The following is a 56,969-nucleotide window of genomic DNA, read 5'->3' on the forward strand; positions in this document are numbered from 1 at the left end:
AATCTAAGATAGAAACAACAACTGTTAATGATTTAACATCTGATAAGATATCTGCAGAAGAAACTGCAAAATCTAAATCTAAAGTAAAAGAAACAGCTCAGACAGCAGAAGGAACTAAAACAACTGATGAATCTAAAATAGCAGCTCAAGCAGCAGCAAAGGCAGCAGCCGCAGCCAAAGCAGCCGCAGAAGCAGAAAAAGCTGCAAAAGAAGCAATTGCAAAAGCAGAGGCAGCTAAAGCTGTAGCCGAAGCAGCCGCAGAAGAAGAATACAAAGCAATTGCAGCTGAAGTAAAAGCAACAACAGCAAAAGCTCCAACATTTACTAATCAACGAAAAAGCGAAGAAATTTTTAGAAGAGAAATGGGAGAGCCTGAATTTTTCTTAGCAAAAAAAGATAGATTTCCAAGACCGATTCTTTCATCTGAAGAACAAGATGAACTCACAAGAAAAGTTGAGATTCCAACAGATAACACACCAAAATACATTCCACAACATGTACTAAGTCCAGAGTTTGGTGGAATGTCTAATTATGAATCAGGAGTAGGAAATTTCTTGGAAGAAACCAAACAAAAACTTAAGAAATTAAAAAATGATCCAAACTCATCTCAAAAAGATATAATTGCAACACAACAAGAACTTGCATATTTAGAATCAATTTATGAGAATTATTATATTGGTATGAATGTTTTCCGTACTGCAAAAGGTGGAAGGAACAAACTAAGAGAATAAATGGTGATGAATTGAGCGAAATTAATTTTGATATTATTAATGCAAGAGTAACTTTCAAAAATGTACCGCTTCACTCCTTAGCACGATTTAGATTCAATGATCTTAAAATTGCATGTGAAACTTTTAAGAAAATTCCAGGTGTTGCAGAATGTATAATAATTCAAACTGCTAGTAGAGTTGAAATATTTACAGTAAGTAATTTGGAAACAGGAGATACTCCTGACGGAAGGAGAGTTGAAGGAAAAGCATTAGTTTTAAATCAAATTAAAGAAACATGGGAATCTCTATCTGAACTTGAGCAAATTGATATTGATCATTTTGATCAAACACTTGAAGTTTACAAAGGCACTGATGTCTATCTCAATCTGTTGAGGCTGGCTTGTGGTTTGGAATCAGTAGTCATTGGTAAAGAAGAAATATTGAATGAAATTAAAGCTGCGCTTTCACATGCAAAGGAAATTAACGTCTCAGGAGATATTTTGAATAAATTATTTGAAAATATTATTCGTATTGCGTCAAGAATTAGAGAAACTACTGGCATTAGTAAAAATGTCATATCTTTAGGTGATGTTTCTGTGAAGATTGTAGATGAAAAAGCAGGCTTGGATGCTAAGAAACGTATTCTTCTAATTGGTACAGGCGAATCTGCTGCTAGAGTCGCTAAAACTCTAAATAAAAAAGGATTTGCATTTGATGTTACAAGTAAAACAATTGAACGTTCAACTGGATTTTCTAAAATTTTGGGTGGTAAACCAATTGCATTTGAAGAAGTTTTAGCAGGATTTGATAAATATGATATAGTTTTTGTTGCAACTACTGCTGATTATTTCTTAATTACTTTTGATAGACTAAAATTAGTAATGGAAGAAAAAAAGAAAGGAACACTGATTTTAGATTTATCCGATCCAAGAACAGTTGATGAAGGAATAACTGCATTACCTGGAATTAAATTACTATTTAGAGATCAAATTGCTGAAATATATGAAGAAAATGTGAAATCTCGAATTGGAATGATTCCTGCCGTAGAAAAAATTATTGAAAAAGAAATACCAATTCTAGAAGCAACAATGAAACACATTACTGCATAATCTTAATTCATTTAATGGACAATTAATAATTGCTAATCTGTACTGTTATTTTTTTCTAAGGATAAATTGCATTAGGGCTTCTTTTGAATAATCTATTCCATGTATGTCTTCAGTATGTTTTCCGAATTCTTCTATTACTTGTTCTATTTCACCTTCTGATACAAATTCACACTCAAAACCATAATCACTGCATTTTAGTTTAGCCATGTCCTGAGTCTATTAACTCGATATAAATATCAAAAGAAAATTTTTGTTCATAAAACTACGGATCTATTAATTTTGCTATAATTGCCACAAATCGATGATATTATTTTTATATGGATATTTGATCTCTTGCCATTCTCATATAACATCTAAGTTGGACAGAAATACATTTATCCAAAGTAACAAAAATTATTCTGTATGGTAGTAGAACATAAAGCTAAGATTACTTACATGCAATTACTTAAAGAAGATCTAGTTGTTATTCGTCTAGTTCCGAATGATGGAATGCCAAAATATACTACAGGCCAATTTCTAACTATCGGGCTTCCAATACCATCAGAACAAAAGGTTGTTCGAAGAGCATACTCTATTGCATCCCATCCTGAAAATCGAGATTATTTTGAATTTGTAATTAGATGGGTAAGAAAACCACTTCCAGGTCGTGTTACTACTGAACTATTTTATGCCAATGTTGGTGATGAAGTATATTTGGGTGAACCTACAGGTAATGCTTTACTAATTGATGATAAATTACCAAATGGTCAACCTGATAATAGAAGAATTGTTTGTGTAGGTGGTGGAACTGGTCTAGCACCATTTATTGCTTTTGCTAAACATCTACATGATACTGGAGATAAACGTGAGATAATTGTTTTACATGGTGCAAGTTATGTTGATGAGCTAAGCTACAAAGAATTACTAACAAATTATGAAAATGAAAGTATTGAAAGAGGAAAAGATCAATGGAATTTTAGGTATAGAGCAGCAATTAGCAGACCTAAAGAATTTTTCAATAGATCATGGGCAGGTCATGTTGGAAGAGTAGAATCCTTTTTCAAACCAAATAAAAATGGTGTTTCACCATTAGAAGAAATGGTTGGAGAAGAAATTACAACTACGAATACCAAAGTCTACATTTGTGGTTATCAAGGTACAATTGATGGGGTTATTGAATACTTGGGACCAAAAGGATTTGTAACAAAGGAAGAAAAACGTAAAGATGGAAGTTATGAAATAAAGTATGAATCATACGGATAAAAAATTATAATTTTTAATGTTAATTTATTTAATTTTCATGATATAGATTTTACATTTTTAATTTATTATATATTTAGAAAATCTTATTTTTTAATTTGTAAAATAACATCATCGATAATTTTTTGATTTGCTGCTGCAATAAATGATATTCTTGTTTTGTAACTAAGATCTGCATCAAGTGGATTCAAATTAGCATCCAAAAGTAAACCTCCTGCTTCCTTTATTATTATGTATCCCGCTGCAATGTCTTGAATCCTTATCTTATTTCTTAAGTCAATAAAAACATCCATTAATCCTCTTGCAAAAAACGCCATTTCTAATGCATTTGCTCCAAAATGTCTAATGTGATTATGCTTCTCAAATATCGGTTGTAATTGTTCCATCAAATCAGACGATGCTCCAGAAGTGTTTACTCCAATAATTTTGTAAATTGGGTCTTTATCATGAACCTTGATTTTTAATCCATTCATAAATGCGCCCTTATCTTTAGACGCCCAATACATATCTCCATTTGATAGATTTGTTATTACTCCATCTGTAATGGAACTTAACCTATCTTCGGTTGCAAATGCTAACGAACTACAAAAAAATGGAACTCCCCTTACAGCATTAGCAGAGCCATCAATTGCATCCATAATGATAAACCCTTTAGGATTATCGGATAGTTCTACTCTACCACATTCTTCTCCTAATACAATACAGTCAAATTTAATTTCTTTCAGATAATCTAATACTGTTTTTTCAGCAATAATGTCAATATTACGTGAAATATCTCCTCCTGCACCAATCCCAAAATCTCCTGCGGCGTTATCTGTCCCTGCTAAATCTTTAACGTTTTCATAAATCATTTTTGAAACATTGCGAAGAATTTCAATTACTTCCATTATCCTCTTTTTCTTTTCTCGTAATTTAAGTGAAAGAAATTTTTAGTTTTGAAAGCATAAATAACAATAAAGTAGCTTAACGTGTGTGAGTGGAAAGGATCAATCTGTTGTAAGTAAAGAATCTTTGATGAGTACAAAGCCTGGAAAACAAATTATGAAACAAGGATTATTCAAATCAAAAGGTTACAAGCTATTTACTCAATATAAAGAAGAAACAGAAAATGAATTTCCAAATTTTGCAGATAGGTTTGCCAGAGATCTATTACATGAAATTAAATCAGATCTTTCTCCAAACATAACACAACAAGCATTTGGAAATGAAGTTGGTTCTACAGAAATCATTCTTCAATCATCAGAAATTAATGCTATAAAAACAAAATTAGAAAATCCTGATATAATTAAAGATCGAGTTCTTCGTATCTTAAATTCCAATTTTGTAAAAATGACTTTTCCAGTATTTAATGCCTTATTTGATGGAGCTTCTAATTATACTGGAACAAATGATCCTCAATTACGACAAGATATCGTGGAAGGTCATATCTTGGCTATTGATCTAAGTGAACCAATGGATAGAATTGTAGACAAAGATGAAGATTTAGAATATTTAGATGATTACAAACTGATGAACCCATATATTTTAAAATTAGCTCGAAATAAAATTTCTAAAGGCGGTGATCAAGTTCTAAAAGAATTTGAGGCAGGTTTCAAAGATGCCAGGATTGGCCAATATCTTGATGAGAAATTAAAATCAAAACCAACCATGATTACAGAAGAGGAGATGACTTTATCATATAAAAAATATCGTGCAGTTATGGGTACAGCTGGAAGAAATATGGCACTAGCTGAAAGACCTCTTGGTGAAATTTTCTATCTTGGAATGGCAAGAGCTGCTGAAGGTGTTGGATGTGGAAATGAAATTGAAGACTCGATCAAAAATGGATTTGTAAAAATTCCTTCTTGGCCATTATATTATACATTATTATCTAATGATGTTAAAACTGGATTCGAATTAACCTTGGAAAAAAGCAATTTGTATCTCCAAGATGCCCGATTAGCCCTCAAATTACTACCTGAAGAATTTTCTCATACTGAATTTTTAGAATTTTTGTTTTTGACTGTTGAACATTATAATCAATACTGGTATAACCAATTACAAAAAGCAAACAAATGGTCAGAATTTGAATCTAAACTCCCTAAGTGATTAAATTGATGTGGTCTGAAAAATATAGACCTCAGAATATTTCTGATATGATTGGTAATGAAGAATCAAGATCTTCTATAATTGAGTGGTTCACTAAATGGAAAAAAGGTACAAAACCTCTTTTGCTAGTTGGCCCTCCCGGAATTGGCAAGACAACTATTGCATATCTTACAGCAAAACAATTTCAGTATGATATGGTTGGATTGAATGCAAGTGATGTAAGAAGTAAATCTAGAATTAACGAAATACTTTCGCCTGTACTTGGCAATGTCAGCATATTGGGCTTACCTATGATCTTCATTGATGAAGTTGATGGTATTCATGGACGAGGTGATTATGGTGGAGCAGAAGCATTAATTGAAATTTTAAAGGAACCCACTGTACCAATAGTATTGGCTGCAAATTCTGATACTTCTGATAAAATGAAAAGTATTAAAAAAGTTGTTAAAACTATATCTTTTAAACCCATTCCCCCACGTCTTTTGAAAATTTACCTTGAAAATATTTTAAAAAAAGAAAATGTAACTCTTAGTCCTGGTTCTATAATAAAAGTAATTGATAGATCCAGAGGTGATGTTCGTTCTATGATTAATTTAACACAATCTCTAGTAACTGGGTTTAATCCTCAAACTGAAAAATCGTTTGAAAGTATTAATGTCGAAGATGGAATTAACGCATTTTTTAAAGCAAATTCATTTGATGAAGCTAGGGGCGTTTTGTATTCTATGCAAATTGATCCAAGATTAAAAATAGATGCATTTTACTCAAGTATTGTTACAAGTAATTTAGATAACCAAACGCTTGCAAAACTATTAGAAATTATTTCTGAAGCCGATATGCTTTATGGAAAAATTATGAAAACTCAAAATTGGAGATTATTACGTTATTTAAATGAAATTTTGATTCGATTATATCTAAATGATGAACGAATTAGATATTCACAATACAATCTTTCATGGCCCCTTCTAAATCGGATTAGATGGGATGGAAAAAAAATTAAGTCTTTATCTTCTGTCATGGCAAAAACATTACATCTTTCTTCTAGTGCTTTTGTTACAATGTGTTTGCCATACGTATTATTTTGTATAAAAAATAAAAAACTAAGTTTAGACTTAGAAGAAACTTTTGGTGATGTAATAGAAAAGGAGATTGAATTAATCAAATGAGTTGGAGAAAAATACCTATGAAGTTTCCTGGTACATGTGTTGTCTGTAACGAAAAAATCGAAGTAAACGAAATTGGATTGTGGGCAAAAGGACTAGGTGTAAAACATGAAAAATGTGCTCAAATTAATGAACTAAAATGTATTGTTTGTAGCGGTTCCGCTGGTTGCTTACAATGCGAATTTCAAGATATTTGCGATATTCAAAAGGTATCACAGCTATGTATTTGCAAAAAATGCAGTGAAGAGAAAAATTCTTTCGATTCTTATCAAAAATCTGTAAAAAAGAAATTTTTACTCTTAAATCTGAATTTATAAATTATATTTAGTTTAAAATCCACCGATCTGATATTCTCTTACAAATACTAAATGTTAGATATAAAACTGAAAAAATAAAACTAAATTAATATAGTAAGATTTCTTTTCATCTATATCAGATGCACTTTGAAAAAATAGATGAATATTCTAAGATAAATAAAATATCGTTACAAGGTGGAGGACAGGATAAAATCAAAGATCAACATGATAAAGGAAAATTAACCGCCAGAGATAGAATTGATCTCTTATTAGATGTAGGTACTTTTACTGAGATTGATCCACTTGTAACTCATCATTATTATGAATATGACATGCAAAACAAAAAATTCTTCACTGACGGAGTTATTGGCGGTTATGGAACAGTAAATGGTAGACAAATCTTTGTCTTTGCTTATGATTTCACTGTACTTGGTGGTACATTAAGTCAAATGGGAGCTAAAAAAATTACCAAATTAATGGATCATGCAACCACTACTGGTTGTCCGATAATTGGCATAATGGATTCAGGAGGAGCAAGAATTCAAGAAGGTATTATGAGTCTTGATGGATTTGCTGATATTTTTTATCATAATCAATTAGCTTCTGGAGTTATTCCACAAATTACTGCAAGTATTGGTCCTTCTGCAGGCGGATCTGTTTATTCTCCAGCAATGACTGATTTTGTTATTATGGTTGACAAAGTAGGAACAATGTTTGTTACTGGACCTGATGTGGTAAAGACTGTCCTTGGTGAAGAAATCTCATTTGATGATTTAGGTGGTGCAATGACACATGGAGTAAAAAGTGGGGTAGCTCATTTTGTTGCAAAGAATGAATACGAATGCATGGATTATATAAAAAAATTGATCTCCTATCTACCACAAAATAATACTGAAGAACCACCAAAAATAAAAACTGACGATGATCCAAATAGGCTTGATCACAATTTAATCAATATCATTCCCGATAATCCATTACAACCATATGATATGAAAGAAATCATTAACTCTGTTGTTGACAATCATGAATTTTTTGAAATTCACGAATTATTTGCACCAAATGTTGTTGTTGGTTATGGTAGACTAAACGGTAAAGTTGTTGGTATTGTTGCTAATCAACCAATGCATCTTGCAGGTGCACTTGATATTGATTCATCAAACAAAGCAGCTAGATTCATTCGATTTTGTGATGCGTTCAATATTCCAATAATCACATTTGTTGATACCCCTGGTTATATGCCAGGTTCTAATCAAGAGCATAATGGTATCATCAGACATGGTAGTAAACTTCTTTATGCTTACTGTGAGGCTACAGTTCCAAGAATCACTCTCGTAATTGGAAAAGCATATGGTGGTGCCTACATAGCTATGGGAAGTAAAAATCTAAGAACCGATGTAAATTATGCATGGCCAACTGCACGATGCGCAGTCTTGGGAGGTGAAGCGGCTGTTAAAATTATGTATAGAAAAGAACTATCAAGTGCTAAAGATCCTGAATCACTCAAAAAACAACTAATCCAAGAATTCTCAGAAAAATTTGAAAATCCATATGTTGCTGCATCACATGGTACCATTGATAATGTAATTGATCCAGCTGAAACTCGCCCAATGTTGATTAAAGCATTAGAAATGCTTGCAAACAAAAGAGCAAAACATCTTCCGAGAAAACATGGAAATATCAATTTGTGATTAATATGATTGAAAAAGTTCTAATCGCTAATAGAGGAGAAATCGCTTTACGTGTAATCAAGACATGTAAAGCATTAGGAATCAAAACTGTTGCTGTATATTCTGATGAGGATTACAATTCTTTACATGTTAAGCAAGCTACAGAAGCGTATCATATTGGTGAAGCTGCACCATCAAAATCTTATCTAAATCAGGAAAAAATCATTGAGACAATTTTATCTTCTGGAGCGGATGCAATACATCCTGGCTATGGTTTTCTTTCGGAAAATTCTGATTTTGCAAGTAAATGTGAAAAAAATAAAATTAATTTTATTGGACCGTCTGCTGCATCAATGGATCTTTGTGGTGATAAGATGCAATGTAAAGCAGCAATGCTAAAGGCAAAAGTTCCAACTGTTCCAGGAAGTCCAGGTCTTGTTAAAGATGTTGAAGAAGCATTAAAAATTGCTAATGATATTTCATATCCCGTATTACTAAAATCTGTTTTTGGTGGTGGCGGTCGTGGAATTAGATTAGTAAATAATGATAAAGAATTACGAGAAGGTTTTGAAACAGTTACTAGCGAGTCTATCTCTGCAGTAGGAAAATCTGCAATCATTGTTGAAAAATTTCTTCAAAAAACTAGACATATTGAATATCAAATGGCAAGAGACAAACATGGGAATGCAGTCCATATATTTGAAAGAGAGTGCTCAATTCAAAGACGTAATCAAAAACTTATTGAGCAAACACCTTCCCCTGTAGTCGATCAAAAAACAAGAGATAGAATTGGTGAGCTAGTAGTTAAAGCATCTGAAGCAGTTGATTACACTAACTTAGGTACGGCTGAATTTTTACGAGCTGATAATGGAGAGTTTTATTTTATAGAAATTAATGCCAGATTGCAAGTTGAGCATCCTATTTCTGAATTAGTTTCTGGATTAGATTTTGTTAAACTTCAAATAGATATTGCTAATGGTGAACCGCTTCCATTCAAACAAAAAGATCTTAAAATGAATGGATATGCTATTGAATGTAGAATAAATGCTGAAGATACATTTTTAGATTTTGCTCCTTCTACAGGACCGGTTCCAGATGTCACAATTCCATCTGGTCCAAGTGTTAGATGCGATACCTATCTATACCCTGGCTGCACGGTATCTCCATTTTATGATTCTTTGATGGCTAAACTTTGTACATGGGGTCAAACATTTGAGGAGTCACGAACACGTATGCTTAACGCATTAAATGACTTTTACATTCAAGGTGTTGAAACGTCAATTCCACTTTACAAAACAATTCTAAATACTGAGGAATATAAAAGTGGAAATCTCTCCACGGATTTTTTAAATCGGTATAAAATCATTGATAGATTAAAAGAAGATTTAAAAAATGAAAAAATTGAAAAAAGTGATGTTGCATTGGCAGCTGCCATAGTTTATTCTGAATATTATAAAAGTAGAGTGGAAAATTCTACTAGCAACAATTCTAATTGGAAAAATAAATTGAGTTGATACTAAATGGATTATAAAATAAAAGATATCGAAAAAACATTTGACGGTGAAATTATCGGGAATCTTGGTAATAATGAATATGAGATTAAAATTAATGATAATAAACATCAAATAAAAATTCTAAAAATGGATTCCAAAGGAATTGAATTTGTATTAGATCAAAAATACCACAGAGCAAAATATCTGGAGAATTCAACAAATGAAATGAATCTCATTATTGACAATGTGCCAATTACAATTAACATGCACACTGATCTTGATAAAATTGTATTCAAACATTCAGGAGGAAGTGGAGCTTCTGATTCTCAATTGACCTTGAAGAGTCAAATTCCTGGAAAGGTTGTTTCTATTGCTGTTAAAGAAGGTGATTCAGTAAAACAGGGAGATGTAATTTGTACATTAGAATCTATGAAAATGCAAGTTGCTATAAAATCTCACAAAAATGGTTCAATCAAATCCATTAAAGTCAAAATTGGTGGAACTGTAGCTAAAAGCGATATTGTCGCAGAAATAGAATAAAAAATTTCTGATTTAATTTAAAAATTTTTTAATTTCATCATAATTAGGTTCTTTTAATGGATCTTCTGATACCCATTTGTATCCAATTTTTCCATCTTCCATTATTATGAATACTGAACGTTTTGCAGCATTGTAATCTTTGATGTGTAGCAGATGTGGCATCAAAACATCATAATCACGAATTGTTTTACTATTGTAATCAGCCAATAATGGAAAATTAAAGTTATTTTTTTGGACAAATGCTTTATTCGCAAATGGCCCATCATTACTTATTGCAACTATCTGAGCTCCGAGATTTGAAATTTCACTCCATGAATCTCTAAAGTTACACAATTCATTTTCACAAACAGGAGAACTTGCTGCAACGATAAACGTAAGAACGATCTTTTTCCCTTTAAATTCATCAAGAGTCCTCATTTTAAGATCTATGTCTGGAAGTTCGAATTTAGGAGCAATATCTCCAACATTCAATGCCATGATCGCATTAATTGGTTATCCTATTTAGTACTTTACTCAAAAATTCATTTCTAAAATTTAAATTAAAAAAGTGCATACCTTTTTATACAAAAACTTGGGTTCAAAGCTAAATTGGTCGGGGAATTAGCTGGCAATTATAGTACTATAGTATTGATGTTCGGATTTGCTGTAGTTGCTATGGCGCCTGCACTTGTAATTTCTAGAATGATTTCTCCAAGAAAAAGAAGTAACCCTGTTAAATTTTTGCCAATGGAATGTGGACAAGTTCCATCAGGTGAGGGAAGAACTCATTTTATGATGCAGTATTATGCTTACATTTTGATGTTCGTTGTTTTTGATGTTATGGCAATTTTCTTATATGCATGGGGAAGTTCCCTTTTAGATCTACCGAAATCTGCTACTTTGCCGATAATTGGTTTCTTGGGAATTATGTTTGCAGCAATGGCTTTTGCATTACATCAATCAGGGAGACGAGACATATGGTAGTTTTTTATACAAATCAAAATTACGGTAGTGGAGGATTAAATTGATTAAAGATCTAATTACACCACAAAATGCAAATGTCTTTGTTGGAAAACTAGGAGATATTTTAGAAAAAGCAATTGATAAACCGTTAGGTTATGCAATTAATTGGGGACGAATTTGGTCGCTTTGGCCTGTTCATATTGAAACAGCATGTTGCAGTGTAGAATTTGGGGCTGCATCAAGTCCAAGGTATGATGTTGAAAGATTTGGTATCATTGAAGCATTTGGTTCTCTAAGACAATGTGATCTAATTGTAGTTCAAGGAACTATAACAAGAAAAATGGCACCGCGATTACGATTAGTTTATGATCAAATGCCAGAACCAAAATATGTTATTGCGATGGGTGCATGTGCAATCACTGGTGGTTTATATTTTGATTCATATAATGTACTTCCAGGTATTGATGGTGTTTTACCAGTAGATGTTTATGTTCCAGGTTGTCCACCTAGACCTGAAACTCTTATTCAAGGATGTATGTTATTACAAGAAAAAATTAAGAGAATGAAGGCCAGGAAGTATGTATAATGAGTTCTGATTCTGAAAATGAACAAATTGAAACTACATCTGATGAACCTGCATCTAAAGCAACTCCACCGGCCAAAGAAATTGAGTTGCCAAAATTTGAAAAAGGCATTGCAGATAAAATTGTTGAAAAATTTGGCTCTAAAACTAAAATAGCCTTTGTAAAACCCGATAGAGTTAGAATTGATGTTGGTAGAGATGATATCAAAGAAGTGGCAGAATTTTTAAGAGACGTTCTTAACTTTGATCATGCTGAATCTGTCTCTGGTGTAGATTATCCTCAAGATAAAGAAATTGAGGTAGTTTATCATTTAGGTTCCTATACTGATCCTTCCCTTTCAAGACAAATTCTTGTATTGACTACTAGGGCACAAAGAGAAGAAAATCCAATTCCTGGAAATGATTCAACAAAACTTCCCAGTCTTAGAGAAATATTTTACAGTGTAGAATTTCATGAGCGAGAGATTTTTGAAATGTTTGGAGTTTACTTTCAAGGTCATCCAGATAATAGACGATTACTTTTACCAGAAGATTGGGCAGATTTACCACCTCTTAGAAAGGACTTTGCAATTAAAGGAAGATAGATATGAATCCCGAATTACCGCCAGGACTTGCACTCCAAAAAGTAGACGAGAGAATCATGACTCTAAATGTTGGACCTCAACACCCAGGTTCTGGTCATATGAGAATTATTGTACAAATAGATGGTGACTTTATTGTTGCATGTGATCCAGATCCAGGGTATGTTCATCGTGGTGAAGAGAAAATGGCTGAATATAGAAACTATATCACAAATATCCCTCATTTAGAAAGACCTGTAATTCATGATTCTTGTAATGTATTGTATCCATATGTTTTAGGAGTTGAAGAAATATTAGGTATTGAAGTACCTGAACGAGCTAAATATGTTCGAGTCATTGCATCTGAACTTAACCGTTGTATCTATACAATGTACTGGCTTGCAATCTATGGAATTTTCTTAGGACATTCTACAATGTTTATGTGGCCTGCTGGTGATCGTGAACTCTTAATTGATTTAATGGAAAAAATGACTGGTGCACGTGTTACACATGCACATTTTGTACCTGGAGGAGTTAGAAATGATTTACCACCAAACTTTGAAGATGTTTGTTTACGACAAGTAAACTATTTTGAAAAACGTATCAAAGAATATGCTGCAATATTTTATGACAATCCAATTTTAATTGCCAGAACAAAAGACACTGGTATTTTATCAAGACAAGATGCAATTAGACTTGGAACAACTGGTTCCGTACTTCGTGCAAGCGGTGTTGATTATGATCTTAGAAAGAAAGAACCGTATGATGTCTATGAAGAATTAGACGTTCATACTAATGTGATGAAAGAAGGAGATTCTTATGCAAGATCTAAAGTCCCATGGCTTGATATGTTAGAAAGTTGTGCAATAATTCGTCAAGCATTACAAAAAATGCCAAAATCAGGTTCTGTTAGAGTTAAACTTAAACCAAATCCAAAAGGTAAAGGACTTGATTCTGTATACAAACGTGTAGAATCTGGTAGAGGTTCTTTAGGATGTTATATCGTATCAGATGCAAAACCTGAACCTTATCGCGTAAAGATGAGTGTTGGTTCATTTAGAAATTTGATTGCATTGCCATATCTTCTCAAAGGTGAAAAACTTGGTAACATGCCATCTGTTTATTGGAGTCTTAATTACTGGCCTGTGGAGGCAGATCGATAAATGTCTGTTATTGCACCAAATTTCAAGTTTAGTGAATTTGTAAAATCTATTTTAGATAATCTATTCTGGATCTTACTTATTTTTACATTAGTTGGAATTCCTGCGGTACAAATTGTATTATTCTATATTGAAATGCCAGTTATTGATGGCGAGTTACTTACACCATTTCTTGCATTAACATGGCTGGCAGATCCTTCCAGAACTCTTCCAATTCTAAAAGCATTTATGAATACTGATTTGTTTAGAATTGCAGCATTTCCAGGATTTGGTTTTGCAGCATTAATTGCAGCTGGAACTATCTTTATAGAAAGAAAAATGCTGGCAAAACTGCAACTACGTGTGGGTCCTTTCTATTGTGGTAAAGTTGAAGGAATTTTACAATTAATGGGAGATGGACTTAAGCTAATCTCAAAAGAAATTATTATTCCTGCAAAAGCAGACAAACCCATTTTCTGGGCTGCACCGGTGATATTTGTTGCAACTGCAGCTGCATTTGTTGCATTAATTCCAGTTGCACCAGGCTGGGTAGTTGCAGATGTTGATGTCGGATTGTTAGCTGTATTTGCAATCATTGGATTCTTTCCAATTATTACTATTCTATCTGCATGGTCTTCAAATAGTAAATTTCCATTCATTGGTGGAATAAGAGCATTGCATCAAATGGTGTCATTTGAAATTCCATTGATTCTCTCTTTATTGGGCGTAGTAATTCTTACTGGAACACTAAATCTTTCTGAAATAGTTGAAAGTCAGACTAACTTCCCATGGATTATTTTCTTACCAATAGGAGCAATTATTTTCTTTATTACCATATTAGCTGAATTAGAAAGAATTCCTTTTGATTTACCTGAAGCAGAAAGTGAAATTGTTGCTGGTTGGTTAACAGAATTTTCTGGAATGATCTACGGTCTTGTTCAATTAGGAACCTATCTGAAACTTTATGCATTTGCAGCTTTGTTTGTTGTTTTGTTTCTTGGTGGATGGACTGGACCAATGATATGGCCTCCATTTCCTGAAGAAATTATTACTGATGGAATAGTGATGGGCCCAATTACAGCTAAAATTCCTGGATTGCCAGTATTTTCTCAGGAGATGCTTAATGGTGTTGTATGGTTTGTAATTAAAACAGTAGGGGTGATATTTTTCATTCTATTACCACGAGGAGTTTTCCCACGAATTAGAATTGATATGTTATTGAGTCTAGGTTGGTACAAACTAATTGGATTAGCATTCGTTAACATCTTTATAGCACTCGGATTGTTGTACGCTGGAGTCTTGGGACCTGGAGGAATATTGTAATGAATACTGCAACTGGAATTATCAAGGCATTAAATTCAGGAATTAAGCATTTAGCCATTAAACGATTTACATTACGATATCCTGAAGAGAAACTAAAATTTGTTGGAGATGGTTATCAATTTGATCCATCAACAGGTGTTGGAATTGCTGGCTATAAAGGACGTCATATGCTATTTCATGATCATTGTACTGGTTGTCAATTATGTTCCATTGCATGTGAAGGTGTAGCCGAAGCTATAGCGATGGTAAAAGTTCCAGAAGAACACAAACAAAATAAAAAAGCTATCATGCCACAAATTGATTATGGTAAATGTGTATTTTGTGGATTATGTGTTGATGCATGTCCATTTTATGCATTGTATATGACAAATGATTATGAGCTTTCTTCGTTTAGTAAAGAAGGTTTGATTTACACCCCTGCTCAACTTCAAGTAAAACCATATGTTTCTCAAGATTCATCAATACAAATTACTGATAGAGGTGCAACTCATGGCTGATGCTGTATTTCTTGCATTATCTGTAATTACAATCGGTTCTGCAATTGCTGCATTAGAAATGAGATCTTTAATTTATGGGTCAATTGCATTAATGGGAACACTTGGTGGAATTGCTGGATTCTTTTTACTTTTAGATTCGCCTTTTGTTGCAATGTTTCAATTAGCAGTTTATGTAGGTTCAATTGCTGTTTTAATTTTATTTACTGTGATGTTGGTAAAAAGAGAATTAATCTTTAAGAAAATAGAAGATAAAAGAAGAAAATTTGCTGGTATTGCATTGATGTTAATTTTCATGGTTGCATTAGGTTCTGTCATAATGGATTCAGGTATCAAATCAATAACTACTGATGAACCTGCAGTTGATTTTAGAAATATTGGTGCAGACTTTTTAACATATTATTGGCCAGCTTTGATTTTAATGGGACTGATATTAGCTGGCTCAGTTACTGGTGCACTAGTTTTAGCAAGAAGAGAGGATATTCAAAATGAGCAACGAACTGATTGATTTTGTTTTAGTTTCTATTGCCTTGTTGGGCATTGGAATTTACGGATTATCTGTTAAAAGAAATGCAATCCGAATGCTTTTTGCAGTTGAAATAATTATCAATGCTGCAAATCTTAATTTGGTAGCATTTGGACGATTCTTACCTCATAGTGGCGGTCAAACATTAGCTTTATTTTCAATTGCAATTGCTGCTGCCGAAGTTGCGGTAGGACTTTCATTAATTATAGTTGCATATCGTATGTACCAGAATATTGACATTGCAGACTTTAGGAGTTTGAAAGGATAATGGAATATGCACTTTTACAGGCAGTTTTCTTGCCATTATTATTATCTCCTGTAGCCTACATTATTGGAAGAAAACTTGGTCCTACTCCTGCAATGTGGTTTACATTTGGACTTTTGCTTTACACAACTGTACTAGTAATTTTAGCCGCACTAAGTGGTACTACGGAAGAACATTATCCATGGACAGAACAATTTGGTGAATTTGGTTTCTTGTTGGATGGTTTAGCATCGCCATTTGCTATTATAATTTACGTACTCAGTACAATCTTAGCACTTTACTCAAAACCATACATGATTCATAGATTTCATGAACAATATGAGGAAGAGCAACATGAAATCACATCAACAACTAGTGGACATTCTGAAATAGTTGAATCCTCTTCTCTTTCAAACTATGTTAATGCAAAATCAGGACTTTACTTTGCACTTTATCTTGTTTTTGCAATGGGAATGCTTGGAACTGTTCTTGCTACAAATCTAATTGAATTTTATGTGTTCTTTGAGATTATGCTGATTCCTGGTTTCTTTTTGGTTGCTCTTTGGGGTGCTGGTCCTAGAAGAAAGATTGGTTTAATGTTCTTATTTTGGACACATGCAGGTGCCGTTGTTCTATTATTGGGATTTTTAATGATTGGTCTTACTATCGGAAGTTTTGATTTTGCAGATATTGATGAATCAAAAATTCCACATGATATTTTGATGCTTTCAGCTATTGCCATTTCAATTGGTCTTGGAGTCAAATTAGCAGTATTCATGTTCCATATTTGGCTCCCTTGGGTCCACGGTTCTGCACCAACTCCAATTAGTGCATTATTGTCTCCTGCTATGATTGGTATCGGCGCTTATGGTATTTTCAGATTGATTGTAGAATTTTTACCAAATACATTTGCTGAACTTTCAATTTGGTTCCACATATGGGGACTTGTTACAATGATTTACGGCGGTGCAATGGCTTTAATGCAAGACGATATCAAACGACTACTTGCATATTCTAGTATAAGTCAAATGGGTTACATTCTATTTGGAATCGGTTCAATGTCAGCACTTGGATTATCTGGTGCTGAAATGATGTATGTTACACATGCACTTGGTAAAGGAATTCTCTTCATGATGGCTGGAATAATAATTGTTAAAGTTGGCACAAGAAATATTTCTCAACTAGGTGGTCTAGCTGGAAAGATGCCAATTACTGCTGTATGTGCAATGATTGGTGCATTGACTATCATGGGAGTTCCTCCAACTAGTGGCTTTATGGGTGAATGGACTTTATTTTTCGGAGCATTAGAAACTGCGATTGAAGAAGGATCAACTGTCCGAGCAGTTACATTTGGTTTGGGTCTAGTTGCAACTGCATTAACAATGTCATACATGCTTTGGATGCTCAAACGCGTATTCTTTGGAAAACTTCCAGAACATCTTGAGAAAGTAAAAGAAGGAAGTTGGTATATGACTGCACCAATGATGGTACTTGCAGGTTTTACTATTGTTCTAGGAATTTATCCGGACATATTCTTTAATCAAATAATTCCGTACATGAATGGAGTATTGGGGGTTTAGTATATGGCTACTGAAGCATTAGGTTTACCATTTGAAGTAGGTGCATCAAGTGCATGGTTGATTTGGATTCTACCTTTCATTGCAGCTCTAATCATGCCGGGAGTTGGAAAAATATCCAAACGCTCAACTGGTTATGTTGCAGTAGGTTTTGCTTTGATGAGTGCTCTTTCAGCCGCATCCCTATTGCCAATGGCATTAGAAGCACATGAAGTTCATGATCAAATTTCTTGGATTAGTTCAATTGGTTTGAAAGCTGGCGTATTAGCTGATCCTCTTTCAGTAATTATGGCAAATGTAGTTGCATGGATTTCATTCCTCATTATGATTTACAGTACAGGATACATGAAAGGCGATAAATCGATTACAAGATTTTGGTTCTGGATGATGTTCTTTATTGGTTCAATGCAATTAATTGTATTATCTGATAATTTACTACAAGTCTTTTTTGGTTGGGAAGGTGTAGGACTTGCATCATATGCGTTGATCAGCTTTTGGTATCGTGATAAGAAGAAAGATCATGTGGGAACTGAAGGACGAACTGTTCTTGGACTCTTAGATTATTATTCTCCAACTCATGCTGGAATGAAAGCTTTCATCATGACAAAAGTAGGTGACGTGATGATGATTGCTGGTATGCTTTTGATATTCTTGTTTGCTGGAACATTTGGATTTAGAGAATTAATGCATGATACAGCTTGGGCAACATCAATGTCTGCTCAAGGTCTCTTAATTCCTGCATTTGTATTATTATTTGGTGGTGCAATTGGTAAATCTGCACAATTCCCACTTAACGAATGGTTGTTAGAAGCAATGACTGGTCCAACTGCAGTTTCAGCTTTGATTCATGCTGCAACTATGGTAAAAGCAGGTGTTTTCCTAGTGATGAGATTAGCACCACTAGTTTTCGCTTTAAGTGCTGCAGGAATTTTGGCAGATCAATTCTTTGAAATAATTCTCTTAGTTGGTGCAACAACTGCACTTCTATTAGGGCTTCAGGGAATGGTTAATTCTGAAATTAAAAAAGTACTTGCATATTCTACCGGTTCTCAAATTGGTTACATGATGATGGTGCTGGGAATCGCTGGATTGTCAGAACAGTTTGTTAATGGATTTACTGCAGGTTTCTTCCATCTAATTTCTCATGCAATGTTTAAGGCATCATTATTCATGGCTGCAGGATCATTGTTACATGTTGTAGGTTCAAGATTTATGACAGATATGGGTGGATTACGAAAACACATGAAAAAGACTTATGCGTTTATGTGGGCTGCTGGTCTTGGATTGATGGGTGCACCATTTATCACAACTGGTTTCTGGAGTAAAGATTCTATTTTTGGTGCTGTTTATACATCAGGACATGAATGGGCAATACCGATATTTGCAATTGCCGTACTAACAGCAATAATCACTGCATTTTACACAACTAGAATGTTGGGATTAGTATTCTATGGTTCAAAGAGTAAACATATCCAAAAAATGGAAGAAGAAGGACATCACATTCATGAAGCTCCATTATCTATGTGGGTACCATATGGAATTCTAGCTGTACTTACAATTGCTATAGGTATAATCGGTTTGTCATTTGAAGTAGGATTACATGAATTATTTACTGAATATCTTGAAGAATCATTTGGAATTCATTCTATACATCATGAAATTGAAAACTCTATACTGCCCGGATTCTTAGATGGAGTTAATCCTGTTGCATTAGCGGCATCACTAACTGCATTTGGAATCGGAACTGGATTAGGATATGTGTTTTATATTGGTAGGTGGGTTGATCCAGTTAAATTTGTAAATTCAAATATTTTCTTTTATGCTATCCATAAAGTTATTTTGAATCGATTTTACCTTAATGCAATTATTTACTGGTGCTTTGTAGTTGCTCCGCTATGGCTTTCAAGAGGCGTATTCAGATATTTTGAAAAGACTGCTATCGATTATGGAATGAATAGTGGATTACAAAAAGCAGTTGGTTGGAGTGCTAAAGTAGTTCAAGGAACTCAAACCGGTGTAGCGCAATCTTATCTATTCGTATTTGGAGCTGGATTACTATTTGTAGTCTTGATATTGTTGATATAGGAGTATGATGAGATGTTAGAAATTAGTTCAACTCCATTGGTAATAATTGCAATACTTGGTACCGTGGGAATTTTGTTACCTATCATCAGCATTGCAAGAAAAGAAAAAGGTTCCAATTCATTTTATGCCGTTATTGCATTTGCAGCATTAATTGTATCGATAGGATACGTTGCATATCAATTTGTTAATGGAAATATACTTCCATCTGCACTGTTTTCCGAAGATGTTCTTGTAGATGATGCATTTGGTGGATTCTTTGCCATTGCAATGTTAATTGTTGCAATCTTCACTACAGTTGGTTCCTTTAATTATATGCGAAAAAAGAACTATCCTGCTGTATACTATTCGCTAATACTACTTTCTACAATCGGTATGGTGTTAGTGGCATACTCTACTGACCTAGTAATGTTATTTGTTGCTTGGGAACTTATGAGTATTCCAACATATGTTTTGGCTGGATTTATGAAAAAGAATCCAAGCTCAAATGAAGCTGCACTGAAATATTTCTTGTTTGGTGCATTATCGTCTGCAATTATTGTCTATGGAATCTCATTATCTTATGGTTTAACCGGTTCGACAAATATCGGCGAAGTTATTCAAGGTTATGCAACTCTTGATCCTTCCTTGTTACCATTAGCATTATTGTCTGTTGGAATGTTTATTGCAGGATTTGGATTTAAGATGGGACTAGTTCCATTCCATCAATGGTTACCTGATACTTATGAGGGTGCACCACCAACCATTACCACTTTACTCGCAGCTGGAACAAAGAAAGCAGGATTTGCAGCAACTATTAGAATAGTAGTTCTTGGAATGGTAGTACTAAATCTGGATTGGACTTTAGCTCTTGGGGTTATTGCAGTAATGACAATGACTATTGGTAACATTGCAGCAATAATGCAAAAGAACCTTGCAAGAATGCTAGCATATTCTAGTATTGCTCATGCTGGCTATATCCTAATAGGGCTTGCAGTATCTCCTTACAGCTCACTTGGTTTACAAGGTTCCCTCTATCACATCTTGAATCATGCAGTAATGAAAGGAATGGCCTTCATCGCAGTTACTGGCATAATCACTACACTTGCTGTAACTCATATCGATAAACTCAAAGGACTTGGTAGAAGAATGCCTATTACCGCACTTGGGTTGATAATTTCCTTATTTGCTTTAGCAGGTGTTCCTCCACTTGCTGGATTTTGGAGTAAACTAGTATTATTTGGCGGTGCATTAGATGCAGGAACTTCAATATGGTGGGCACCTTGGCTTGCAATAGCTGGAGTTCTAAACAGTGCTTTATCACTTGCTTACTATGGTTGGATCACAAGAAAAATGTACTTTGAAGGAGAAAATGAAAAGCGTGTATCAGAACCAAAATCAATAATTGCAATAATGATATTCTCTATCGTCTTCTTGGTAGGATTCGGTATTTATCCAGATCCAATAATTAAATTTGTTGAATTTGCAGCTCCTACATTTAGCTTAGGCGTTATGCCTTAAATGTTGTAAATTTTATAAGATTATCTAAATTTATTTTTGCATTATTGTCTGCAATTTTTCTTAAACTAGTTCTAGATTTATCTGAAAATTCTTTTAAAAGCTCCTCCATTTTGTTGAAAACGTCTCTAGGATCAGAACTTTTCTTGATCAATAAATTAAATAATTTATCTTCATTCTTCCAGTCTAACAGATCATCTCTTATCTGATATGCAATTCCTATGTTTTTTCCGTATTCTGTAAGTGCTTCTATCTCTTCTTCGCTACCATTTGCAATTATTGCACCTATTCTTGCAGCAACTTCAAATGCAGTGGCAGTTTTGTATTCAATCACTCTAAGGTAATCATCAAAAGTAACATCTTCACTAGTTTCTAATCTGCTTTCTATCATTTCACCTTCACTCATCAACATAGCTGTTGTTGCTAAATCCTTTGTAATTCTTGCATTGTTTAATCGTGAAGAAATGGCAAGGATTAATCCTAAAACAAAATCTCCAGTCAATACACTTGTGTTATATCCATATTTGATATGAAATGGTTCTTTGAGTCTTCTCATAGTTTCATTATCGATAATATCGTCATGGATGATTGATTCCATATGCAAAAATTCTACTGCACATGCTGCTGCCAAAGTATTATCGTCAATTTTTCCTACGCTCTCAGCAGCTAATGATAAGATAATTGGTCTAATTCGTTTTCCACCCTCTAAAGAATATTTTAACGGTTCGATAAATTCAGATTCAGAATACAGTGATAGTTCTCTATCTAATGCGTGGTTAATTTTGTCTATATACTTACCATATGTCTCAAGTAATGGATTTATCTCAATATTTTTTCTGTCCAAGATATTGATCTATTCAAAAAACTTTCTCATTAGTAATTAAATCTTGGTGCTCCAGCCGGGATTTTCATCGTTAGATTTTGAACCCGGGATCACTGCCTTGAAAGGGCAGTATGCTTGACCGGTCTACACCACTGGAACCCACAAAAATTGGGTAATTTGTCCATAAAATCTTTTGTAAACCACAAAGATTTTTTTATTGGCACAATACGAGATGTGATATGAATCTAATAAAACGAATTGATGAAATGATTGAAGAAAGAAGTTTGTTAAAACACCCATTCTATCAAATGTGGTCTGATGGAAAATTATCTCTTGATTCTTTAGCTGGATACTCTAAGGAATATTTTCAACTTGTAAAGGCAGTTCCATCATTTATGACTCCAATAATAGAAAAAGCTCCAAATTCTGTAATCAAGGAACTAGTTGAAAATCAATTTGAAGAATCTTCACATATTAAATCATGGATTAAGTTTGCAGGCGAATTGGGAATTTCTGAATCTGAGTTAACTCATTACAATGGATTAGAAAAGACCAGAAAAGCTGTTTCAGAATTATCTGAATTAATGACTACTTATGATGGCGGTGCATGTGCAATGTATGCTTTTGAAAAAGAAATTCCAAAAATAAGCCAAACAAAACTTGATGGCTTGATAGAGTTTTATGGAATATCAAACGATGAGGCTACAGAATACTTTAAACTTCATACTGAAGCTGATATTCGTCATACTGCTTCTTGGAGAAATATTCTTGAAAAAACATCATCTGATTCAGACAACTTGATCCAAATTGCAGATAAATCTATTTCTGCACAAAATTTGATGCTTGATAGTTGTTATGAATCTTATTGTTTAAGCTCATAACATTTTATACTGAAGATAAAATTCATCTGCTTAGGGCCCATAACTCAGCTTGGTAGAGTACCCGGCTCATAACCGGGGAGTCAAGGGATCGAAGCCCTTTGGGCCCATATTATTTCCGTTAGTTTTAAAATGACCACAGACAAAATTTACTGGCTGCAATGAAGAATCAGAGTTATATCTGAAAGATGATTGAAAGGCATTTGTCTGAGCCGCCAAAAATTATACTTCAATCTGTTTCCTTACTTTTTCTAAAATATCATCTTCTATGAATTTTTGTTCGTGTAATGCTTGTGTAATTTGCATTACATTTGCAAGAGAATGTAATTTAACTCCTAATTCTTTGAGTGCTTCATCTGCACCTTCCATTCTATTTACAATTACATATGCATCTTCAATTGTTATGTTGGCATCTTTCAATGATTTTATGGCATTCACAACAGAACCTCCTGTAGTTGCAACATCATCTATCATTACAACCCTCATTCCTTTGTGAATTTGTCCTTCAATTGATTTTGTAGTGCCATAATCTTTTGGTTTATTTCTTACATAGATTAACGGTTTGACTATTTCAATCGCTAACGCTGATGCAATAATTAAGCCTCCTGTAGGAACTGATACTAGAGAATCAAAACTATCCAGTCCTATGTCTTCTGCAATGTTGTTTTGTAGCTTTTTTACCATAGTTCTAAATTGATGAGGATAGCTAGGAACCAGCCTTAAATCTACATAGTATGAACTCTTTTTACCGCTTGCAAGTGTAAAATCTCCAAATTTTATAATTTCTTTTTGCATCAAAAAGGTTGAAAATTCTTTTATGAATTCCATGTCTAAATTAATTACAATGGATTTATTTTGGTTTGTATTGTGTAATAATCATGCCTGAAATTTGGTTAAATTATGGTATTACTGATGTTGTACTTGATATTCGGGCAGAGAATTTAGAGCAAAAAATTGACTCTGACGGTAAAGTCTTAGATGATGCAGCGATCAATGAAAAACTCACCACAATTGATTTAACAAAACCTATGGAACTTGTGGTATTACATAATTCTAAATCTATTCAAAAAATTATTTCATCATTATTTACAATTTGTGAACAAAAATCGTTACCGTTTCCTAAAATTTTAGCTGAGAAAAAAATAATGAATCTAGTAAAATCTGGATTACCTGAAGGAAGTTCAATTAATGAATTTGATAACACAGCTCTTTCTAATTCAAATCTTGTTTTCATTGGTGAATTAGAGTTTGATGGATTATTTGGATATGAAACAATTTGTTCCCGATTAATTAAAAAATTCGGTCAAGAATCAATGCTTTCTGCATATGCAAAAAGAAAAAATAATATCCCATCTCCAGGACAATTAACAGAAAGTTTTGATGAAGCAAAAAAATTTGCCGATAATTTTGAAATCAAAGCAATTGAAATTGTAGCAAATTCTCAAGGTATTGTCGATTTTTCAATAGGACATCCATCTAAAACTGTTTTATCTACAAAAACCCTTGAATCATTTGCAATCAAAGATATAGGTCATCACAAATCAATGATAATTAGCACTGGTAAAGATTCTAGCAATGATAATCTTGGAAAATCTCTTTCATCTCTTTGGAATTGTGCTAGTGCTGTACAAAATGGAGGTCTGGCAATCTTAGTGGCAGAATGCAAATCTGGTTTAGGCTCTGATGCACTACAACAATACATTGAGGGAAGATTAACTGTTGAACAACTTAGAAATCCAACTAAATATATTTCTGGAATGGAAGATTTGTTGTTTTTATCTGAAATTCAAAAAAATTTTCAGATTGGTTTGGTTTCAATACTTCCTGATTATTATGTTAAAAAATTAAACATGGTTTCATTATCTGGAATTAAACCTTCATTAGATTATATTTTGAAAACACAAGGTAATAGACAAAAAGTTGTAGTTGTAATGGATGGAGCTAGAGTTTTACTAAGATAAAAAATTAAACATAAAATTTGATGGTATAGGAGCACACAAAATAGCTAGACCTATGATTCCAATATATGCCAGTTTTCTGTTTTTTGATAATGGCGAGATATCATCAAGTGGTGTTGCACTAGGGTTTCTTGAACTTAAAACAAGAATTAGCATCGCCATTAGCCAATAATTTAATAAAACAAGAATTGCCATACTTCCAAATGTTGCATATCTGTGAAGTTTAGATCCCAGTAATGTTCTTGCCATATGTCCTCCGTCTAACTGCCATGCTGGTAATAAATTCAAAAATGTAATTAGAAATCCAATCCAGGCTGCAAACAACACTGGTGTCATTATTACTTCATGACCTGGTCCACCTTTTCCAAATAATGCTAAACTTGCAGTCATCAATAATGGTTCGCCTTGATTCCATTCAATTAATCTAGATTCTGCAAAAAGCCCTTGAGCAACATCTTCTTGTAATATGGGAGCAGTGTATGCTCCATACATTGAAACTATTATTGCAATTATTAGTCCTGCAATTGGTCCTGCAATAGCTACATCAAATAAAATTTCACGATTAATTGTTAATCCACGTGATTGAATAAATGCACCAAAAGTAGGAATGCCTATAATTGGTATTCCTGGTATGAAAAATGGCCATGTTGTTTTTAATCTATGAATTTTAGCTGCAACTATGTGGCCTAACTCATGAACTCCTAAAATTCCTAAAAGTGACAGTGTATAGATTCCTGCCATCTCTAATGGATCACCTATATTGATAATGGAATTAGTTCCTGCAGTACGATAAAACCCATCAATCATTACAAAAGTTATGACAATTGCAAACAAAATTCGTGAAGTCCAAGAGGTGCTTAACCACTTTCTTTGTTTTTTTGGAGTAAATTTTTGAATTATTAGATATTTACCATCATCCATCTGTTCAAGTTTGCATACATAACTCATATTTTCTAATTTTCTTGCCAAATCCTCAAATTTTGATTTAAAATTATTATCGCTAATCCTAAATTCCAACGCATACATTCCTTTGTTGAACTGATCTACTTCAAATAATGAATTAACTAATGAAATTATGTCATCTTGAGAAGGTTCACTCATTCTCTTTACGGCTATTTCTTTCCATTAAATGGTTTTGTGGTTTAAAATTAAATATTGATAATAAATTATACTAGTATGCAAGTAATTCTCAGGCAATTGGGCGATTGTAACATCCGGAGAGCAGATCCCAGCGATCTTATTCCAGTCATGGAAATAAATCTGAAAACCCTTCCTGAACACTATTCTGATTATTTCTATGAAAGCTTGTTAGCTGAAATACCAGAGGCATTTATTGTTGCAGAAATTAGAGGAAAACATGTTGGATACATAATGTGTAAAACTGAATATGGATTTTCAAATTTTAAAAAATTAGGATTCGTAAAAAAAGGTCATATGGTCTCAGTTGCAGTTCTTGATGAATATAGAAAAAAAGGAATAGGAAAAGCATTAGTTGAAGAATCTGTAAATGGTGTTAAACTCAAAAAATGTGATGAGTTCTATCTTGAAGTAAGATGCAGTAATAATGATGCTGTTAGATTATATGAAAAATTAGGATTCATTATTAGACAAAAACTTAATGCGTATTATCGTGATGGTGAAGATGCTTATCTAATGGCAATTGAATTAGATTAGTTCAAACCAATAAATAACTCACAACAAACTTCAATTTAATGGATAAGCGTAAAGGCATGGGTGTCACAATTTTTGTATTGTGTATTACAGCATTTTTTCTTTATGCATATTTATTGATGCTATCTGAATGGAGTCCAATTGTTTTACAACTATCAATTTTGATGATTGCAGGTGGAATTCTTGGTGTTGTGGCATGGATTGGTTATGTTATGGCAACTACAAAACCATCCTCTGCATCAATCTCATCTGATGATTAATTATTTTGAAATTTTTACATCTACAACAGTTTGATAATATCTTGGACCAACAGCTCTTACAATTTTTGATCCTAAAATTTCTGATTTGACAGGTGAGATCTGCAAATAATGTTCTTCAGAAAGTTTTCCTGCATCTGATTTTTTATCTGCATGAATATGTGAATAATAGTGAATAATCCCACCATTTTTAGTTGCATTAATGGCAGATTTTAAAAATTCATCTGATCTTTCGGGTAGCAGCATTAACGTTCTATCTGATTTATTTTGTAGTTGTTCTTGAATTATCTGTAATGCATCTCCATTAATTGAGACTATATTCCCTACAAGTTTATTTGATTTGATATTTTTTTCACAAAGTTTTGCTGCGATTGGATTAATGTCTATGCTATACACTGTACATTTCTTTTTTTTTGCAATCATGACTGAGAACATGCCTACTCCCGCAAACATATTGACTATGGTTTCTCCATTTTGAACTAAATTGGATATTCTCTCCCTTTCTGTAGATAATCTAGGAGAAAAAAATGCATTTTCAACATCTACTATGAATTTACAGCCAAATTCCTTGTATTCTGTTTCTGTTTTGTTATCGCCTGCTAAGATTTCTAAATCTCTTGTGCGAAAATCTCCTTCTACGGCAGACGCTTGATAAAAAACACTTTTTGCAATTTTTACTTGTTTTAACAGCGTTTCGCCAATAATTTTTTTCTTTGAAAGTAATGAATCTGGAATCCTTACTATAATTATATCGCCAATCTGATCAAAAGATGAGATAAGTTCTTGACTTTCTTGCTCGCTGAGTATGCTTTCCAATGCCTTTTTTAGCATTCGAGTCATCCTTTGTAATAGTAATTTCCAGAATCTTTTTGGTTTTTATCTAGCCTGCTTTCTAATTTGTTAACTCGTGGTCTCAAACTTTTCTCATCTCTTCGGAATGACATATCCAATGATTTTAGAAATCTGTTCATCGCATCTGCTTTTGGCATTGGAGATGTCGCATGTCCAGATACCCCTGATACACCTTCAAAAATTATCATAGAGTCAGAAATCAAATCCATTAATTGTATATCGTGATCTATTACAATTGCTGTTTTACCAAATGATCTAACAAATTTTTGTAAAAACTTTGCGATAGTTATTCTATCTTCCACATCTAAAAATGCAGATGGTTCATCTAATGCATAAAGATCTACTTTTTGTAAAAGACATGCTGCAACTGAAATTTTTTGTAATTCTCCCCCTGACAGATTCTTTACAGATTTATTGTAAAGTTTTTTAATTTTTAGTGGTTCAAGTATTTGTTCTTCTTCTTGACTTCCTTCAATTTGACTTCCATTTGCTTTGTCTAATAATACTATGACTTCTACATCAATATCATTTTGAAGATATTGTGGTTTGTACGCAATTTTTATTTTTTTATCTATCTCACCAGAATCAGGTTTTTCTACTCCTGCAATCATCTTCATCAATGTTGTTTTTCCAAGTGCATTTGCCCCCATTATTCCCAATACTTCACCTTTTCTTACTCTGCCAGGCTCAATTGTTACTGAGAAACTTGGATATTTTTTTTCTAGTTTTGGATATGCCATAATTTCACTTCCCTCTTGAAATTCATCTGTTGAAGTTGAAGATACATCAAAAGAAAATTTTTTGTCTCTAAATCTTACATTTTCAGTTGGTAGATAACCATCAAGAAATACATTGATTCCAATTTTAGTTGATAATACGTTAGAAACAATACCATACGCTGCAGGTTCACCATAAAGCAATTCAATATAATCACTTAGATAATCAAGTAATGTTAAATCATGTTCTACAACCATCACACTTTTTCCAATTTTAGCTAGACTGTGGATTACTCTTGCTACGCTTTTTCTTTGAAATACATCATTATATGATGAAGGCTCATCAAAAAAATAAAACTCGGTATCTTTTGATGCAACTGCAGCTATGGATAATCTTTGAAGTTCTCCCCCGCTAAGTTCTTTTAAATTCTGCTCCATGGAATTCTCTAATCCTAATTCCTTGATTAATTCTCTAGATATTCCACGTTCATCATATTTTTCTATTAGATCTTTTCCAGTTCCGTCAAATGCTTGTGCAACATGATGCACTTGTTGTGGTTTAATTGACGCACGTATTTGTTTATTTTTAATTTTTTCAAAATGAGATTTCAATTCGGTTCCACTGTAATACTTTAAAATCTCGTCCCACTCTGGAGGATTTTCATATCTTCCCAAATTTGGTTTTAAATTTCCAGATAGAATGTTTACTACTGTGCTTTTTCCCATTCCGTTTCTACCAAGTAATCCTACAACTTCTCCTTTTCTTGGAGTAGGTAATTTGTATAATCTAAACGAATTTGGACCGTATTGGTGAATTTTATCTGATGCTAATTCTGATGCTAAATTGACAATTGTAATTGCATCAAATGGACAAACTTTTACACAAATGCCACACCCATTACAAACCTCTTCATCTATCTGGGCTTTTTTTACCTCTTCGTTTAGAATGATACAGTCAGCTCCTGACTTGTTGACAGGACAATATTTTATGCATTCTAAACCACATTTTTTTGGCTGACAAAGATCTCTATCAAGTACTGCAACTCTATGGGTCATGTCGTAATTCTATTTTGCCTTGATTTATACCTCTTTTGAACTGTCCACTAAGAGGCGTTACCTTAATAGATGAGATTCTGTGAAGATTTTTCAAGCCGGCCATAGCGTTAGGGTGCGACCCAATCCCATTCCGAACTTGGAAGTCAAACCTAACGTCGCTGTTGTGCTACTAAGATGCGAGAGCTCTTGGGAAGCAACAGTGCTGGCATCTTCTTTCAATCAATCTTTTAATATGGAATTTATGGTTTGCATAATGATTTCAATGCCTAACTGTGTTGTTTGTGGACAATCATTTTTAGACGATATACGTTTTCTAAATCATATGATGGATAAACATGGTTTTCGAAATCCTAACACCGATAAACCAGATAGAAATAGTCGTGGATACTAATTTTACATTTTTCTAAAATCTTATAGTTGTGTCTGGTCATTTAGAAACTACAAAACTTGTTTTAGACTTGCAGTTAAACCACTAAATTATTTTTAAATTAATTCTGTAAATAATCTAAAATTAATCTTACTCCAAAACCTGTAGCTCCTTTTGGATTGTATGGTTTTTCTTTTGTTGCTATTTGTGTCCAGGCAACTCCTGCAATATCGATGTGAACCCAAGGGGTTTTTTCAATAGCATTTCTTAAAAATGCTGCAGCGGTAATCGTACCAGCAGCTCTTCCAATTCCAACATTTTTCATATCAGCAACTTCGGATTTTATCATATCCATATAATCATCATTTAATGGAAGATTCCAAATCTCTTCCGTTGTTCTTTTTGAAGATTCAATTATCATATCTGTCAATTTTTTATTATTTGAAACCATACCTGCAATGTTTGTTCCTAAAGCAATTATACAGGCTCCAGTTAATGTTGCAAAATCAATAATTGCCTTTGGTGAATATTGTTTTTCACCATATGATAACGCATCAGCTAAAATGATTCGACCTTCCGCATCTGTATTCAAAATCTCTGCTGTTTTTCCGTTGTATAATTTTATGATGTCTCCCGGTCTATATGCTTCGCCACCTGGCATATTTTCAACAGATGGAATAATCCCTACTAAGTTAATTGGTAATTTTAATTCTGAAACCGCTTTCATGATTCCAATAACTGTGCATCCTCCACATTTATCGAATTTCATTTCATCCATTTTTTCACCTGGTTTTAATGAAATTCCACCAGTGTCAAATGTTACAGCTTTTCCAACTAGCACAATTGGTTTTTCGTTTTTAGGGCCACGAAAATGTTCTAAAATAATTAATTTTGGTTCGTTTTTACTGCCTTGTCCTACGGCAAAAATTCCACCAAATCCTCTTTTTTTGAGTTCTACTTTGGATATTATGTTACATTTCATATTGTTCTTTTTTGCTATTATTCTTGAAAAATTTGCAAGTGTTGTTGGTGTGCATTCATTGGGTGGTAAATTTGCAATACTTTTTGTGTAAATAACACCATCTGAAATAATTTCTGCAGTTTTTATTGAATTTGAGATCTTCTCTGATTTAGAAATTAATATTGTAAGATTAGGATCGGTGTTTTCTTTTTTTGATTTATATTTTTCAAACTTATAAAGAGACATCTTACATCCCTCTACTATTTGAGATACTGATGAAAGAGGTTCGATAAGAGAACTTGGTGGTGCTATTATGGTAAATTCTTTCAGTTTCAATTCTTTAGCTTTTTGAGCAATTTTGCCTGAAACAAACCTGATTGTATCGTTTGTAAAGTCTTCTTTTTTACCTAATCCGACTAACAGAATTCTTTGAGTTGATTTTTCGGTAGTTGGAATTACTACTATTTTACCAAATATTCCACCCATGTCATTTATTGATTGCTTTATTGATGAGGTAATTTTTGAATTAAAATTTTGTAATCCTAATATTTTATCAGAATTTTCTAATACGTATCCACAAAGCATAGCAGTTTTCTTTTTAGAATTGCTTGGGTTTTCTAATCGAATCTTCATTATGCTGATTGGTTTTGATGTATTATTTAGATTTACTAGAGATCTATTTTTTTGCTATTTGAAAATAAACTTACCGATCTTATGAAGACGGCTTTTACAGTTTTACAGTCTTGTTCACACTGCACATCTACTTTTGTATTATTTGATTTAACATGTTTTGTTGTAATGATTGCTTTTAACAATGGTAATAGTGCTGCTCTTCCACCATATGCGGTTTTTTTATCTATTAACCAAAACATCTCTGTTGCTGATTCTCCTAACATCTTTCTTAGTTTTATACCGAAATCTGAATAATGTCCGATCATTGTGAAACTACCTCTTGAAAGAAATTCAATCATTTTTGCAAATTTTACACACAAATAACACTGATTATCATAAACTATTATTGGTAATTCTTCATTGATATCCACATTCATCATTGGTAATCGTCAGATTAAAATTTTGCAGAAGTAGATTTTTATTAAATTTGTAGTTATCGCAATCGAGAAATGAGACTAAATTATTATCTAATCAAAAAAAATGTTCTTCGTGCTCGTAAATTAGTAATTAAAGCATTAAACAATGCAGGTTCTGGTCATCCAGGAGGGTCTTTCTCAATGGCCGAAATCTTAGGATGTTTATTTTACAAACATTTGCAGTATGATCCTAACAATCCTCAATGGGAAGATCGAGATCGCCTAATCTTATCTAAAGGGCATGCAGGACCTGGCTTGTTTTCAAATATGGCTGTTGCAGGCTATTTTCCAGAATCTCAACTTGAAACTTTAAGACAATTTGGAAGTAAATTACAGGGTCATCCTGATCTAAAATGTCCTGGAGTTGAATTCTGTGGTGGTTCTTTGGGCACTGGTTTATCTTATTCTATTGGTGTTGCACTTGCTGGTAAAATTGATGGTAAAAATCATCATGTCTATACTATAATAGGTGACGGTGAGTCAGATGAAGGTCAAATATGGGAAGCAGCAATGACAGCTGCAAAATACAAAGTAGATAATCTTACAGCATTTTTGGATAGAAATTTTATACAACAGGATTCATACACAGAAAAAATTATGCCATTAGATGAAAAACTAGAAGGAGATGACATCTCTGAAATGTGGAAAGATGCTTCACGATGGAAGACAGGTGATAAATGGAGATCATTTGGATGGAATGTAATTGAAATTGATGGACATAGAATTGAACAAATAGATGCAGCTATTACTAAAGCAAATTCTACAAAAGGAATTCCCTCAATAATTATCGCTAGAACAATTAAAGGAAAAGGAGTTGAACACATGGAAGATAATCCGCAATGGCATGGAAAAGCACCTGATTCAGATGTTACACCAATAATTGATTTAGAACTTGATTCTCAGTTTATGATTGCTCCATCAATCATTGCTGGTGATATGAATAATCTTGAAAATGAGATTAAGCGATGTATATCTGGCAGAGCCGACTTTATTCATCTTGATGTTATGGATGGTCAATTTGTTCCAACCAAAACTTTCGATCATACAAAAATCAAAGAATTACGATCATTAACAGTGCTCCCATTTGATACTCATCTGATGATCAATGAACCTGTAAAACATGTCAAAGATTATGTTGAAGCTGGAAGTGATATAATTACTGTACATGCTGAAGTTTGTGATGAAACAAGTTTTGGTGAAATACATGATTATCTAAAACAAAATAAAGTTGGTGTGGGTCTTGCAATTAATCCAAATACTGAACTTCCTGAATGGTCTTACAAATTCATTGCCTCTCTTGATCAACTAATTGTAATGTCTGTTGTACCTGGAAAATCTGGTCAAAAATACATTGAAGAAACACATGAAAAAATGACTAGATTGAAAGCTATTCTAAATGTGCACAAGTTTTCTGGTTATATTGAGGCTGACGGTGGTGTAACTTTTGATAATATTGGTTCTTGCTTTGCAGATGGCGCTCGAGTTTTTGTGGGTGGTAGTGCAATTATTGGAAAACAAGATGTACGTGGTGCTATTAGAGATTTTAGAAATCAAGTTCTTAAAACTAGACGAAAATTATTACTTGATAAAGCAAATGAATTAGGAGGTTCTGAACTCGTTAAAAAATGGATTGGACTACATGTTGTTGGAGAAAAACAAGAACAGATTAAACAAATAGCAAAAGAGGCAAGTTATCTTTGAATCAACCCATTATGACCGACATGCGTTCAGAGTATTCAAAAATACTAATTGAACTAGGAAAAGAAAATCCAAACATAGTAGTTTTGGGTGCAGACACAACTGATTCACTCAAAACTTCTGGTTTTGGAAAAGCATTTCCAAATAGATTCTTTAACGTAGGTATTGCAGAAGCTAATCTAGTTTCAATGTCTGCAGGACTTGCAGCTTCTGGAAAAATATCCTTTGCTAGCACTTATGCTATATTTTTACCTGGTCGCGCAGTTGATCAAATAAGAAACGGAATAGCTTATCCTTCTCCTGGAAATAAAAAAGGTCTTAATGTAAAATTAGTAGTTTCTCATGGTGGTCTATCAGTTGGACCCGATGGCGGTTCACATCAACAAATTGAAGATATTGCAATAATGCGAGTGATTCCAAATTTCCGAGTTTTTATCCCTGCAGATACAATTGCAGTTTCAAAATTAACTAGATTAATGGCAAATGAATACGGTCCATTTTACATGAGAATGGCAAGATCAAATACACCAGTAGTTCATTCTGAATCCCAAGATTTCCAAATTGGTAAAGGAATTACAATTCGTGATGGTTCTGATTGTACTATTGCTGCATGTGGAATTACTGTAAGAATGGCACTTGAAGCAGCTGAATCTTTACAACATGAGGGAATATCTTGTAGAGTGTTGGACATATTTTCTATAAAGCCAATTGATGGCGATATATTAGAAAAAGCAGCCAGAGAAACCGGATGTATAGTTACAGCTGAAGAACACAATATTTTAGGAGGTATGGGCTCTGCAGTTGCAGAATCTGTTTCTGAAAGACATCCTGTCCCCATTAAAAGAATCGGTGCTCAAGATATGTTTGGCGAATCTGCACGAGATAACGAAATTCCACTACTTTTGGAAAAACACGGAATAACATCTTTTAATATGGTCAAACAAGTAAAAGAAATAAGGAGTAGAAAATTATGAAAATTTTTCTTGATAGTGCAAATTTAGAATCCATCAGAAAATTCAATGATATGGGTTTGTTGGATGGAATTACCACAAATCCCTCTCTCATGTCAAAAGAAGGTGGTAATCCAAAAGACGTTATGCAAGAAATCACCAAAATTATCAAAGGCGACGTTAGCCTAGAAGTTGTAGGTACTAAATATTCTGAAATGATTGAAGAAGGAAAACGATTACGTCAATACGGTAAAAATGTTGTTGTTAAAGTCCCAATGACTTCTGATGGTTTGAAGGCCTGCAAATCTCTTTCATCTGAAGGAATTCCTGTAAATGTTACCTTGGTTTTTTCTCCAAACCAAGCATTACTGGCTGCAAAATCAGGGGCAAAATATGTTAGCCCATTTATCGGCCGATTAGATGATATTGGTCAAGACGGAATGAAATTGATTAAAGACATTAAAGAAATATTTGATAATTATAAGGATGATTTTAAAACACAGATTCTTGTTGCAAGTATTCGTCATCCGCTACATGTTATTGATGCCGCAAAAATTGGAGCACACGTTGTAACTTTACCTCCAAATGTTCTAGATAAAATGCTCCAACACCCATTAACAACTATCGGGCTGGAAAATTTTCTATCTGATTGGAAAAAACTAAAAGATGGAAATTCTGACATTAAAATTTAAAATTTACATATCCAAAATTATATGTACAATTACCTGATATGATGAGCTTAAATAAATATAAGATAACTTAACTAACCTTATGGGAAAAATCAAGATTAGAACCGGTAGGGGAACTGGAACCAGAGAAATTGATGACGATAAAAAAGGCTGGGCAGGCGACGAATACAAAAAAATTCAAGACGAAAAGAAAAAACAAGCCGCAAATAGAATGATTCATACCGGTAGAGGAACTGGCTCAAAAAGACTAGGAGATTTACCAGATTCAAAACCAAGACCTTCAACCGAGGGTATGACCCGAATCACTGGTAGAGGAACAGGTTCAAGAAAGAGTACTAACAAAGGTTCATCGTAGAACCTCAATTTTCCTTTTTAATTTCGTATATGTTATTCAAATGTTATTTATTCACTAAAAATCATCTTTGTGATATTCTGTAAAATTATTCAACCTATAACTACACTCATTTTATTATAATGTGTATTACTCACAAAATTTAGTATTAATTGATATGATACAATTATCTTATTTGATACATTTTTTAAAATTGAAAACTATTTTTTATAATATTCTGTAGTGAATATTATGTTGTTTTATCTACCAATCCAACCCAGTTTTTTGAAATAAATAAACATCAATGCGACAGGTATTGTTGATGCCAAAATAATTAATATTAATACTGTATATGGTCCTAAAAATAATACTTGATCATTTAACCCCCCTGGCAAATTTATGTTCATCCCATAAAATGTTCCAATTACTGTTCCAGGAATTGCAAACGTAAAAATTATTGTTAATGCCGCAAGTACTTTATTTGTTTTTTCAGTACTTAACATGAAGTCAGTATCTTTGTAAATTTCCATTGTTTCTCTAGATTCTTCCAGCGTTTCAATTACTTTATCAATATGATCTATCACATCATCAAAATATAGCGATAGATCATCTTCCTCAGAAAATTTTTTAATATTTTTTGTAATTTCTAATACGAATTTCTTTAATGGATTTGCTATTCGTCTCATTACATTAATTTCTCTTCTAAGTAAGGCTATACTTCTTGCAACAGATATTTTTTCATCAAAAACTTCATCTTCAAGATCATCTAAATTTGCAATTACTTTTCTTGATATATGTAAGAGTTCATCCACTAGAATGTCTACTATTTCATGGAGGAGATATTCTACAGATTTTCCTAATATTCTTTCTTTTCTGTGTACATCTAAATCATTTTTACAAATATTTACTAAATCTACTAATGGCTTTAAATCTCCTTGATGAACTGTTATGAGAAAATCTTTTCCGATGAATATTGATAACTGACTATTTCTTGAAATTCCCGGCTGTCTTAATAGAGATGGAAAATGTAATATCACAAAAAAATGATCCTGATAACTATCTAGTTTTGGAAGTTCTGATTTAGTCATACAGTCTTCAATGTTTAATGTGTTCAAACGGTATGTCTCAGCTAATTTTTCAATATCACTTCTATCTGGATTTTGTAGATCAATCCACAAAAATCTCTTACCCTCAACGGTTTCAATTTTTCTTTCTACAGGTACCGCTTGTGGTTTTTTTCCAACATGTAGTCTATTAGTAATGAATCCTTTTTTCAAGTTGAATGGTAACTCGATTTAACAAATTTAAAGCGATCGCTTTTTTCCCTATTTTTTTATAATTTTCATGAATTTGATTCTTTTCTAGAATTTTATGCTATTTCCATGGAAGAAAGAAATTGACGCCAATCCATGTAAGTCCAATTGTTATTCCCATAGCTATCCACCAAAATCTCATGACTATAAATTCTGTTAGTTAATAATAAATCTACAGGCTAATTTTCAATGAGATAAATCAAAGATTATTACGGGATAAACAATTTTTTATTCTTGTGGCCCTCGTAGTACAGTGGCTAGTATAGGGGACTGTGGATCCCCGGACAGGGGTTCGATTCCCCTCGAGGGCCTACAAATTTTTTTATGATTTTAACCTACAATTTCTCGTGCAATTCTGTCATGACATGAGCATTTACAAAATCTGTAAAAATTTCCATCATGTTCTGAATTGCAAGTATTGCAACCTTTACCTTCTGCCATTTTTGCAGTTTTTATAATTGCGATATTTTTATTTTTTGGTAAATTACTTTTTAAAAAATGCCATATTTGCTTGATTCCATTTCTTCTTTTATTGCCAGCTTAAATCTTGGTATTTTACCTTCTAAATTACTTGTAAGCCAAGATAGAAATTTTTTTTCTAAACCCTTCCCTTTGAATTTATCAAAATCAACTCCCATCTGATCAGCTAGTTTTTCTACTAATGTTTTATTAACACTAACAACAAAAAAGTGCCATCCAAAAGCAAATTCAGAATCTGTCATAACAAAATCATCTTGACTGTGAACCATTTCTTCCAAAAGTGAAAGCTGGTTTGTTATTGCCTTACTTGTTTTATCATAATCTATTGCAGATACATTAATGTTAATTCTATCTATCATGATTCTATATGATTTACATAAAATAAAAGGATTACACAAATTATTTTAAAAGATGTTCAAAATCAATATTGAAATGAGTTTTCATTATGTCTATGTACGTTTTAATGGATTCCGGGATTTTCTCTCCACACGATACTCCTAAATTCTTTGCATTAATCCAAATTACTAGAGTTTGAATAATTGTCAAAAATCTATCATTTTCAATTTCTGGAGTACTGATAGCCTTTGTATATCTCTCAGCAAATTCCCATGCTGTTACAAAATCTATACATTTTACTCCAAAAACTGCTAATACTTGTTCTTGTAAACTATTTGCTTTTTTAAAAGGAACTAAATTAATTATGTATGGAAATTTTACTTTTTCAGGAAGGCAATCTGGCAATGGCCCCCAAATTGTAATTATTCTTGTCCCTTTTTTTAGATCTTTAAATTTATTCATCATATTATTGATGATATCTTCATTTGTAAACCAAAACAAAATTGCGGTAGCATCAGAAATGTCCACATTTTGTATGTCCTCACAAATTAATTTACCTTGTATCTTATTTTTATCTAGAATATTTTTTGCTAGTTTAATTTTTTCTGGATTGTTATCAACACCCACAGCTTTTTTCACCTGATATTCTTTTAATGCTATGGAGATTCCAGTTCCATCTCCACATCCAAGATGATAAAAAATATCATTTTTTTCTAATTTTAAAAAATTAAAAATATCTCTAAATGATTTCTCTGGTAATTGAACTTCTTCTCCACTAACTATGCTTTCAGGTAATGATTTGAGATATTCTTCTATTTTCAATATTATGATTAAAACTATACTTGAATTATTCTCTTATGCTTTCAAGTTTTGAAACTGCTTGCCATAACTGTGTTCTTACATATGAGGGCATATTTGGATCTTGTGTAACATCATCAAGCAAACTTATTGTATTGTTTGCTCTTACTGACAATGAATATTCTTCATTATTTAACTCCGCTATCAAATCTGTAATTGATTTTTTAATTGTCTTTGGCGTTGAATGACTTGTAGCAATTTGATTTAATGTTTCAATTGCTTCTTTCATTGATTCTTTGTTTTGTTTTTCATCAGCCATTTTTTACACCATTTAATGTTAATTTGAGGTATATAGTCACATCTCTAGAAATATGTTATCTGACTCTATTGATACGTTATATGATGCTACATCTCTAATTTTAGCTGGGAATTTAACTAATTTACCAGTTTTACAATCAAATTGGGCTCCATGCCATCCACAAATTACATTACAGCCATCTAATTTTCCCTCTGAGAGACTTGAACCAGAATGAGTACATGAATCATCCATGGCACAATATGTACCGTCAACATTTGCAACCATTATTTCTTTACCGTCAATTGACACTTTGATCATTTTTCCAGGAGGAACATCTGCTGTTTTTCCGGCTATAATTTTACCCATTATCGTTTTTAATCAATCATTCTTAATATTTTTTCGTATATGTGTACAATTATGATAAGAAATGCAGTTGATTCAGATAAATCTGTAATGCTGAACTTTTGTCATAATACTTTTTCATGGGGTGATTATATTCAAGATGTCTGGAATTCTTGGTTGTCCGAAGATAATTTATTCATTATAGAGAAAGAACATCCAATTGGTATAACTCATGCATTTTTCTCTAAAAAGCAAGTATGGATTGAAGGAATCAGAATTAATCCAGATTTTCGTAGACAAGGTTTCGCTAAAAAATTAGTCCAACATGTAGAATTAATTGCTAAAGAAAAACAAATTCCATTTTCTTTTATGTTGATAGATGTTAAAAATCACAAATCTCTTTCAATGGCAAAAAACCTTGGTTATGGTATATTTCAAACCTGGAATTTTTATTCACTTATTCCTCAGATTAACAATAGTCATGAAATTCAATTTGGCAATAGTTTTGATCAATCAAAAATTCCTCATTATGTAAAATCTTGGAGATGGTTGCCTTTAGATAAAAAAATCATGTTATCTTTTTACAAACAAAATAAAATAATTTTTTCAGATAAATCCGGTCCAATCTCTATTGCAGTTCTAACTGATTCTGAGCATTTTGATAAAATTTTGATTGTAACTTTAATTTCTGGTTCATTATCCAATACATTAGATCTAATTTTATACATACAAAACTATGGAGCGGAAAACAAATATCAAAAAATACAAATTTTAACTAGAGCCAAATTATCTACAATAAACACATTAGAACACAAAATTACATTTAATCTAATGAAAAAATCTTTGGCCTAATTCTCATTTACAAATCTGATTGTATTTTTTAAAATACCTAAATTCTCAATTTCCATCTCTACTTTATCCCCATTTTTAAGAAATACTGCATTAGGTTTGTTCAGCATTACTCCTGCTGGAGTTCCAGTTGAAATGATGTCCCCTTTTTCTAGAGTCATAACCTTACTTAATCTCGAAACTATCTCTGGTATTTTTATGAACATGTTACTTGTAGATGAATTCTGTCGTATCTCCCCATTAATTTTGGTTGTTAATTTTAAGTTCTGTGGATCTTTGATTTCATCTGCTGTTGTTATCCATGGTCCAGATGGTGCAAATGTATCAAAACTTTTCCCTCTAGTGAATTGCTTGTCTTTAAACTGAATATCGCGTGCAGATACATCGTTTAATATCATATATCCAAATATTGCATCTACAGCTTGCTTTTCATTGATGTTTTTACAATTTTTACCTATAATCAAAGCTAATTCAACTTCATAATCCAACTGCGTAACAAAGTCTGGGCAAACTATGTCAGAACCTGTACCGTTTAAAGCAGTTCTAGGTTTTAGGACTATGGCAGGTTCATCAGGTGGCGATAAATTCTGTTCTTTTGCATGATCTATATAATTAAAAGCCAAACATATTATTTTATTTGGATTTGGAATTGGACTTAATAATTTAAATTTTGAAATGTTTTCTTCATATGGTAGAGTATCAATTTTATCTTTGATTTCATCAAACCATCCATCAAAAAGAAAATCCTTGATACTTTGTGGAATTGGAACTCCTGTTTGATAAGTTATTTCATCCTTTGTTGCAACTCTATCTCCTTTTACAAAACCATATGTTTCATTATTTTCATGAACTAATCTTGCTATCTTCATAATTTTCTCACTTACTTGTGTGTAAAAATTGCCTGATTTTGTGAATCTTTTCTACAATATCCAAATCTAACAAATTGTATTTCTTCACCATCTTTTAATTCTAAATAATGGGGTTCTGTATAAACCTCTAATTCTTCTAAACTATCTTCATTAAATTTTTCATCAATAAACAATTGTTTTGGAATAAGAATTTTGATCATGTGGGCATCTTTCTGTGGAATCCATTGTATTTTTTGTATGTCTGAATTAGATTCGCCTTCCGTAAATTCTCCTAATAACTCTCCATTATTTTTTGATATTTTGATGTTGCCTAATCCTAACAATCTGATTTGAGTACCTTTCATATTTTCAACGTCTTCTCCTGAAATGTAGAAATTCTCATCAATGTTGATTTTTCTTTTACCCATATTCTTTATTGGGTGATTGGCAATTTCTACAAATGAAAATGGTAATTTTTTAATTGTAAGTTTTTTTGGTTTGCTTACCATGAATAATCTAATACTATCCGCATCAACAAATTTTCTGTTAAATGACTCAAGAGCATCAAATGGTGCTAATGTATTTGCTTTAGTTAATCCTAATGATAAGATGAATTTTTTTATTGCTTCTGGTTTAATCCCTCTTCTTCTAAGTGACTCTAAAGTAGGTAATCTTGGATCATCATACCACGATACTTTACCTTCTTCAATCAATGGTTTAAGAATTCTTTTTGATATTGGCATTCCTTTGAATTCAAGTCTAGAAAAGAAATCTTGATATGGTTTTCGCATATTTAGTGCATCTAAAATAGCATCTATCAGCTCTTTTCTTAATTCAAATTCCTTTGAACGAAATGCATGGGTTACACCATCAATACTATCTTCTATTGCAACAGCAAAATCATAACTTGGCCAAACTCGATATTTGTTTCCAAGTGTGTAATGCTTTTCTTCTATTATTCTAAACAATACGGGATCTCTCATTACTGCATTATCTGCCTTCATATCTCCTCGAAATCTTACAATTGCATCTCCAGGCTTAAATTTGCCAAACATTTTCTCCCAGCCTTTATTACTTTGTTTAATGTCTCCTCTACTACATTTACAAGCTATACGCTCCCGTCTATTTTCACTAATATCCTCTCTTTTACAAGTACAAACGTAAGCCTTTCCAGAATTAATTAGTTCCATACCTTTTTCATAAAATATTTCCATGTCATCTGAAGTATTTTTTATCACATCAAATTTTATTCCTAACCAGTCTAACCCAACTTTAATTGCAGCATGATATTCCATTCTTTCAGCTTCTGGATTAGTATCATCCATTCTTAAAATGAATTTTCCACCATACATTTTTGCATATTCTGCATTAATGATAGCTGCTTTAGCATGTCCTATGTGTGGATATCCGTTAGGTTCTGGTGGAAATCGAGTAATTACTTTCCCATGCTCTGCATTTTTTAGTGGAGGAAGCCCTTCTCTTTCTTCAGTTTTTTCCTTTGGGATTAAAATATCTGGAAAATTTTCTTCAATCTCTTTTCTTTGCTCTTCAAATGATAATTGATTAATTTCAGAAACAATTGTCTTAATCTCTTCAGATATTTCTTTTACTCTTGTTCTGAACTCTGGTTTTGTTCCTAGGATCTTTGCTAATACAATTTTATCCTGAGTTTTTCCTTCATGTTCAAATGCATTTTGTAAAGCTATTTTTCGAATCTCTTTTTTTGCCTCTTCGTCCAAAGTATCTACCTATGTCTTGCTGTTTGCATTGCCTTTTTTATACTCTGTCTGTTTTTAGGTAGATTCTCAATATTTTTCACGTACAGAAAAAAGTCTTGTGCTTATTCTAAAATTCAATGTTATTTCATTTTCTGTATCGGAATTTCTAATAATTTACACCTAGAGTCAATTAACATACATTGTGAATGAATTTGCTCAACAGTGATAAATCCACATTTATGACAAAAAAATTCATTTTCTTTCTTACAAACACTGCATTTCTTATTCACTTCTAGTGTTTCACCACACTTTCTACATGACTCTATTCTCATTAATTTTCCAACCTCTTTAAACTACATTATACTTGGTCAGCTAGCAAGCTTACTCGTATGATCTATGATTTACTCTACTCTATAATCTGCTAAGATATACTATAATCATGACAACAAAACTTGTTCAGGAAAACAATACCTGGAACAAAATGGTTCATGCACCATTCAAAAAAGTCGTAAAATTCGATCTTATTTGCATGGGTCTTGGAATCATGATGGGTATTGGAATAGGCGCTTACTTGGTTGCAGGAGCATAACCTCCTCACCAAATTTTTTATGTACTGCAACATATGATGATTATTGAATTTTGATCAAAAATTTGATATCTAAATAAGAATGATCTGTTTAAAATAGAAAAACCTGAAAAATTATTAAAATAACCACAAGATATCTGCAATTATTTTTAACCAGCGATAAAGATGATTAATTGATGGCTGATCTCATTGATAAAACTGCAAACTATGTTTTAGATCTTGCTAGCCCTCAAAGGCTTAATATTTTATTTAAATTATTAAGTAAAGATTCTACTCCTACCGAAATTGCAAAGGAATTAGAATCAACTAAGCAAGAAGTTCATAGAAATTTTATTAGATTAGAGGAAAGTGGTCTTATTGAGAAAAAAAATAACGGAAAATACAGCACTACTACATTTGGAGAAACGGTTTGCACACAAGTTCCAACAATAGTGTTCTTTTCCCAAAATAGAAAATATTTTGAAGAACATACATTTATTGACATTCCTTACAAATTTAAAATTCGGTGTGGGCAGCTTGCAGTAAGTCAACATGTTAAAGGTATATCGAAAGTTTTGGAGCAATGGAAGACAATTTATAAAAATTCTAGGGAGTACATATATGAAATATTATCTGAAGCTCCTTTGGATCTTATCGAGCCTTTAGTCAAACAAATTAAAAAAGGAATTAAATTTCAGTATATCTTCTCTGAATCCACAGTAGTTCCTAAAGGAAGAAAGGATTTATTGAAAAAATTAGGATTTAACAATCTTATTGAAAAAGGATTGATAGAAAGAAAAATGGCAAAAAATGTTCAGACTGTAATAGTTCTAAATGAAAAAGAGGCATGTGTTTTATTTCCTAAAAATGATGGTGAATCAGATCTTACTGAAATGTTTTATAGTGATGATCCTATGTTTCATGAATGGTGTCTTGATTATTTCCGATTTTGTTGGTATGGTTCAGATGAATTCATTGAGAGTAAGTTAAAAGAATAATTTTGTACTCATTTTCACATAATTTACATCATATCATTTTTTTGTAGGAATGATCTATACCACATAATGTCTAATGATGTTATGAAATCATTAATTATAATGATTCAAAACCACTATGGCGATATTGACATTTTATTAAGAATTTTAAATAATCTTAAAAATGAGAAGCCGTTATTTCCACCAGACAAGGAATATCTGGATATTATTTTACAAAAATATTTTCCAAATGAAAAATTTTGAATTTTCAATGTGTAAATTATTTTATCAAACTAGATTTTTTTAAATCTATACGCTTCTTTTTACTACAAAATCTAAAAGATCTATTAATTCTGTTTTAGCAGTACCTGAATAATTTGAAAGCGATTTTTTTGCCGTTTCTGCATAATGTAATGCCTGCCTTCTTACCTCTTCCTCTATTCCAAGTGATCGAATAACATCTACAGCTTTTTCAAGCTCATTTTTACTTGCTTTTGGATTTCCGAATGCTTTTAGAATCACTTTTCTATCTTCACCTTTTGCTAATTTTATTGCCATGAGAATTGGAAGGGATTTTTTACCTTCTCTAAGATCATTACCGACAGGTTTTTTTGTAATCTTTGAATCTCCCATTACACCAATAAGATCATCTGTAATTTGAAAAGCAATTCCTAAATTCTTACCAAAATTTGATAAATTTGAAATATCTTTTTGATTACCTGTTGCACAAATTGCACCCATCGAACAAGATACATCAAATAATGCAGCGGTTTTTTTACCAATCATTGTGATATACTCGTTTTGTGTAGGGATCCTTTTTTCTTCAGCCATTTTTACGTCTAATAATTGGCCTTCACACACATCTACACATGCCTTTGCCAATCTGGAAACTAATTGAACTATTGCATCGTTGGATAATTTTGCATTTGAAATAATTTGATATGCCTTAGAAAATAATACATCTCCAGCTAGTATTGCAATTGGCATTCCAAATTTTTTATGCACTGTAGGTACTCCATGACGCATTTCATCATTATCCATAATATCATCATGAACTAAAGTAAAGTTATGTATCATTTCTACTGCACTAGCAGCAGGTATTGCAATTACTGTACTACCTCCTAATATTTGACAGCTCTTCATTACCATATGGGGTCTGAGTCTTTTTCCTCCATGGATGATGAGATGTGATGCTGCATCATATAGCATTTTAGGATCTCCTTTTATCTTGGAATTTAGATATCTATTGATAATTTTTGCATTTTTTTCAATCGTGCTTGTTTTTTTCATCTTATTAATCTCCATTTATCATCTGGAAGATGATTTTGTATTGCTTTTTTCAATTCTGTTTGCAAATCTGAATTAATCCAAGATGATAAAACATCTTTATATTTTTCTAACATTTTATTTTCAGACCTGTCTAAAAATATCAATGCAATTAACATCCATGGACAATAAATTTTTGGATTGTTTTTAATTTCAGAAAGAAGTTCAGATGCTGAAATCCATTTTATCTCATCTATCTCTCCTTTTATCATTTTAAATTTAGTTGATTCATCAACAATCCCAATTAGAGTACCACAAATTTCGTTCTCAGAACCTATATTTTTGTAAGGTACATGATATTCAAACTTCATTAAATAGTCCATCTTACAAGAAATGCCGACTTCTTCAGGCATTCTTCGCTCAGCTGATGATGTGTATGTTTCACCTTCTCTTGGATGGCTAGCTACTGTTCCATCCCAATCTTCTGGCCATAACATTTTTTCTTTTGCTCTTCTTGTTAGAACCAATCTTCCATTTTTATCAAATAGTAAGGCTGTAAATGCTCTGTGAAGTTTTCCATTTGGTAAATGGCATTTTACCTTTTCTTCTGAACCTATAGGACTATCGTTTTCATCAACCAAAATTACATATTCCTCAGACATTTTTTTTACCTCTGAACAATGTTCCTTCATACTTGTTGTTTTTAACCGCTTTTACTATTCTCTCTGGTTTGTTACCGTTTACAAAAAAAACATTCATTCCACTTTTTGCAATGTTAGATGCTTCATCTATTTTTCTAGTCATTCCTCCTGTTACATCCATTTTGTTTTCAGAAATTTTAGGATTTTCTCCTTTTAATTCATAAATTAATTTTTTAGTTTTTAGATCTGAGTATAATCCATCTTCGTTTAAAGCAAAAATTACTAATCTTGGTTTTAAAATTTTTGCTAAATGAGTCATTATTTTATCTCCTGATAAAATGTATGTTTTCTTATTTCCATACCAAAGTGCATCTCCATACGTGATCGGTATTAATCCTGATTTTGCAATTTCAGTTATTTCTTTTACTTTTTTTATCACTGGGATATTTCCTGACATAAAATCCGTTGGAGGAAGAGAGTATGGATTTAGCTTATTTTTTACAAATGCATTTAATATTATTTTGTTAAGATCAATCATTGAATTTTTAACTACAGATACTCCATGCATGTCATATCTATTTGGTTTAGTATGCATATCATATTTTACAGACCAATAATGCCCAAATGATCCTCCTCCATGAACAATAATGATTGGCTCATCAATTTTCTTCAAATTTTTTGCAATGTTTTCTACAACTTTCTTTCTAGGACTAAGCGGTTTTTCTTTATTTGTGATAATAGAACCTCCTAGTTTTATGAGAATCATGCAGACATCAAATACCTAGTCCATTAAAAAGTATCCAATCCTTTAAAATCAATTTTTACAGAAAAGCATTCATAATCATTCATCTTTAATTCCGAAATAATTTTTTCTAAATTTGATTCATCGGATAAAGCAATAATACATCCACCTCCGCCTGCACCAGTAATTTTTGCCCCAAACGATGAATTTTCTGCTTTTTCTATCATTTTTCGTAATTTTTCATTAGATATGCCTATTATTTCTAAAAATTCTTGATTGTCCTTCATACATTTACCCAATCCTTGTAAATCATTATTTTTTAACATGATTTTAACACGATTTACTAATTCTAATTCTTTTTGGCACATGATGGAAAATTTTTCTTCATTTTTTTCTTTGAATTGCTTAACATTTGATACAACCACTTCTGTTGAATGCTCAATGTTAGAATTTGCAATAACGAGATGAAAGTTTGGTTCAGATTTAATTTGAGAGAATCCTTTTTCTTTATCATATTCCATCAGTCCACCAAATGTACAAACTGTACAATCTGCTCCAGATGTATTTTGAAAAATTGTTCTTTCTGCCTCTATAGCTAACTCTAAAATTTTTTCTTTACTAGTTTTTTCAAATAATTTGGATATTGCGGCTGCACCTGCTACGCAACATGCAGATGAGGATCCTAATCCTACCCCTGATGGAATTTCTGATTTTACATAAATCTTAATTCCCTCTGATTGATTATATTTTTTAATCATTTTATTTGCTAAATATACAAATGGTTTTAATGGTGAACTTATTTCATTCATTGATTTATTGAGTGAAACTTCTAATTCTCCGATGTTTGACTTAATTATAATTTTGTTTTCAGGAATTTTTTCAGCTGTGACTGTGACTCTTTTATCAATAGCACAAAGAATTGCTTTTATTCCATACACAACAAAATGTTCTCCAAAAAGAATGACCTTTCCAGGTGCAGAAGCTTTAGAAATCAAGTGAAAATGATCGACCCATATCCAACAACAGAACTCTTATCTCCTGAAATATCTCCACTTGTAGCATATTTTAGTAACTCTCCTTTTGTTGCACCGATTTCTTTACATGCAATCATTGTTGATGCGATGGCACCATATCCACATGCACTAATGTCTTTTTTATGTAAAATATCATAAAATCTGTCTACATCTAACTCTAAAATAGGCTCAATTAATGCTGAATCTTGTTCATGTGCAAACTCGTTAGACTCGTAATGTGTAAAATCTGAAGAACCTATGATCATGACTTTGTTTTTCTGAGCTATTTTTGCCACAGCAATACCAACTTTAATTGCAATTTCTTTACTCTGATTTATTAAAGCAATGGGAACTATTTTGAAATTTGTTGCAATCTCTTGTAATATTGGAATTTGCACTTCAAGACTATGTTCTCTTGAATGAGAAAAATTATCTATTTCAATTACATCTGTTAATTTTGAAATCTCTTCTGCAATTTCAGAATCAACTTCGACTTCTCCTAGAGGCGTTTCCCATTTAGTATCTATCATTGTTGCTACACTACTTCCTATTCCCCAATGGTTTGGTCCTATGATGATGAATAGATCCGGTAGGTCTGAAGATATTTCATAAAATGAGTTACATGCTATTGGACCTGAATACCCATATCCTGCATGTGGGCAAATCACTCCAAAAATTTTTTTTTTGATATTTGATGGTGGGATTTTACCTGGACCGAAATTATGTAGAAAACATCCTTTGATTACTTTTTTTAATTCTTTTTTTTCATTTGGATAGAACATTCCGGCTACTGCCGGCGTTCTAATTTGCATTACTCTATTTCCTCTTCCGTTATCTTTGTTTCAAAATCATCGATTTCGTATTTCATTGGTTCATCTTCTTTTAATTCTCCTCTTTCGATGAGAATTTGACGAACCAATAACCAATATACTGTGGCAAGAGCTTTTCTTCCTCTGTTGTTTGCAGGAATAATTACATCAAGTTTTGATGTAATGTTATCTGTATTTGAAATTCCAATTACTGGAATACCGGCATTTGTAGCTTCTGTAATTGCTTGCACATCCACTTGAGGATCGGAAATTAAAACTAATTTTGGTTCAATATAATATGGTAAAGATGGATTTGTAAGAGTTCCAGGCATAAATCTGCCAAGTAATTTTTTAGAACCTAGCATTTCACAAAATTTCTCAATTGGAGTATTGGCATACTGTCTAGCTGAGCATACAATTAGCTTATCTGTTCCTAAACGATTGATAAATTTAGCTGCTATTTTGATTTTTTCTAATGTTATATCGATATCTAACATGTAAAGTCCTTCAGGACTGGCTTTTGTGATAAACGGAGTCATGAATTTCGTCTTTACTGGAGTTCCTACTCTGATTCCAGTAGATAGGATCTTCTTTTTGATATCTGTGGATTCTGCTTGTTCACTCATAGCGATTTTAAATCTCTGCCATACCGCGTATTAAATCATGCTCTGATAGGCGTATAAGCTCATTTAGCTTTGCGACCCTTTCTCCACCTACTATGCCAACTTTGAGCATTTTTGACTTTGTTGCTAATCCTATATGAGCAATATGCGAATCTGTAGATTCTCCAGATCTATGTGATGTGATTAATTTTATATTATTTTGATTAGCTACTTTGGCAAATTCAAATGCATCGTAAAGACTACCTGCCTGATTGACTTTTAGGATTGCAGCATTACATGATTTCATGTTGATTGCCTTTGTTAGAATGTCTTTATTTGTAACCGTTAGATCATCTCCTGTTACTAATGTTTTTGGAAATTTAGCAGTTAATTCTGCCATATCTTCAAAAGCTTCTTCGTGAACTGCATCTTCTGCATAAATTAATTTATATTTTTTAATAATATTTGCTGCAAATTCAATTTGTTCTTCTGAAGAATTCACAAATCCCGCTCTTTCGTAAACATATTTTTCTTTTTCTTCATTCCATTGGGTAGATGATGCAAAGTCTACTCCTAATGCCACTTCTTTACCTAATGTAAATCCCAAATTCTCACAAGCTTTTGCTGAAAGTTCTAATGCTTTTTCATTTTTTAGTTTTGGAGCCCATCCTCCTTCATCCCCTCGTCCATTAGTAAAACTTGGATCTTCTTTTTCCAAAATACGACGTAATTCCTTATGAACTGCCAAATTAGTTTCAATTGCATCTCTAATTGTTTTTGTTCCTATGGCACAAATCAAAATTTCTTGTATATCTGGAGTTCCTGGTCCTGCATGCGCCCCTCCTCCTAAAATATTTCCTAAAGGAAACGGAAATTTGAAAGATGACTCTGATGATAATGTTTGAAACAAAGAGGTGTCATTTGCTTTTGATGCTGATTCCATTGAAGCAATACTTACTGCAAATGCAAGAGCACCCCCAATTTTTGCATAATTTGAAGATTGATCTATACTTCTTAGTGTATCATGTATGGTCTTCAAATCTGATGATTCTAAACCAATAAATTTTTGAGCATTCTCATTTAACATTCTAAGGCTTTCTTCAGGTTTTTCATTTGGGAAACTTACTGCTTCATACTTTCCAACACTTGCTCCCGAAGGTGCACAAACTCTGCCTAGAAATTTATTTTCTGATATGATATCAACTTCGATAGTTTTACCTCCGCGACTATTGTAAATAATACGTCCGTTAATGGATGTTATTTTTGACAAACTATTCTAATTCTGATTGGACTTCTTGGTGTCTTCTTTGTATTGCTTCATAAAATGGAATAACCTGTTGAATAGTTTCCACTGTAGTCAAAAGCATTCTTCTACAACAATATCTGTTAATTCCCAAAGAATCTAGTCCTTTAGCTGGATCTTCTCCAGATCTTACTTTATTTTGATAATCTTCATACTTATCAGCAATTAAATTTCCACAGGTAAAACATCTAACAGGAATTAACATACGTACAAAAAAGTAATCAAGGATTATAAAAACCATACAAGGATTTTTTATTGCGGGTGTCGCCCAGCCTGGCCAAAGGCGCTAGCTTGAGGGGTTAGTCTCTTAGGAGTTCGTGGGTTCAAATCCCATCACCCGCATATTATTTGATTTAATGTGGATTCTATTTTTGAAGTTTGTTTAATGCTGCAATCAGATCTGAACGTCTTTTCTCTTCAGTAATTGCACCTCTTACATCATCAATTAAAATACGATCTACATCTATTTTTCTTCTAGCTTCTTTTACCACTTTATCATACATTGAAAATGGATACAAATTCAAATACAGATTTTCCATCACTTCAAAAATTCTTGTTGCATCATCAATATCTCCAATCCTAATTTTATCGAAAATCATTCTTTTTAATTCTCCTATACAATCCAATAATCCTAAAACATATGATTCTGGCATTACTCCTAATTCTTTTTCTGAAGGGATTTCCTTTTTTTCAATTATGGCGATTAATGATGCAGCCTCGACAAATTCTTGTTCAGGTGTAATCATATATTTTTGAAGATCAGGTGTAGTTTTTTTCTTATATTTTTTTAACAAAATATCTGCTTGTTTAAGATAGTTTTTTGCTATTTTAATATCCCCTTTATGGGACGATATGATTGATTTGCTAGAAATAATTATTACTTCTCTTGTATTTTTTAATAAAAATTCTCTGGCATCCTGAATTTCTGCTAAATATTTTGCAATTTTATTTAAAGATGGCTTTACTTTCTTTAATGTCATGTTGGTGTATGGCAAAAGCCTAGAATAAATCATTTGCCAAAGCTCTTATTTTGGAATATTTCTTTTCTATATTATGGAGATAACTGTAGATCAAATGTATCAAATAGAAAATAATGGCCATGCTATGGGTTTTTTAAAAAAATTTATGATGGAAAATGCGGGAGCTGCAGCTGTACGACGATTAGTTGAAAAATTTGGAGATGTCACATCAAAAAATATTTTGATTTTTGTGGGTATGGGTAATAATGGCGGTGATGGTCTGGTTATGGCAAGACATCTTTCCGGATATGGATCTATAGTGACAGTACAACTTTTAGGATCTCCTGATAAAATAAAAACTGAAGAAAGTTCTTGGAATTGGTCTATTTTAAAGAAAATGCCTTCTGTAAAATTACTTAGCGGTGATAATTTACATTTTGATTTTATTCCAGATGTAATTATTGATGCAATATTAGGTACTGGAATATCTGGTGAAATTAGGGAGCCATATGTATCTGCAATTAATTACATTAACAATTCTAGTTGCTTCAAGTTTGCAGTAGATGTTCCATCTGGATTGGATCCACAAACAGGAGAAACAGCAAATATTTTTGTAAAATCTGATATGACAGTAACATTTCATAAAATGAAACAGGGTATACCAAAAAGAAAAGATTTGACTGGTGAATTATATGCAGAAAAGATAGGAATTCCTCCCGAGGCTGAAGAGGGAGTATTATGAAAGTACATCAAATTCAAGTTGGGAACATGCAGAATTTTACTTATGTCGTAGAGGATGAAGAGACCGATGAGGCTATAGTGATTGACCCTTCTTGGGATCTTGAACAAATTGAACAAATCATCCAACGAAATAATTTAAAAATAAAATATGTCATAAACACTCACCATCATTTTGATCATACATTAGGAAATGAAGGTATGGTGAAATTAACCAATGCACAAATAATTCAGCATGAAAAATCAGAATTAAAACATGATATTACTGTAAAAGATGGTGATGTAATTGAATTTGGGAATTCAAAGTTGACTGTTTTACACACTCCTGGTCATTCAAAAGATAGTATATGTTTAATTGGAGATGGAAAAATTTTTTCTGGCGATACTCTTTTTGTAGGAAATTGTGGACGAATAGATCTACCTGGAGGAAGTACCAAAGAATTGTATCACAGTCTTTTTGATGTTCTTTATTTATTAAATGACGATCTAATCCTTTACTGTGGACATAATTATGGAAATTCTTTAACATCTACTATTGGAAAAGAAAAGTTGACTAATTTTGTCATGCAAAAACGAACTGAACAAGAGTTTCTTGACATGATGGGACAATGAGCTATTTAGATGATTTTGAATTTTTTGGTAATGTAAACAAAGCCCAAGATTTTATTGATGGTGTTAAATCTGGAAATTTTTTATTCTCACTTGCAATATCTTATACTGAGACTTGTGAAATTCCCGGCATAACATTTGCTGGTGCTGATAAAGATTCAATAAAATTTACTCCTCCGGCAGACGCAGAATATCTTTACTATGGTTATTGTAAAACTATAGATAAAATTCCAATGACTCCTGACGGTAAACCTACACCTGGTTTACTTACAAAGACAGCATTGGAATCATGCAGCATTCCACATATAGTAATTAATGCTGGAAGTAAGATTTCTCCCCAACTACCTTTTATCCAAACCGATTTGTTACATGGACAAAATATTTCTGTTGAATCTGCAATGAATGATTCTCAAGTATCTCTGGCAGTAGATTATGGTAGAATGGTGGGAAGAACTCTAGCTTCAATGACTGATTGTTTGATTATAGGCGAAAGTATTCCGGGTGGTACAACCACTGCACTTGCTGTATTGCGTGGATTAGGATTCAAAGCTAATGTAAGTTCTAGCATCCCAAATAATCCTGTAGAACTAAAAAATCAAATTGTAAATACTGCATTAGAAAGAATAACTTCAAACAATCCCTATCATATAATATCTGAAGTTGGTGATCCTATGATTGCTTTTGTAACTGGTATGTTAAGCTCAGCATCTGAAGTGACCAAAGTAATATTGGCGGGTGGTACACAAATGACTGCCGTATTGGCATTTGCCTCAAAAATTGGTTTCAATGAACAAAACACTGCTATTGGAACTACTTCCTATATCACTGATGATAAGAGTGCAAATTTTAAATCACTTGTTTCAGAAATTGCCGATATTCCAGCAATAGCTGTAAACCCTGGACTTGTAAATTCAAAGTTTTCTGGACTGAAAGCATTCTCACAAGGATATGCAAAAGAAGGAGTTGGTGCAGGCGGTAGTATGATCGCATCCATGATCAAAACTGGAAGCAATGCATCTAATTTTTTACCATTAGCCGAAAAAGAGTACCATAGACTTTTTACTTCACTGTAACTGATTTAGCCAAATTCCTTGGATAATCTGGATCTGTATCTTTTTCAATTGCAGCATAATATGATAACAATTGTATTGGAATTGTTTCTGAAATCGGATAGGCCAATTCATTAGTCTTTGGAATTTCTATCCAATAATCATAAACATCGCTTTTTTCATCTGATATGCCGATTATCTTTGCACCACGTGCTTTAATTTCTCTAGCACTCGTTAATGTGTCAGAATATGTAGAATCATTTGGATTAATTATTATTACAAAAACATTGGAATCCATAAGTGCCAGAGGCCCGTGTTTTAATTCCCCTCCAGCAATTCCTTCTGCATGAATGTATGTGAGTTCTTTTAACTTCAAAGCTGATTCTATAGCTATTGGATAATGAACTCCTCTACCTAAAACGTAAATATCTGAGATTTCTTTAATTTCCTTAGCAATGTTTCTTACTTGAGCATGATTTTCAAGAATCTTTGAAATTGCATTTGAAATTTCTTTATAATCTATAACAAAACTTCCATTACAAATCACTTCTACTAATTTGTATATTACAATAATTTGTGATGTAAAACTTTTTGTTGCAGCAACTCCTATCTCTGGACCACAATTCATGCCAATAATGAAGTCTGATTCTCTTGCCAAAGATGATGTAAGCGAATTTACTATGGATATGATCTTGCATTTCTCTTTTTTAGCAATATTCACAGCTTCTAACACATCTGCACTTTCACCACTTTGAGAAATTGCAATTAATGTTGACTCTGGTTCAATTATCTGAGATGAAAATTGTAATTCACTTGAAATTATGGTGTCTACCTTAATTTTTGCATATTTTGCTAAGATTTGTTTTGCTATTAGCGCTGCATTATAACTAGTTCCGCTTCCTGTTATGTAGATATTATTTGAATTTTTAATATGATTTCCTGCATTTTTTATGGCATTTTTAGTATTCTCTCCTGATTTGAATATGATATCAGGTTGTTCTGAAATTTCTTTAATGTAAAATGTGCATAATCCCCTTTGTATGCATCTGCAAATTCTTTTGATACTTTAGTAATCTGTTGTTTTACAATATTTCCATTAAAATCAAAAATTTCCAATTTATCTTTTTCAATTAAAACAAAATTTCCATTTTCAATGTATATTGCATTATCTGTTTGTTCAATGAATCCTAAAACATCACTTGATAGAAAATAGCTGTTTTTTCCGATTCCTACAATTAACGGTTCATGGAATCTTGCAGCAGCCATTTGACCATTCTCAAACATTGCAACAAATGCATAATTCCCTTTCAACTCTGATACTGTTTTGATTATCGCATCTTTGACATTCTTGATCTTCTCATAATTTTTTTGAAGAAGATTCGCTATTACTTCGCTATCTGTTTCGCTTTTGAAAATATAACCCTCTTTTTCTAATTGTTTTTTTAATTCTTCAAAATTCTCTATAATTCCATTGTGTACTATTGCTAATTTTCCAGAATTGCTAGGATGTGGATGTGCATTGACATCTGTAACTTTTCCATGAGTTGCCCATCTAGTATGGCCTATTCCAATTTTTCCAGGTAATGAATCAAGTTGAATCTTGGAATTTACCTCCTCTACTTTTCCAGTTCCTTTTTTTAATTCAATTTGACTATTTGATTCAGTTGCAACCCCTACACTATCATATCCACGATATTCCATTCTCCTTAATCCTTTGACTATTATGGGTGCCGCTACTTCATTTCCATAATATCCGATAATTGAACACATCGTTAATCTATTTTATAATGTGAGGGGTTATTTACTGTTAGACTTGTTTTTTATTATTATTTGGTTGAAGAACTTTCTACGGCCTCTTCAGATTCTTTACCTGCATCTATATCTGAATTAACTTGGGTTGTTTCTGGTTTTTTAGTACTTTCTAACATACTTGGAATGTTAGATTCAGGTGAAAAGTGAATATTCTTTTCCTCTTCAAGTGTTACAATATATGATGGGATGTCTACCTTTCTATCCCCAATCATTATGTGTCCATGAATTACTGCTTGCCTTGCTTGATAAGGTGTTTTAAATCCAAATTTTCTTGTTACAATCGTTTGTAGTCTACGCGAAAGTAAATCGTTAACTTGGAGATTCAACACATCATCTAATGTTGATTCATTACTTACCAGTCCAATTCTTGATAATGATTTCATCAAAATTGGTTCTTTTTCTAATCTAATTTCTTGTCTTAACGCAAGTAGTGATCTTGCTTGATGTCTAACTCGAGATAACTCTGTATGAGCTTTCCATAATTCTCTTTTTGATCTTAAACCAAAAGTTCCAAGAGTTTTTAATTCATCCATTTTTAATTCGTAATTTAGTGGTCTTTTTGGTTTTCGCCACATACGTCTTGGATATTTAGGATCTCCCATTCAATTCACCTATTTCTTTTTCTCCACAGGTGCTGCTTTCTTTTCTTCAGCTGGTTTAGCTGCTGCAGGTTTTGCTGTTGCTGTTGCACCAGCTGTAGGTGCTGCTGCTGCAGGTGCTGCTGCGGCTGCTGCTGCAGGTGCTGCTTTACCAGCTTTTGCAACTCCAACAGCTCCTCCTTTTCTGCCTGTAGTTCTAGTACATTGTCCTCTAACTTTTAATCCATACATGTGACGATAACCTCTCCAACTGTTTGTGATCCTTTCTCTTTCGATATCATTTCTTAATGTAAAAGGAATATCCGATGTTAACAGATGCATATTTGCTCCAGTTTCGATATCCTTTCTTCTGTTAAGAAACCATGCTGGAAAATTTCCTGCTATAGGATTAGTAATTAATTTTTCAATTGATTCAACATTGGCTTCAGATAGAAAACCGATGTTTGTATTAGTGTTAATTTTTAAAGTATCTAAAATTGCAGTAGCAAAATTATATCCAATTCCTTTAATTTGGGTTAATCCGACAATAGCCTTTTTAGCTCCTGGAATGTCGTTCCCTACAATCCTAACAATGTGTCTATATTCTTGAGTACTCAAGTATTCAAAAATTCTTAGTTACCCCGATAAAAACCATGCTAGGCGTCAATTCAAAGCATTTCAATTATGAATTGATAATGATTATTCCTAATTTGTATCTCTTAAGGTCTATTTTAGTCACGATCTAATATGCACATAATAC

At 32.6% G+C, this 56,969-nt stretch carries 63 protein-coding genes, 4 tRNA genes, 1 rRNA gene and 1 pseudogene (1 of these 69 running past the window's edge); 38 read left to right on the forward strand and 31 right to left on the reverse strand.

The annotated features are described in order from the left end of the window. Together DSQ20_RS01595 and DSQ20_RS01600 are read left to right on the forward strand one after the other, a co-directional pair. Positions 1 to 731 carry the 3' portion of a hypothetical protein gene (locus tag DSQ20_RS01595; RefSeq protein WP_179365798.1) on the forward strand. 19 nt of this gene lie to the left of the window's left edge, so only the last 731 of its 750 coding nucleotides appear in the window; the start codon falls outside the window, past its left edge; it ends in the stop codon at positions 729 to 731. 11 nt (positions 732 to 742) lie between these two features. Then, positions 743 to 1,819 carry a glutamyl-tRNA reductase gene (locus DSQ20_RS01600; RefSeq protein ID WP_179365799.1) on the forward strand — a complete coding sequence of 359 codons (1,077 nt, stop codon included), beginning with the start codon at positions 743 to 745 and terminating at the stop codon, positions 1,817 to 1,819. A 45-nt stretch (positions 1,820 to 1,864) separates the two neighbouring features. Here DSQ20_RS01600 and DSQ20_RS01605 read toward each other — a convergent pair whose 3' ends face one another. Further along, positions 1,865 to 2,026 carry a DUF1059 domain-containing protein gene (locus DSQ20_RS01605; RefSeq protein ID WP_007549620.1) on the reverse strand — a complete coding sequence of 54 codons (162 nt, stop codon included), beginning with the start codon at positions 2,024 to 2,026 and terminating at the stop codon, positions 1,865 to 1,867. Positions 2,027 to 2,221: 195 nt separating this feature from the next. On the opposite strand from DSQ20_RS01605, the gene DSQ20_RS01610 reads away from it, so the two are divergent. Further along, positions 2,222 to 3,061, forward strand: a complete 840-nt coding sequence (locus tag DSQ20_RS01610; RefSeq protein ID WP_007549623.1) for an FAD-binding oxidoreductase — start codon at positions 2,222 to 2,224, stop codon at positions 3,059 to 3,061. Positions 3,062 to 3,144: 83 nt separating this feature from the next. Here the strand turns inward: DSQ20_RS01610 and DSQ20_RS01615 are convergent, their stop codons facing one another. Beyond that, complete coding sequence (locus DSQ20_RS01615) at positions 3,145 to 3,945, reverse strand: inositol monophosphatase family protein (protein ID WP_179365800.1); 801 nt, start codon at positions 3,943 to 3,945, stop codon at positions 3,145 to 3,147. Positions 3,946 to 4,812: 867 nt separating this feature from the next. Next, complete coding sequence (locus DSQ20_RS10980) at positions 4,813 to 4,878, reverse strand: hypothetical protein (RefSeq protein ID WP_370464197.1); 66 nt, start codon at positions 4,876 to 4,878, stop codon at positions 4,813 to 4,815. A 276-nt stretch (positions 4,879 to 5,154) separates the two neighbouring features. On the opposite strand from DSQ20_RS10980, the gene DSQ20_RS01625 reads away from it, so the two are divergent. The 5 genes from DSQ20_RS01625 to DSQ20_RS01645 all read left to right on the forward strand — a co-directional run bounded on the left by DSQ20_RS01625 (position 5,155) and on the right by DSQ20_RS01645 (position 10,305). Next, positions 5,155 to 6,312 carry an AAA family ATPase gene (locus DSQ20_RS01625; protein ID WP_179365801.1) on the forward strand — a complete coding sequence of 386 codons (1,158 nt, stop codon included), beginning with the start codon at positions 5,155 to 5,157 and terminating at the stop codon, positions 6,310 to 6,312. A gap of 17 nt (positions 6,313 to 6,329) precedes the next feature. Next, complete coding sequence (locus DSQ20_RS01630; protein ID WP_007549629.1) at positions 6,330 to 6,626, forward strand: hypothetical protein; 297 nt, start codon at positions 6,330 to 6,332, stop codon at positions 6,624 to 6,626. Between the two features lie 119 nt (positions 6,627 to 6,745). Then, entirely contained in the window at positions 6,746 to 8,293 is a 1,548-nt protein-coding gene (locus tag DSQ20_RS01635; RefSeq protein WP_179365802.1) for an acyl-CoA carboxylase subunit beta, read from the forward strand. A 5-nt stretch (positions 8,294 to 8,298) separates the two neighbouring features. Continuing rightward, positions 8,299 to 9,786: an acetyl/propionyl/methylcrotonyl-CoA carboxylase subunit alpha gene (locus tag DSQ20_RS01640; RefSeq protein WP_179365803.1), complete on the forward strand. Its 1,488-nt coding sequence runs from the start codon at positions 8,299 to 8,301 to the stop codon at positions 9,784 to 9,786. A 6-nt stretch (positions 9,787 to 9,792) separates the two neighbouring features. Beyond that, positions 9,793 to 10,305, forward strand: a complete 513-nt coding sequence (locus DSQ20_RS01645; protein ID WP_179365804.1) for an acetyl-CoA carboxylase biotin carboxyl carrier protein subunit — start codon at positions 9,793 to 9,795, stop codon at positions 10,303 to 10,305. A 12-nt stretch (positions 10,306 to 10,317) separates the two neighbouring features. On the opposite strand, the gene DSQ20_RS01650 is transcribed toward DSQ20_RS01645, so the two are convergent. Further along, the gene (locus DSQ20_RS01650) at positions 10,318 to 10,782 is read right to left on the reverse strand and encodes a redoxin domain-containing protein (RefSeq protein ID WP_007549633.1); all 465 of its coding nucleotides are present in this window, start codon (positions 10,780 to 10,782) and stop codon (positions 10,318 to 10,320) included. 153 nt (positions 10,783 to 10,935) lie between these two features. Between DSQ20_RS01650 and DSQ20_RS01655 the strand changes: the two genes are divergently transcribed. Genes DSQ20_RS01655 through DSQ20_RS01705 form a run of 11 tightly spaced genes read left to right on the forward strand, consistent with a single transcriptional unit; the run spans position 10,936 to position 21,275 of the window. Then, a complete protein-coding gene (locus tag DSQ20_RS01655) occupies positions 10,936 to 11,268 on the forward strand; it encodes an NADH-quinone oxidoreductase subunit A (RefSeq protein ID WP_048110249.1) in 333 nt (110 codons plus the stop codon). A gap of 40 nt (positions 11,269 to 11,308) precedes the next feature. After that, positions 11,309 to 11,833, forward strand: a complete 525-nt coding sequence (locus tag DSQ20_RS01660; protein ID WP_007402311.1) for an NADH-quinone oxidoreductase subunit B — start codon at positions 11,309 to 11,311, stop codon at positions 11,831 to 11,833. Next, positions 11,833 to 12,414, forward strand: coding sequence for an NADH-quinone oxidoreductase subunit C (locus DSQ20_RS01665; protein WP_179365805.1), 582 nt, complete (start codon positions 11,833 to 11,835; stop codon positions 12,412 to 12,414). Before DSQ20_RS01660 ends, DSQ20_RS01665 begins: the two co-directional genes overlap by 1 nt. A gap of 2 nt (positions 12,415 to 12,416) precedes the next feature. Further along, a complete protein-coding gene (locus DSQ20_RS01670; RefSeq protein WP_007549637.1) occupies positions 12,417 to 13,553 on the forward strand; it encodes an NADH-quinone oxidoreductase subunit D in 1,137 nt (378 codons plus the stop codon). Then, positions 13,554 to 14,852: an NADH-quinone oxidoreductase subunit NuoH gene (gene nuoH, locus DSQ20_RS01675; protein WP_179365806.1), complete on the forward strand. Its 1,299-nt coding sequence runs from the start codon at positions 13,554 to 13,556 to the stop codon at positions 14,850 to 14,852. After that, positions 14,852 to 15,349 carry an NADH-quinone oxidoreductase subunit I gene (locus DSQ20_RS01680; RefSeq protein ID WP_007549640.1) on the forward strand — a complete coding sequence of 166 codons (498 nt, stop codon included), beginning with the start codon at positions 14,852 to 14,854 and terminating at the stop codon, positions 15,347 to 15,349. Before nuoH ends, DSQ20_RS01680 begins: the two co-directional genes overlap by 1 nt. Continuing rightward, on the forward strand, positions 15,342 to 15,854 hold the full coding sequence (locus DSQ20_RS01685; RefSeq protein ID WP_007549641.1) for an NADH-quinone oxidoreductase subunit J: 513 nt from the start codon (positions 15,342 to 15,344) through the stop codon (positions 15,852 to 15,854). The genes DSQ20_RS01680 and DSQ20_RS01685 overlap by 8 nt, the downstream gene beginning before the upstream one ends. Then, positions 15,835 to 16,140, forward strand: a complete 306-nt coding sequence (gene nuoK, locus DSQ20_RS01690) for an NADH-quinone oxidoreductase subunit NuoK (protein ID WP_048109341.1) — start codon at positions 15,835 to 15,837, stop codon at positions 16,138 to 16,140. The genes DSQ20_RS01685 and nuoK overlap by 20 nt, the downstream gene beginning before the upstream one ends. Continuing rightward, entirely contained in the window at positions 16,140 to 17,696 is a 1,557-nt protein-coding gene (locus DSQ20_RS01695; protein WP_007549643.1) for a NuoM family protein, read from the forward strand. The genes nuoK and DSQ20_RS01695 overlap by 1 nt, the downstream gene beginning before the upstream one ends. Positions 17,697 to 17,699: 3 nt before the next feature. Next, positions 17,700 to 19,778, forward strand: coding sequence for an NADH-quinone oxidoreductase subunit L (locus tag DSQ20_RS01700; protein ID WP_179365807.1), 2,079 nt, complete (start codon positions 17,700 to 17,702; stop codon positions 19,776 to 19,778). A gap of 12 nt (positions 19,779 to 19,790) precedes the next feature. Then, the gene (locus DSQ20_RS01705) at positions 19,791 to 21,275 is read left to right on the forward strand and encodes an NADH-quinone oxidoreductase subunit N (protein ID WP_007549646.1); all 1,485 of its coding nucleotides are present in this window, start codon (positions 19,791 to 19,793) and stop codon (positions 21,273 to 21,275) included. On the opposite strand, the gene DSQ20_RS01710 is transcribed toward DSQ20_RS01705, so the two are convergent. Further along, the gene (locus DSQ20_RS01710) at positions 21,265 to 22,116 is read right to left on the reverse strand and encodes a polyprenyl synthetase family protein (protein ID WP_007549648.1); all 852 of its coding nucleotides are present in this window, start codon (positions 22,114 to 22,116) and stop codon (positions 21,265 to 21,267) included. The two genes, DSQ20_RS01705 and DSQ20_RS01710, sit on opposite strands and share 11 nt — an antisense overlap. A 44-nt stretch (positions 22,117 to 22,160) precedes the next feature. Next, a tRNA-Glu gene (locus tag DSQ20_RS01715) sits at positions 22,161 to 22,254 on the reverse strand. Positions 22,255 to 22,334: 80 nt separating this feature from the next. Here DSQ20_RS01715 and DSQ20_RS01720 point away from each other — a divergent pair. Both DSQ20_RS01720 and DSQ20_RS01725 read left to right on the forward strand, forming a co-directional pair. Further along, a complete protein-coding gene (locus DSQ20_RS01720) occupies positions 22,335 to 22,976 on the forward strand; it encodes a TenA family transcriptional regulator (RefSeq protein ID WP_007549650.1) in 642 nt (213 codons plus the stop codon). A gap of 33 nt (positions 22,977 to 23,009) precedes the next feature. Further along, a tRNA-Ile gene (locus DSQ20_RS01725) sits at positions 23,010 to 23,083 on the forward strand. 112 nt (positions 23,084 to 23,195) lie between these two features. Here the strand turns inward: DSQ20_RS01725 and pyrE are convergent. Further along, on the reverse strand, positions 23,196 to 23,801 hold the full coding sequence (pyrE, locus tag DSQ20_RS01730) for an orotate phosphoribosyltransferase (protein ID WP_179365808.1): 606 nt from the start codon (positions 23,799 to 23,801) through the stop codon (positions 23,196 to 23,198). Between the two features lie 50 nt (positions 23,802 to 23,851). On the opposite strand from pyrE, the gene DSQ20_RS01735 reads away from it, so the two are divergent. After that, positions 23,852 to 24,934, forward strand: coding sequence for a transcriptional regulator (locus tag DSQ20_RS01735; RefSeq protein ID WP_179365809.1), 1,083 nt, complete (start codon positions 23,852 to 23,854; stop codon positions 24,932 to 24,934). Here the strand turns inward: DSQ20_RS01735 and DSQ20_RS01740 are convergent. Next, the gene (locus tag DSQ20_RS01740) at positions 24,926 to 26,032 is read right to left on the reverse strand and encodes a site-2 protease family protein (protein ID WP_179365810.1); all 1,107 of its coding nucleotides are present in this window, start codon (positions 26,030 to 26,032) and stop codon (positions 24,926 to 24,928) included. The two genes, DSQ20_RS01735 and DSQ20_RS01740, sit on opposite strands and share 9 nt — an antisense overlap. A 75-nt stretch (positions 26,033 to 26,107) precedes the next feature. Between DSQ20_RS01740 and DSQ20_RS01745 the strand changes: the two genes are divergently transcribed. Both DSQ20_RS01745 and DSQ20_RS01750 read left to right on the forward strand, forming a co-directional pair. Beyond that, positions 26,108 to 26,605: a GNAT family N-acetyltransferase gene (locus tag DSQ20_RS01745; RefSeq protein ID WP_179365811.1), complete on the forward strand. Its 498-nt coding sequence runs from the start codon at positions 26,108 to 26,110 to the stop codon at positions 26,603 to 26,605. 38 nt (positions 26,606 to 26,643) lie between these two features. Further along, positions 26,644 to 26,862: a hypothetical protein gene (locus tag DSQ20_RS01750; protein ID WP_048109348.1), complete on the forward strand. Its 219-nt coding sequence runs from the start codon at positions 26,644 to 26,646 to the stop codon at positions 26,860 to 26,862. Here DSQ20_RS01750 and DSQ20_RS01755 read toward each other — a convergent pair whose 3' ends face one another. Further along, a complete protein-coding gene (locus DSQ20_RS01755) occupies positions 26,863 to 27,690 on the reverse strand; it encodes a class I SAM-dependent methyltransferase family protein (protein WP_179366288.1) in 828 nt (275 codons plus the stop codon). It abuts the gene before it with no gap. A 5-nt stretch (positions 27,691 to 27,695) separates the two neighbouring features. Next, positions 27,696 to 29,483, reverse strand: a complete 1,788-nt coding sequence (locus tag DSQ20_RS01760; RefSeq protein WP_179365812.1) for a ribosome biogenesis/translation initiation ATPase RLI — start codon at positions 29,481 to 29,483, stop codon at positions 27,696 to 27,698. Positions 29,484 to 29,574: 91 nt separating this feature from the next. On the opposite strand from DSQ20_RS01760, the gene rrf reads away from it, so the two are divergent. Beyond that, positions 29,575 to 29,694: ribosomal RNA gene (gene rrf / locus DSQ20_RS01765) — 5S ribosomal RNA — on the forward strand. Between the two features lie 277 nt (positions 29,695 to 29,971). Here rrf and DSQ20_RS01770 read toward each other — a convergent pair. Continuing rightward, positions 29,972 to 31,444, reverse strand: coding sequence for a leucyl aminopeptidase (locus DSQ20_RS01770; RefSeq protein ID WP_179365813.1), 1,473 nt, complete (start codon positions 31,442 to 31,444; stop codon positions 29,972 to 29,974). A gap of 35 nt (positions 31,445 to 31,479) precedes the next feature. Then, positions 31,480 to 31,854 (reverse strand): hypothetical protein, encoded by a 375-nt coding sequence (locus tag DSQ20_RS01775; RefSeq protein WP_179365814.1) that lies wholly within the window; start codon positions 31,852 to 31,854, stop codon positions 31,480 to 31,482. 78 nt (positions 31,855 to 31,932) lie between these two features. On the opposite strand from DSQ20_RS01775, the gene DSQ20_RS01780 reads away from it, so the two are divergent. From DSQ20_RS01780 to DSQ20_RS01795, 4 genes are all read left to right on the forward strand, one after another. After that, entirely contained in the window at positions 31,933 to 33,600 is a 1,668-nt protein-coding gene (locus DSQ20_RS01780; protein ID WP_179365815.1) for a ribulose-phosphate 3-epimerase, read from the forward strand. Beyond that, positions 33,597 to 34,571 carry a transketolase family protein gene (locus tag DSQ20_RS01785; protein ID WP_179365816.1) on the forward strand — a complete coding sequence of 325 codons (975 nt, stop codon included), beginning with the start codon at positions 33,597 to 33,599 and terminating at the stop codon, positions 34,569 to 34,571. The genes DSQ20_RS01780 and DSQ20_RS01785 overlap by 4 nt, the downstream gene beginning before the upstream one ends. After that, entirely contained in the window at positions 34,568 to 35,239 is a 672-nt protein-coding gene (gene fsa, locus DSQ20_RS01790; RefSeq protein WP_179365817.1) for a fructose-6-phosphate aldolase, read from the forward strand. Before DSQ20_RS01785 ends, fsa begins: the two co-directional genes overlap by 4 nt. Positions 35,240 to 35,318: 79 nt before the next feature. Further along, a complete protein-coding gene (locus DSQ20_RS01795; protein ID WP_007549667.1) occupies positions 35,319 to 35,591 on the forward strand; it encodes a hypothetical protein in 273 nt (90 codons plus the stop codon). A gap of 236 nt (positions 35,592 to 35,827) precedes the next feature. Here DSQ20_RS01795 and DSQ20_RS01800 read toward each other — a convergent pair whose 3' ends face one another. After that, entirely contained in the window at positions 35,828 to 36,844 is a 1,017-nt protein-coding gene (locus DSQ20_RS01800) for a magnesium transporter CorA family protein (protein ID WP_179365818.1), read from the reverse strand. A gap of 275 nt (positions 36,845 to 37,119) precedes the next feature. Between DSQ20_RS01800 and DSQ20_RS01805 the strand changes: the two genes are divergently transcribed. Beyond that, positions 37,120 to 37,191 (forward strand) — tRNA-His (locus DSQ20_RS01805). A gap of 180 nt (positions 37,192 to 37,371) precedes the next feature. Here DSQ20_RS01805 and DSQ20_RS01810 read toward each other — a convergent pair. The 4 genes from DSQ20_RS01810 to DSQ20_RS01825 are packed head-to-tail and all read right to left on the reverse strand — an operon-like array spanning position 37,372 to position 39,158. Beyond that, positions 37,372 to 37,719 carry a hypothetical protein gene (locus tag DSQ20_RS01810; protein ID WP_179365819.1) on the reverse strand — a complete coding sequence of 116 codons (348 nt, stop codon included), beginning with the start codon at positions 37,717 to 37,719 and terminating at the stop codon, positions 37,372 to 37,374. A 40-nt stretch (positions 37,720 to 37,759) separates the two neighbouring features. Further along, positions 37,760 to 38,518: a class I SAM-dependent methyltransferase gene (locus tag DSQ20_RS01815; RefSeq protein WP_179365820.1), complete on the reverse strand. Its 759-nt coding sequence runs from the start codon at positions 38,516 to 38,518 to the stop codon at positions 37,760 to 37,762. A gap of 25 nt (positions 38,519 to 38,543) precedes the next feature. Next, on the reverse strand, positions 38,544 to 38,813 hold the full coding sequence (locus DSQ20_RS01820) for a UPF0147 family protein (RefSeq protein WP_007549671.1): 270 nt from the start codon (positions 38,811 to 38,813) through the stop codon (positions 38,544 to 38,546). Between the two features lie 36 nt (positions 38,814 to 38,849). Beyond that, the gene (locus DSQ20_RS01825; protein WP_179365821.1) at positions 38,850 to 39,158 is read right to left on the reverse strand and encodes a non-heme iron oxygenase ferredoxin subunit; all 309 of its coding nucleotides are present in this window, start codon (positions 39,156 to 39,158) and stop codon (positions 38,850 to 38,852) included. A 51-nt stretch (positions 39,159 to 39,209) separates the two neighbouring features. Here DSQ20_RS01825 and DSQ20_RS01830 point away from each other — a divergent pair, with 51 nt between their 5' ends. Then, the gene (locus tag DSQ20_RS01830; RefSeq protein WP_179365822.1) at positions 39,210 to 39,986 is read left to right on the forward strand and encodes a GNAT family N-acetyltransferase; all 777 of its coding nucleotides are present in this window, start codon (positions 39,210 to 39,212) and stop codon (positions 39,984 to 39,986) included. On the opposite strand, the gene DSQ20_RS01835 is transcribed toward DSQ20_RS01830, so the two are convergent. Together DSQ20_RS01835 and DSQ20_RS01840 are read right to left on the reverse strand one after the other, a co-directional pair. After that, positions 39,983 to 40,852, reverse strand: coding sequence for a fumarylacetoacetate hydrolase family protein (locus tag DSQ20_RS01835; RefSeq protein ID WP_179365823.1), 870 nt, complete (start codon positions 40,850 to 40,852; stop codon positions 39,983 to 39,985). The genes DSQ20_RS01830 and DSQ20_RS01835 overlap by 4 nt on opposite strands. An 11-nt stretch (positions 40,853 to 40,863) precedes the next feature. Beyond that, on the reverse strand, positions 40,864 to 42,570 hold the full coding sequence (locus DSQ20_RS01840; RefSeq protein WP_179365824.1) for a glutamate--tRNA ligase: 1,707 nt from the start codon (positions 42,568 to 42,570) through the stop codon (positions 40,864 to 40,866). 418 nt (positions 42,571 to 42,988) lie between these two features. On the opposite strand from DSQ20_RS01840, the gene DSQ20_RS01845 reads away from it, so the two are divergent. The 3 genes from DSQ20_RS01845 (at position 42,989) to DSQ20_RS01855 (ending at position 44,352) form a co-directional block, all read left to right on the forward strand. Then, complete coding sequence (locus tag DSQ20_RS01845; protein ID WP_179365825.1) at positions 42,989 to 43,138, forward strand: hypothetical protein; 150 nt, start codon at positions 42,989 to 42,991, stop codon at positions 43,136 to 43,138. Positions 43,139 to 43,311: 173 nt separating this feature from the next. Beyond that, positions 43,312 to 44,112 carry a winged helix-turn-helix domain-containing protein gene (locus DSQ20_RS01850; RefSeq protein ID WP_007549680.1) on the forward strand — a complete coding sequence of 267 codons (801 nt, stop codon included), beginning with the start codon at positions 43,312 to 43,314 and terminating at the stop codon, positions 44,110 to 44,112. Positions 44,113 to 44,178: 66 nt separating this feature from the next. Beyond that, complete coding sequence (locus DSQ20_RS01855; RefSeq protein WP_179365826.1) at positions 44,179 to 44,352, forward strand: hypothetical protein; 174 nt, start codon at positions 44,179 to 44,181, stop codon at positions 44,350 to 44,352. 45 nt (positions 44,353 to 44,397) lie between these two features. Here the strand turns inward: DSQ20_RS01855 and DSQ20_RS01860 are convergent, their stop codons facing one another. From DSQ20_RS01860 to DSQ20_RS01895, 8 genes are read right to left on the reverse strand one after another with little or no spacing between them, the layout of a single operon-like run. After that, positions 44,398 to 45,378, reverse strand: a complete 981-nt coding sequence (locus DSQ20_RS01860; protein WP_179365827.1) for a polyprenyl synthetase family protein — start codon at positions 45,376 to 45,378, stop codon at positions 44,398 to 44,400. Continuing rightward, positions 45,375 to 46,016: an isopentenyl-diphosphate Delta-isomerase gene (gene idi, locus DSQ20_RS01865; RefSeq protein WP_179365828.1), complete on the reverse strand. Its 642-nt coding sequence runs from the start codon at positions 46,014 to 46,016 to the stop codon at positions 45,375 to 45,377. The genes DSQ20_RS01860 and idi overlap by 4 nt, the downstream gene beginning before the upstream one ends. Continuing rightward, positions 46,009 to 46,761, reverse strand: coding sequence for an isopentenyl phosphate kinase (locus tag DSQ20_RS01870; protein WP_179365829.1), 753 nt, complete (start codon positions 46,759 to 46,761; stop codon positions 46,009 to 46,011). The genes idi and DSQ20_RS01870 overlap by 8 nt, the downstream gene beginning before the upstream one ends. A 23-nt stretch (positions 46,762 to 46,784) precedes the next feature. Then, entirely contained in the window at positions 46,785 to 47,732 is a 948-nt protein-coding gene (mvk, locus tag DSQ20_RS01875; protein WP_179365830.1) for a mevalonate kinase, read from the reverse strand. Next, positions 47,729 to 48,562, reverse strand: a complete 834-nt coding sequence (locus DSQ20_RS01880; protein WP_179365831.1) for an MEMO1 family protein — start codon at positions 48,560 to 48,562, stop codon at positions 47,729 to 47,731. Before DSQ20_RS01880 ends, mvk begins: the two co-directional genes overlap by 4 nt. Continuing rightward, positions 48,562 to 49,185, reverse strand: a complete 624-nt coding sequence (gene rpsB / locus DSQ20_RS01885; RefSeq protein WP_179365832.1) for a 30S ribosomal protein S2 — start codon at positions 49,183 to 49,185, stop codon at positions 48,562 to 48,564. The genes DSQ20_RS01880 and rpsB overlap by 1 nt, the downstream gene beginning before the upstream one ends. A gap of 7 nt (positions 49,186 to 49,192) precedes the next feature. After that, on the reverse strand, positions 49,193 to 50,431 hold the full coding sequence (locus DSQ20_RS01890; RefSeq protein WP_179365833.1) for an enolase: 1,239 nt from the start codon (positions 50,429 to 50,431) through the stop codon (positions 49,193 to 49,195). Between the two features lies 1 nt (position 50,432). Then, positions 50,433 to 50,669: a DNA-directed RNA polymerase subunit N gene (locus DSQ20_RS01895; protein WP_007549691.1), complete on the reverse strand. Its 237-nt coding sequence runs from the start codon at positions 50,667 to 50,669 to the stop codon at positions 50,433 to 50,435. Positions 50,670 to 50,721: 52 nt separating this feature from the next. On the opposite strand from DSQ20_RS01895, the gene DSQ20_RS01900 reads away from it, so the two are divergent. Then, positions 50,722 to 50,806 (forward strand) — tRNA-Leu (locus DSQ20_RS01900). A 23-nt stretch (positions 50,807 to 50,829) separates the two neighbouring features. On the opposite strand, the gene DSQ20_RS01905 is transcribed toward DSQ20_RS01900, so the two are convergent. Next, on the reverse strand, positions 50,830 to 51,444 hold the full coding sequence (locus DSQ20_RS01905; RefSeq protein ID WP_179365834.1) for an RNA-binding protein: 615 nt from the start codon (positions 51,442 to 51,444) through the stop codon (positions 50,830 to 50,832). Positions 51,445 to 51,517: 73 nt separating this feature from the next. Here DSQ20_RS01905 and DSQ20_RS01910 point away from each other — a divergent pair, with 73 nt between their 5' ends. From DSQ20_RS01910 to cobT, 3 genes are read left to right on the forward strand one after another with little or no spacing between them, the layout of a single operon-like run. Beyond that, complete coding sequence (locus DSQ20_RS01910) at positions 51,518 to 52,165, forward strand: NAD(P)H-hydrate epimerase (RefSeq protein WP_179365835.1); 648 nt, start codon at positions 51,518 to 51,520, stop codon at positions 52,163 to 52,165. Then, the gene (locus DSQ20_RS01915) at positions 52,162 to 52,773 is read left to right on the forward strand and encodes a hydroxyacylglutathione hydrolase family protein (protein ID WP_179365836.1); all 612 of its coding nucleotides are present in this window, start codon (positions 52,162 to 52,164) and stop codon (positions 52,771 to 52,773) included. The genes DSQ20_RS01910 and DSQ20_RS01915 overlap by 4 nt, the downstream gene beginning before the upstream one ends. Beyond that, positions 52,770 to 53,843, forward strand: coding sequence for a nicotinate mononucleotide-dependent phosphoribosyltransferase CobT (gene cobT / locus DSQ20_RS01920; RefSeq protein WP_179365837.1), 1,074 nt, complete (start codon positions 52,770 to 52,772; stop codon positions 53,841 to 53,843). Before DSQ20_RS01915 ends, cobT begins: the two co-directional genes overlap by 4 nt. On the opposite strand, the pseudogene glmS reads toward cobT, so the two are convergent. From glmS to DSQ20_RS01935, 3 genes and pseudogenes are all read right to left on the reverse strand, one after another. Further along, positions 53,830 to 55,589, reverse strand: a pseudogene (gene glmS, locus DSQ20_RS10985) (glutamine--fructose-6-phosphate transaminase (isomerizing)). The gene cobT and the pseudogene glmS overlap by 14 nt on opposite strands. A 56-nt stretch (positions 55,590 to 55,645) precedes the next feature. Then, the gene (locus DSQ20_RS01930) at positions 55,646 to 56,233 is read right to left on the reverse strand and encodes a 30S ribosomal protein S4 (RefSeq protein ID WP_179365838.1); all 588 of its coding nucleotides are present in this window, start codon (positions 56,231 to 56,233) and stop codon (positions 55,646 to 55,648) included. Between the two features lie 9 nt (positions 56,234 to 56,242). After that, positions 56,243 to 56,827, reverse strand: a complete 585-nt coding sequence (locus tag DSQ20_RS01935) for a 30S ribosomal protein S13 (RefSeq protein WP_179365839.1) — start codon at positions 56,825 to 56,827, stop codon at positions 56,243 to 56,245. Positions 56,828 to 56,969 lie beyond the last annotated feature (142 nt).

It is taken from the genome of Nitrosarchaeum sp. AC2, from assembly GCF_013407385.1.
GTDB lineage: Archaea > Thermoproteota > Nitrososphaeria > Nitrososphaerales > Nitrosopumilaceae > Nitrosarchaeum > Nitrosarchaeum koreense.

Coding starts and splice junctions, on each gene's coding strand:
- DSQ20_RS01605 (WP_007549620.1), bottom strand. CDS start 2,026: ATGGCTAAACTAAAATGCAGTGATTATGGTTTTGAGTGTGAATTTGTA.
- DSQ20_RS01610 (WP_007549623.1), top strand. CDS start 2,222: ATGGTAGTAGAACATAAAGCTAAGATTACTTACATGCAATTACTTAAA.
- DSQ20_RS01615 (WP_179365800.1), bottom strand. CDS start 3,945: ATGGAAGTAATTGAAATTCTTCGCAATGTTTCAAAAATGATTTATGAA.
- DSQ20_RS01625 (WP_179365801.1), top strand. CDS start 5,155: ATGTGGTCTGAAAAATATAGACCTCAGAATATTTCTGATATGATTGGT.
- DSQ20_RS01630 (WP_007549629.1), top strand. CDS start 6,330: ATGAAGTTTCCTGGTACATGTGTTGTCTGTAACGAAAAAATCGAAGTA.
- DSQ20_RS01635 (WP_179365802.1), top strand. CDS start 6,746: ATGCACTTTGAAAAAATAGATGAATATTCTAAGATAAATAAAATATCG.
- DSQ20_RS01640 (WP_179365803.1), top strand. CDS start 8,299: ATGATTGAAAAAGTTCTAATCGCTAATAGAGGAGAAATCGCTTTACGT.
- DSQ20_RS01645 (WP_179365804.1), top strand. CDS start 9,793: ATGGATTATAAAATAAAAGATATCGAAAAAACATTTGACGGTGAAATT.
- DSQ20_RS01650 (WP_007549633.1), bottom strand. CDS start 10,782: ATGGCATTGAATGTTGGAGATATTGCTCCTAAATTCGAACTTCCAGAC.
- DSQ20_RS01655 (WP_048110249.1), top strand. CDS start 10,936: ATGTTCGGATTTGCTGTAGTTGCTATGGCGCCTGCACTTGTAATTTCT.
- DSQ20_RS01665 (WP_179365805.1), top strand. CDS start 11,833: ATGAGTTCTGATTCTGAAAATGAACAAATTGAAACTACATCTGATGAA.
- DSQ20_RS01670 (WP_007549637.1), top strand. CDS start 12,417: ATGAATCCCGAATTACCGCCAGGACTTGCACTCCAAAAAGTAGACGAG.
- nuoH (WP_179365806.1), top strand. CDS start 13,554: ATGTCTGTTATTGCACCAAATTTCAAGTTTAGTGAATTTGTAAAATCT.
- DSQ20_RS01680 (WP_007549640.1), top strand. CDS start 14,852: ATGAATACTGCAACTGGAATTATCAAGGCATTAAATTCAGGAATTAAG.
- DSQ20_RS01685 (WP_007549641.1), top strand. CDS start 15,342: ATGGCTGATGCTGTATTTCTTGCATTATCTGTAATTACAATCGGTTCT.
- nuoK (WP_048109341.1), top strand. CDS start 15,835: ATGAGCAACGAACTGATTGATTTTGTTTTAGTTTCTATTGCCTTGTTG.
- DSQ20_RS01695 (WP_007549643.1), top strand. CDS start 16,140: ATGGAATATGCACTTTTACAGGCAGTTTTCTTGCCATTATTATTATCT.
- DSQ20_RS01700 (WP_179365807.1), top strand. CDS start 17,700: ATGGCTACTGAAGCATTAGGTTTACCATTTGAAGTAGGTGCATCAAGT.
- DSQ20_RS01705 (WP_007549646.1), top strand. CDS start 19,791: ATGTTAGAAATTAGTTCAACTCCATTGGTAATAATTGCAATACTTGGT.
- DSQ20_RS01720 (WP_007549650.1), top strand. CDS start 22,335: ATGAATCTAATAAAACGAATTGATGAAATGATTGAAGAAAGAAGTTTG.
- pyrE (WP_179365808.1), bottom strand. CDS start 23,801: ATGGAATTCATAAAAGAATTTTCAACCTTTTTGATGCAAAAAGAAATT.
- DSQ20_RS01735 (WP_179365809.1), top strand. CDS start 23,852: ATGCCTGAAATTTGGTTAAATTATGGTATTACTGATGTTGTACTTGAT.
- DSQ20_RS01740 (WP_179365810.1), bottom strand. CDS start 26,032: ATGAGTGAACCTTCTCAAGATGACATAATTTCATTAGTTAATTCATTA.
- DSQ20_RS01745 (WP_179365811.1), top strand. CDS start 26,108: ATGCAAGTAATTCTCAGGCAATTGGGCGATTGTAACATCCGGAGAGCA.
- DSQ20_RS01750 (WP_048109348.1), top strand. CDS start 26,644: ATGGATAAGCGTAAAGGCATGGGTGTCACAATTTTTGTATTGTGTATT.
- DSQ20_RS01755 (WP_179366288.1), bottom strand. CDS start 27,690: ATGCTAAAAAAGGCATTGGAAAGCATACTCAGCGAGCAAGAAAGTCAA.
- DSQ20_RS01760 (WP_179365812.1), bottom strand. CDS start 29,483: ATGACCCATAGAGTTGCAGTACTTGATAGAGATCTTTGTCAGCCAAAA.
- DSQ20_RS01770 (WP_179365813.1), bottom strand. CDS start 31,444: ATGAAGATTCGATTAGAAAACCCAAGCAATTCTAAAAAGAAAACTGCT.
- DSQ20_RS01780 (WP_179365815.1), top strand. CDS start 31,933: ATGAGACTAAATTATTATCTAATCAAAAAAAATGTTCTTCGTGCTCGT.
- fsa (WP_179365817.1), top strand. CDS start 34,568: ATGAAAATTTTTCTTGATAGTGCAAATTTAGAATCCATCAGAAAATTC.
- DSQ20_RS01795 (WP_007549667.1), top strand. CDS start 35,319: ATGGGAAAAATCAAGATTAGAACCGGTAGGGGAACTGGAACCAGAGAA.
- DSQ20_RS01810 (WP_179365819.1), bottom strand. CDS start 37,719: ATGATAGATAGAATTAACATTAATGTATCTGCAATAGATTATGATAAA.
- DSQ20_RS01820 (WP_007549671.1), bottom strand. CDS start 38,813: ATGGCTGATGAAAAACAAAACAAAGAATCAATGAAAGAAGCAATTGAA.
- DSQ20_RS01825 (WP_179365821.1), bottom strand. CDS start 39,158: ATGGGTAAAATTATAGCCGGAAAAACAGCAGATGTTCCTCCTGGAAAA.
- DSQ20_RS01830 (WP_179365822.1), top strand. CDS start 39,210: ATGATAAGAAATGCAGTTGATTCAGATAAATCTGTAATGCTGAACTTT.
- DSQ20_RS01835 (WP_179365823.1), bottom strand. CDS start 40,852: ATGAAGATAGCAAGATTAGTTCATGAAAATAATGAAACATATGGTTTT.
- DSQ20_RS01845 (WP_179365825.1), top strand. CDS start 42,989: ATGACAACAAAACTTGTTCAGGAAAACAATACCTGGAACAAAATGGTT.
- DSQ20_RS01850 (WP_007549680.1), top strand. CDS start 43,312: ATGGCTGATCTCATTGATAAAACTGCAAACTATGTTTTAGATCTTGCT.
- DSQ20_RS01855 (WP_179365826.1), top strand. CDS start 44,179: ATGTCTAATGATGTTATGAAATCATTAATTATAATGATTCAAAACCAC.
- DSQ20_RS01860 (WP_179365827.1), bottom strand. CDS start 45,378: ATGAAAAAAACAAGCACGATTGAAAAAAATGCAAAAATTATCAATAGA.
- idi (WP_179365828.1), bottom strand. CDS start 46,016: ATGTCTGAGGAATATGTAATTTTGGTTGATGAAAACGATAGTCCTATA.
- DSQ20_RS01870 (WP_179365829.1), bottom strand. CDS start 46,761: ATGATTCTCATAAAACTAGGAGGTTCTATTATCACAAATAAAGAAAAA.
- DSQ20_RS01880 (WP_179365831.1), bottom strand. CDS start 48,562: ATGCAAATTAGAACGCCGGCAGTAGCCGGAATGTTCTATCCAAATGAA.
- rpsB (WP_179365832.1), bottom strand. CDS start 49,185: ATGAGTGAACAAGCAGAATCCACAGATATCAAAAAGAAGATCCTATCT.
- DSQ20_RS01895 (WP_007549691.1), bottom strand. CDS start 50,669: ATGTTAATTCCTGTTAGATGTTTTACCTGTGGAAATTTAATTGCTGAT.
- DSQ20_RS01905 (WP_179365834.1), bottom strand. CDS start 51,444: ATGACATTAAAGAAAGTAAAGCCATCTTTAAATAAAATTGCAAAATAT.
- DSQ20_RS01910 (WP_179365835.1), top strand. CDS start 51,518: ATGGAGATAACTGTAGATCAAATGTATCAAATAGAAAATAATGGCCAT.
- DSQ20_RS01915 (WP_179365836.1), top strand. CDS start 52,162: ATGAAAGTACATCAAATTCAAGTTGGGAACATGCAGAATTTTACTTAT.
- cobT (WP_179365837.1), top strand. CDS start 52,770: ATGAGCTATTTAGATGATTTTGAATTTTTTGGTAATGTAAACAAAGCC.
- DSQ20_RS01930 (WP_179365838.1), bottom strand. CDS start 56,233: ATGGGAGATCCTAAATATCCAAGACGTATGTGGCGAAAACCAAAAAGA.